Consider the following 56,964-nt stretch of genomic DNA (forward strand, 5'->3'; position numbering starts at 1 on the left):
GGCCGCCGATGCCCTTCGACGCCGAGTAGCGGTCGGTGCGCGGCTTGCCCACGGTCTCGACGAGCTTGTCGATCACGTGCTGGGGAGCCTGAAGGTCCGGATTGCCCATCCCGAGGTCGATGATGTCCGCCCCGTTGGCGCGGGCCGCGGCCTTGATGCGGTTGACCTGCTCGAACACATAAGGAGGGAGGCGCTTAATCCGGTAGAAATCAGGCATGGGTCTCATTCCATGGCCGCTTGAGCCGACACAAGCGGTCCTCTACGCCGCCGCCTTGAGCGGGGCTCCGGCACGCTGCCGTTGATGCGGGCCTTGAGAAGATGCGATGCGCTGAAGGTCAGCGACCGGCGGGGCTCGATGGGCACCACGGTCCCTGTCTTGGGATTGCGGCCCACGCGCTCGGTCTTGTGGCGAACGGTGAAGACGCCAAAGCCTGACAGTTTCACACCCTCGCCGGTAACAAGAGCTGCGCTCATCTCCGCAAGAACCTGCTCGACCAGATCCGCCGACTCTGCCCGCGAAAGTCCGACTTTATTAGAAACCGCCTCTGTCAGATCAGCCCGGGTGATGGTCCTGCCCAGCATGAGGATTCCTTAGTGCCGATCGTTCACTTAAGAAAAAGGCCGCTGTTGCCAGCGACCTGAGGTGCAGAGGACATCTCCCTCTGAAGGGAACGACGCCGCAGGGTAGAGAAGCGACGGTTCGAAAGACTGTTACCAAAATGCGGCCATTCTTAGTATGAAATTTCAACAACGTGCTCATGCGCGTAACGCATAATCAACGGGCAGATTGGCGAACGGGTTATGATAGATATGTCGTAACGAATGAATGACGGGAAGTTTGTATGGCTGAAGATGGCCCAGCCATCACGGAAGATCTCTGCAACACTGGCCTTGTTATGAGATCGCAATCGCTGGTTCTCACGCAGGGCGTCTTCCAGCTCCCAAGACAGTTGTGAGGGGCTTGGTGTAGACCAAGCGCCGGTGCCATGGGCACCAGCTTGAACCTGCCTGAGTCTCACTGCCGCAGAAGATCGCTTTGGTCTGCTCGTCCGAGACGATGAAGCGGCATTGCCGCGCCTGCAGCTTGAACAGGGTGGTGCGAGTTTGCGGGGACGGTTCGCTGATCTCAGGCATGGCTCTGACATCCGGAAGAGGGCCAGAGGGGCAACCCGATCAGGGCTCAGACGAGTTCCGTGCCGGCGTGAGCTATCCACAGCTTGATTGATAACACGTCGGATTACAGAGGTCAGCGCACGGCGAGGCTGCCGAGGAGCCTTGCTACGGCAGCTGGGCGCACAGAGTGATGACGGCAATCGCTGCTGAAGCCGCCGTGGCCGACAGCCAAAGATCGATGGCCTGTGGCCATTGAGAGACAAGTCGCTTCATCAGGGTACGATTCAAACGGTCAGGTGAGGAGCAATGGATGGCTGAGAACGGCATACTGCCCAGCCGTAAACCCGGAATGGCCGATCCGGTTCCAACAGCGCATCACATTTCAGCAGTGCAATGTCTCACGTTGCCAAGGTTAGCCTGCGCATGAACGAGAATACATTCCAATCTGTTCCTCTTCAACCTGACCTCGCTATCATGACAGAACCCCGCCGAGACCTCTAGCGGCTGGTCACGCACTCACCGTGACGCTGAAAGGCTGGACGCTGACATGGCGAATGCACCTCGTCTGGATGGGTTGAGCGCAAGGATAGCGATGTCGGGACGTGTTCAAGGCCGAAAGAGCTCCCGCGAGAGGATTCTCGACGCGGCTGCGGAGCTGGTGAGCGAGATCGGGTCGGGACGGCTGACGCTGGACACCGTGGCCGAAAGAGCTGGTCTCAGCAAGGGTGGGCTTCTCTACAACTTTTCCACCAAGGACGCGCTGCTCCAAGGCATGGTCCAGCGCCTTGTCGATGAGGTTGCGGCGGAGCGGGAGGCACTCCGCGTTCAGGCCGCGCCCGGGCGCAACCTCGAAGCGCGCCTGTGCACGGCGGCACTGCTCAAGCTGCGTCAGGGCAGGACGAAGAAGGTCGCCAATGGCATGCTGGCCGCCTCGGCCGAGAGCCCGCACCTGCTAGATCCGGTGCGTGAAGTCATTCAGGCGACCCTGGAGGACTTGAAAGCGACGTCGGATGATCTGGACGCGGCGCTGCTGGGTTGGCTGGCCATCGAAGGCCTGAACAGCCTTGAGATGCATGACCTCAGCCCATTTTCGGAGAAGGAGCACGAGCAGGTCGTCCAGGCGGTCAACCGCCTGCTCCTCAGGGGAATCGCTGAGGAGTGCCCCTAGGCGCACAGCGGACGAACGAGTTGCGTTGGAGGTACGGCGTCCGTCTTTCGTGCTGTTTGAGACGGAATAAAACCCTGCCGAGTACCATCGCCTTCGTGAGCGCAGAAGTCGGCTCGTCTCACCTCCTATGGCCCTTCGCCTTCCAGCGTGAAGCCGACCTTGAGCACAACCTGATATTGGTAAACCATGCCATTCTCCACGTGCCCACGGGTTTGCACCACCTCAAACCAGCGCAGGTTTCGTAGGGTCTGGTCCGCCCGCTTGATGGCGGTTTGGATCGCATCCTCGATGCTGCTCGTCGACGAGCCCATCAGTTCAACGATTTTGTAGACGTGATCGGACATCGTACGCTCCCATCGTCTTCGGGAGAGCAGAAAGAGCCGAGGGCACAATCTCCTAGTGTACCGATGCTTCGTTAGCTGGTTCGCTTGCATCTTGGACGAACTTGCCGGCGTCGATGCAACGAAGTTCACACTCCGGGCCGAATCCAGATAAGATCTCAGAGCGCCGCGAGTTGCTGCATATACGGCTGTCGCCTGATGCGGTACTGCTCCTTGAGCCTTATAAGCAACCGAGCCTTCAGCGTCGCGCCGAGCGAGCTTCGGCTGAGGGCCGCCCGCTCGAGCTCATATTCCAGGTCGAGGTCGACGAGCACGTCGATCAGCGCTTGCCACGGGACCTCATCCTCGGCCCCTCTCACGCAGGCCGATGACGCCTCACCGTCCCTGCAGATTTTGTACTGTTCTCCAGCAGGCATGCTTTGCTTCTCCCGTCTACCGCATTCCACAACGGTCACAAGCGACTGGCTGATCTCGCCTTAGCTTGTCCTAAGTGGCTTCTTCCAGGAAGCAAATCGCGATGAAGACGCAGACTGCACCAAGCAAAGGAATGAGCTCGCTCAACACCGACACTATGACTACCTCACAACGGTTGCGGCCCAAGCTCACCCCCTCAGCTGGAACACTATGCGTCAGGAACGAACTGGCAGTGGAAAAGGATTATCCTGGAAGGCTCTCAATATCGGCATGTGGAGCCTCAATTTTGAGCATTGTGCCAAGCAAATGGTCTCACTGATCTTCTTGGTGATTGTGACAGCATTCATCAGCTCTCAAGCCCCCATCGGGTGCCTTTCTTCCCGGGACATCCGATGATGCATCAGCTCCGACGTAGCTGCAGTGTGTAAGCCAGCTAAAGGCTGACAGGGCCTGGAACCTCAAGCGGCCTCGCGGACTTGTCCTGCATCAACAAGGCCAAGAATGGCTCGCCCTGTAAGAGCGGCCACTGATTAGGGACGCACGCCCTCGAACCCCAGTAGTACGATAACGCCAGATGACCAAGGCGGCCATGCCGTAGTGCCGCGCCGATCCTGAGTTCTGCGTCACGCTATTGGTTCTGTCGACATATCAGTGTCACAGGATGTGGTCCAAGCTGCAGTGCTTGCGACCGTCTCTTCCTTAACATGCGAGGGATTATGACGACGAATGGACGAGTCAGCCGAGTACCCCCGGACAAGGCGAACGAGCTCTTCGAGAAGCTGCTCGCCACATCCAGCAATGCGATCAGAAGCCGCGAGCGGCTGTTGGCCGAGTTGAAGCAGGAGTTGGACCTCCTCGCGGCCCTTCAGGAAGAGCACCTCTTTCCGGTCCTGCGCCGGCATGGACGTCTGGATCTCCTGCAGGAGGCTCTTACCGCCAACGAAGAAACGAATGCACTCTTGGCCGAGCTGGAGCGCCTGCCCAAAAACAGTGCTGAGTTTATCAGCCAGGTGACGGAGTTGCGGACACTGTTCCAGCAGCACATCCGTGACGACAGGAGGGAACTGCTTCCGGCCGTGCTCGAGGTGCTGAGCGATGAGGAAGCTAACGCCATAGCTGAGACGGTGGAGGATGAAATGGCGAATATGGACGATACCAAACGGTTCGAAGCGCGCCGTGCCCGCGAGCAGGGTGAAGCCGTGCAGCGGGTCACGGAGGACGTGGCAGACACGCTGCGGTCTAACGTTGAAAGCGCCCAGACCATGGTGCAGGCCATGCAAGAGGCCGTGGAGACCAGCCTCAGCGCATTCTCCGAACTGACGCGCCGCTCGACTGACCGTAGTTTGCTGACGGTCGACCGCTCCGACGGTGTTGCTCTGGGGTTGAGCGAAGAGGCGGCGGACAACCTGCGGGCTGTGGCCCAGTCCGGCACGGCCTTGGTGCGTGGATTGCAAGAGGTTTCACGCGAAGTAGCGGATCGCGGACAAAAGCGCCTGCAGCGGAATTTGGACGGCATGCACGCCCTCGCCCGATGCCGGTCGATGATGGATCTCGTCGAGGTGCACAGCTCGCTGCTGCGGGACAATGTTGAGCAGACGGTTGAGAACAGCCGGCGCTTTGCGGAACTCACGCTTCAGATGGCCGACGAAGCCGCACGCACCATGACCTTACGGGCCGAGAAGGCCGCTGCGCGGGTCAGCCGGGCTGCCTAATGACTGAACTCATCGTCTCCGTCGGCCGCCGCTGCGAAACAGCCCGGCCGGCGGGTTGACCTGAAGTATGCCGTTGCGGCACTCCTTCTGTGTTGGTCGACAGATACTTGGTGCGACTATACTGACGGCTGCAGGTGGGGTTGACCTGTTGCGCCCGCAGTTGCTGTCGCCAAACCACCTCTGCACAATCCTGAGATACGCTGCAAGGATCACACGGGATTGCTGACAGAGGTGAGACGCATCAACCTCAACCAGTCATACTGCGGCTCTCCTCCACTGAGGTCCTAAGTCGAGTGTTTATTTACGCCCCTGTGGTCAGCTTATGCTCGTACAAGCTCATGGTGCCGTGTAATCCGTTCCGCCCCTTGCTCTCTTCTGACCACGGACAGGAGCATGCCATCTTCTGTGACAGGAAGGATGCTCACCACCTCGAACAGACGTCCTGTCCCTCTGACGCGGACAAGCTGACCAACCACGAAGGCAGATTGCATCACGCGCTCCACGCTGAAGCGGGTGGTGTATAAAGCTCGAGCACGAACAAGTCTGGATCGTTACCGGATGACTTGGGGCACGGATCAGAAATGGTGAAACGATCCGCGTCTTGGCCGATCCGGACGATCAAGTTCCCGGATTCGGAACTCCAGCTCATGGATGTCTGCCGCTGATGCGAGATGCGCCGCATCGCGCTCTTCATCTGTGGGTGCAAGCTGATGGCGGATCCAACCCAGATGACGCTCGATAACCAGTGGCAGCGACAGTTGACCAAGGGAGGCCAGCTTGCAAAGCGTGTACAAGACCATGTCATGGCTCCTCTGAATGCGTCCGGTGCCCTCTGGCGCTTCCTCTGCAGCCTGCGTGTTGGTGTGCGCTCTTTCGTGTGCTCGCGCTCTCGTCGGATGTCTCAAGCGATAGCAAGCTGGCGTAAAGGTTCCGTTACGAAGACGCTGAAGGCCCGCGTGGACTACGCCGTTTGACAACCACGATCTCAGGCTGCCGTCCTCGGGCAATCTCCGGCCGACTTTGCCTAGTCTGCGCCTGCACCATCAGCACGCGGCCTCGGACCTCATCTTCTGGCAGGCCAATCAACTGTGCCGCGATGGCAATCTGACTATCGACCTGGTCTGTCAGGCCCTGCGCCGCCGCGATGGCCTCATCGAGACCAGGAGGATCATAGCGTGTGCGCCGCAGGCTCCACGCGGCAGGAGTGCTATTCTTGTGACCCATGGCCCTCTCCCCGGCACCTGACAAGCTAACGAGGAAAAAGGCGATTTGTGCGATGCACAATTGTCGCAGCCGACGTTCACCGGAATTGTGAGTGAAGGTGAGTGGCAGACGTGCCAAAGGATCGCTTGGACGTTCCGATCTCCTGGCGAAATTGCGCCGAAGTCGGCGAAAATCGAAATCAGACGCCGAAGGACAGTGGTGGAGTCCTTCGCATACACATTGTTTACCATGGCTCCGGCAAGATGCGGGTTCCGGGCGCGTGGCGTATCAGCTCGAACAGAGACTCTGGTGCCGTTGGTCAATGGCGTCGGGGTGGTTGGAGAGCTTCCTCTCCGCTGATGCCCTGGCTGAGGGCTTTTAAGACAGTACCCTTGGCCAGGACGCTCGGGCGCACCCATACGGGATAGCGGTTGAAGATCAAGACAGAAGAGGGGCTGGCCGACAGGAGAAGGTGCCATGGTCCGCTACTGTTTCGATGTCCAGAGCGGAATGCCACCTGTGCGCGATGACGAGGGCGCCGAATTCGACAATCTCGATGCGGCCGTGCAGGCAGCGGCCCGATCGGCGGCTGAGATCGGGACGAACCGCTTGGCGAAGGGCGACACCAGCGATGTCGTCATCGAGGTGCGGGATGAGCAGAACCAGCGGGTCTGCACGACAACCGCGTCGATGCGGATCTACCGCCACGGCCCACCGGATCGGGGCCGCATTCCCGGAGTGCGTAAGCCACGCAAGGCCCTCGACAAAGAGAAGCGCCCCGCGTGAGCAGAGGCGCTGAGTTCCAGAGGGAGAAGACAGCCCCAGCCCTCCACTCCTGGACACATTGAGAATGCCTCATCTGCTGCACGGTGGCTGTACCCGGGAAGACACACGGGCGCGCATCCCGCGATTGACCTGTGCCTCGGCTGAAAGTCATACGAGCGAAATGAGATGGATGAGGAGATCGATCAAGGGCGCTGCTGGTCAGCTCTCTCATGCACTTTCTTCAGAACCGATTTCACATACTCCTGGACGAGCGGTGTCGCCAGGCCAAGCTCGCGTGCCATCGTGTCGATGCCGGCTCCCTCGCCCAGGCGCCGCAACACGGTAGCTTCCATGGTGGAGAACCGGCAGACTTCCGGATCGGGCAATCTGATGATGGCTGCCGTCATGCTCGGCCGCCCAGGAGCGCCGACAGTTCCATGACGTAGTTCTCCCGCCGCTGTAGGTGCCTGGCCTTGAGCATCGCCAGCGTCCGGTCCTTTACACTGGTATCGGGCAGAGTTCTGCGCAAGGACTCGCGCTCTCGCTCGTATTCGTCATCAATCTCCCGAAGAATGGAACGCAACGATCGCACCAGGGGATGATCCTCAACAGATTCAGCGGGACCTGCGCTGCTCCGGTTGCTGATCAAATGGCTCTCGGGCTGGTCGCTCACCCCCGCCTCCATGACTGCTGTCCTGCAGATTGGATAGTGGCAGGAATATAGGTAGCTTGTCTGTCGGCAAGACGACACATCAAGGCCGATCAGGCCGGCTTGATCGATCTTTCGGCACAAAGCCGAGCGGATGAGCACAATCTGCTTCGGGAAGCAGCGCCGAAGCAGAATGTCACCAGCAATCTGCACTCATGACGGCTCGCGTCCATAGGGCGGGCGTGGAATGCTTTTGTGGGCGGCGCGCAAGGCGGCGGACCAGCGCTCGCTCAAGTCATGGAAGTAAGGCTCGCCCGGCTCGATCCGGTGGAGCACGTCGAAGGCGAACGCATCGCGCCGGGCAATCGCCAGATCGATGGGAAGCCCGACTCCGATGTTCGAGCGCATGGTCGAATCCATCGAGATCAGGCTGATCTTCAGGGCCTCATACAGACCCGTGTTGTAGCGAACGGCCCGATCCAGAATGGGCTTGCCGTACTTGTGCTCGCCGATCTGAAGGTAGGGAGCGTCCGGCCCGCAACGGATGAAATTGCCGGCTGAGTAGACGAGGTAGAGCTCCATCGGCCCGCCCGTGATCTGCCCGCCGAACAGGAACGTCACATCGAACCTCAGGTTCGCCTGCTCCAGGGCTGCCTGCTCCATTGTCCGGACTTGCCGAATGGCTCGGCCGATCAACAGGGCGGCCTGAAACAGGGTTGGCACAGTTTGCAGCGTCTCGGCCTCGCCGGTCTCCTCATGGCGGAGCCCTTCGGTCAAAAGCCCCAAGACAGACTGGGACAGGGACAGGTTGCCGGCACTGGCGAGGACCAGAACGCGCTCGCCTGGCACGGCGATGGTCGTGAGCTTGCGGTAGGTGGAGATGTCATCGAGCCCTGCATTGGTGCGGGTATCAGCGATCAGCACCAGGCCCTGCTCTACCAGAACACCGACGCAGTACGTCATGGACGGCCCTCATCTGTTCCACCAGCCGTCAGAGAATGCCGAGCCTGATCCTGTCATGCAACAAGCGTCTGCATCTTGGGGTTTGGCTCTCTCGGAGCAAAATGGGCGCAAGAAAACAGCAAGCTAAACTGTAAGGGAGTCTCTTGCTGTCGGTGTAAGCTGAAGTATTGCAGTCGTCGCGCCGGGCTCCGAATCGCTTGCACGAGCCGCAAGGGACCGATGAAAATTTAGGCTTGATTGTCGGTTGCTTCGGCGCGAAGGTCCGCGGGCGACGCATCTGCTGCGTTGCAGAGGCGTTGCCGATAGGAGATGCGCCATGGCGAACCGTCAGCAAGACCAAGGCAATCAGGGCCAGGATCGGAACCAGCAGAGCCAGAACAACCAGGGCCGGAACCCACAGGGTTCGAATCAGAAGAACCAGGGCCAAGCCCGGGATCAGCAGAACCAGAGCGGCCAGGACCGGAAGCAGCAGGATCAGCAGAACCAGGGCCGGAATCCGCAGGGCTCGGATCGGACCCGGGATCAAACCCAACGCTGACCGCTCGTGGTCAAGCTGGCACGGCTCCTCGATCCGGGTGAGCCGTGCCTGTGGAACGAGATCGATCAGCCATCCTCCCAACGCTGCTATCCCGCGCTAGCGGCAGGCCTTTTCGGGCATTGAGGCACACTTCTTGCTTAGCCGAGGGAACACTCCAGTTCTGAGGCTAGAGCAACGGGCATTCAGACGAATCCATATCCGGCGGCAGTGAAGTAGTTACGGCATGCCTCGGGCTCGACGAGATCGGAGATGTCGCCGATGGCCCGCCAAAGCGCGTCGAGCGTTCGGGCATCGACCCGGCGCAGGTGCGATTTGATCTGGGAGGAGGCCTGTTCAATGGGATTGAGATCGGGACTTTAGGGTGGCAAAATCAGGAACCAGGCGCCCCTTTGCGACTCCGTCAAAACGGCCGTTGCTCTAGTACTACAGCCGGGATTTACGTCGGCGGCGGGTGCGTTGGCGCCAGTGACATTCGCGAGCGCGCTGCTGATGCCGCCGTCGCCAGACGGACCAGTGCTCGACCGCCTCAGCCGAAGGCGGCCGCTCCCACACCAGATGCCAGAGCAGCCGCCGCACTTCGGGCACGGTGAACGGCAGCAGCCCTGCGGCCTGCACGACGGGGGCTTCTCCCCCCGATGGCGTGCTGACGCACGATCGTGAGATAAGCGTGGGCCAACATGGATAAGGTGATGTGCCGGTGCCAGCCCGTCCACGAGCGCACCTCGTACTCGTCCAGTCCGGTCTCGCCTTTGGCCTCCTCAAAGCAGCTCTCGATCCGCCAGCGCTGACCCGCAATCCGCACCAACGCGGCCAGCGCCGTCTCCTCGGGCGAGCGGGTGAGATAGAACGTGAACTGATGCGGCCGGCCCTTCTTGCGCCGGATCAGCAAGCCGGTCTTCCAGCCCGGCACCGGCGGCGTGCGATACGGCAGATAGGCCCAGTCATACAGCCGCGGCCCCTTGGCGCCATCGCCTGCACTCAGACGCTGCCAGCCTCTGGCCGGCACGTCCTCGAGCCAATCCTCGACAGGCTTGAACCCGAGCCGCTGGGCCGAGGTCACCGCCAGCACGTAGCCGCGCCCATGCGCCTCGATCAGGCGCCGCGTCTGATGGTCGGCGCCGTACACGCAGTCGCCCACCACCCACCGGCAGGGCACGCCGACCTCGAACGCGCGCTTCAACATCGCCTGTCCGAGCTTCGGCTTGGTGGTGAAGCTCACACTCTCCGGAACGCCTGCTTCCGCACGGCGTGCGGCATCGAAGGCCCAGGTCTCGGGCAGGTACAGCGCCCGGTCAATCAGGGTATGGCCATGCCGGCTGGCATAGGCGAGAAACACCCCAATCTGGCAGTTCTCGATGCGGCCGGCGGTGCCGGAGTACTGGCGTTTGACGCCGGCCGACTTGTCGCCCTTCTTCACAAAGCCGGTCTCGTCGAGCACGAGCACAGCGTCGGGATCGCCCAGGTGCTCGACCACATAGGCCTGCAGGTCGTCACGCACCGCATTGGCATCCCAGTGCATGCGGGCGAGGAAATCCTGCACGCCATCTGGCGTCATGTCGCCGGCGGCTTCCGCCAGGTGCCAGCCATTCTTACGCTCGAGCGGCGATAGCAGGCCCTGCAGGTAGGCTCTGGCCCGTCGGCGCGGCTCGATGCGGCCAAACCGGGGAGCAATCCGGGTGCAGAGATCGTCCAACCGAGCGGCCCAGCGGTGGGCCTCGCTTGCGTGCGTCATGGCGCGACACCTCCGTGTCTAAGACAACGCACAAACCCGGCTGTAGTACTAGCATGCTGAACTTTCTCCGGCCCTGGCTCGACACCCTGAACAAGGCCGAGCGCGATCTCAGGCAGCAAGACTACGTTGTCGTCTATGGTGGAATGACATCCATCATCGTCCCGATCAGCTCAGGCGAGCGGACGCCACGGCTGCCCAACAAGCCCCTGTGGCTGTGGGGGGCGGCTCCAGCGGCTTTGGGGCTCTGATCAGAACCCCAATCCTGTTTGCCATGCGAGAAATCCACGGCATCGACGGCAACGCGGATCGCTCCGTCCGCGCGATGGCAGCCTCCCGGCACAAGACTTTAGAGCATTTTTCGGCGAAGTGGATCCGGCTCGCCGTCAAAAATGCGGCACAGCCAAGAAGAGAGGTGATTCCACACCAGTGGAAACAGCTCTAGCCTATGAGACGTGGCTCAAGTAGGTGCTTTACGGGAGTTACGGCGCTCCGGCTGAGAGTTAAAGCGAACCTCTCTCGGCTGGAGCGTTTCGTTTTAGGCTCGACTGTTCCGAGCCGTGCCCCATCCTACCGCGCTCCTAGCGGGCGGCTTGTGTCGGTTGGCCATCCCCTCAAGCCCACTCAGCTGTCTGTCGTCGACAGACAGCCACATGCATGGGTTCGAGTTTCAAGCGGACTTCAGGTGGGTCTGGAAGTGCCACAAATGACTGCATGTCGGGCTGACGCCTGATGCGGCATGCTCCTTGAGCTTCGAGAGCATCGGCGTCGTCAGCGTAGCGCCGGGTGAGACTCTGCTGAGGACTCCGCCATCCATTGATGACCATCGTAGTGCGAAACGTATAGGCGGATGCCTATTCTTTAGTCATTGGAAGACTGCAATTGAACCTGCAACGAACTGGCTAAGTAACAACAGAGAAAGCTATACACTTGATGCTGGATTATGGCGGCGCCCGAGGTATCAATGGTTCAAAAGGCCAGCCGTGGCAAAGTTGAATTCGTTCAAACGGTAAAGGCATATGGAGCCTCTGTTGCGGTTGCCGGTATCGACCTTAGGATACCCGCTGCGACGTACTGCTGCCTGCTAGGCCCATCGGGATGCGGGAAGACCACAAGCCTGCGCATGCTAGCTGGGCATGAGGCGGTTACCTCGGGCGACATCCTCCTCGACAATGCGAACATCACCCTGATGCCGCCAGCCAAGCGCGGAACGGCAATGATGTTCCAAAGCTACGCCCTCTTCCCACATCTCACAGTGGTCGAGAACGTCGCCTTCGCCCTCAGAATGAAAGGTGTGCCGAAGGTCGAGCGCCTCATCAAGGCGCAGGAGATGCTTAAGATCGTTGATCTTGGGACCTACGCTGAACGGCGTCCTTCACAGCTTTCAGGCGGGCAACAGCAACGCGTTGCGCTTGCGCGCGCCTTGATCATGCGCCCATCCGTCCTTCTTCTCGACGAGCCGCTCTCGGCGCTTGATCCATTTCTTCGCCTGCGCGTCCGAGGTGAACTCAAGCGACTGCAGAAAAGCCTGGGCATCACTTTCGTGCATGTAACGCACAGCCAGGATGAGGCCTTGGCGCTCTCGGACCTCGTGGTTCTGATGAATTCCGGTAAGATCGAGCAGAAGGGCACGGCCGAGGATCTGTTCACCCGCCCGAGAACAGCCTTTGTGGCGCGGTTCATCGGGGCTCATAACGTCATTGATCTCGGAGACCGTGCGATTGCAGTCAGAATAGACCGGACGATGCTGCGACGAGATGGCTCGGCGGATGCAACGCGTCGCGAAGTCACGGTCAGAACCGTTGAATACGCTGGAACCAGCTTCTCAATCCAGCTCGTCGACGACCGCGGCAGCGAACTGGCCGCTCTCATATCCGAGCAGAGCTTTCGCGCCACGCCTCTCACCGAAGGCGAGCGTGTGCTCGCCTCATGGGCTCCCGCAGATGCTCATGTCCTCGAAGGTGGAGCCCGGTAGGCGATCAAAGTCTAAACCCAAAGAGGGAAAAGGGGAATACAATGAGGAAGAGAGACGATGCGACGAACCTGTCTCGCCGGCAAATCCTAAAGGGGGGTGCAGCGCTTGCAGGCGCGGCCGCCGGAACGGCCATCACGGGCTTTCCGGCCGTCATTGCAGCCGAGCCCGTGACGCTCCGGTACCTTTCGACCGCGACCAACCAGTCCCCTGCCATCGCCGAGAAGGCCGCCAAAGATCTCGGGATCAAGATCGAGTACGTCACAGTCACAACCGACGACGTGACCAAGCGCATCATTACGCAGCCAAACTCCTTTGATTTGGTCGACACGGAGTATTTCAGCCTCCGTAACCTGATCCCGTCAGGAAACCTGATGGGCATGGATGCAAAGAAGATCAAGCTCATTGACAAGCTCGCGCCGGCCATCACCAAAGGCGAGATCGGCGGCAAGAAAATCGGCCTTCAGGGCACGGCACCTAACAAGGTGATGTATCTGGAAGGGCAGAACTCAAAGAAGTTCGCTGCGTCTCCCACAGAGTGGATCACCCTGATCCCCACCACCTACAATGCCGACACTCTCGGCATCCGACCTGACCTGATTGGCCGTCCCATTGAGAGTTGGGCGGAACTCCTGAACCCACAGTTCAAGGGCAAGGCCTCAATCCTCAACATCCCATCCATCGGCATCATGGATGCTGCTATGGTCATTGAGGCATCCGGTAAGCACAAATATGCCGACAAGGGCAATATGACGAAGGATGAGATCGACCTCACGATCGCGACCCTCATCGAAGCCAAGAAGGCTGGACAGTTCCGCGCCTTCTGGACCGACTTCAACGAGAGCGTGAACCTGATGGCATCGGGCGAGACAGTGATCCAGTCGATGTGGTCGCCCGCCGTCACAGCCGTGCGCCTCAAGAACATTCAGTGCAAGTTCCAGCCGCTCAAGGAGGGCTATCGTGCCTGGGCCTCCGGCTTTGGCCTGCCGAGGACCCTCAAGGGTAAGAAACTCGACGCGGCCTACGAGTTCGTCAACTGGTTCCTGTCGGGTTGGGCAGGCGCCTATCTCAACAGGCAGGGCTATTACTCGGCAGTGCTCGACACCGCCAAGGAGAACATGGAGGCCTACGAATGGGCCTACTGGATGGAAGGCAAGCCTGCCGAGAAGGACATCAAGGGCCCCGACGGCGGCCTTTTGGAGAAGGCAGGTGCCGTCCGCGACGGCGGCTCCTACAACGAGCGCATGGGATCCGTGGCGTGCTGGAACTCGATCATGGATGAGAACGCCTATATGGTCCGCAAGTGGAATGAGTTCATCGCGGCCTAAGCAAAGCATATTCCAGCATGGCTGAAGCCCTTCAGCCATGCCTCTTCTATCCACGACTGACAAGCAGGCGATGACCCATTACGCGCGTTGGACCTCCTACTGGCAGGCCGCACCCTTGGCGGCGGTGCTCCTCCTGTTCTTCGTTTTGCCCCTCGTGGTCACCTTCATCGTCAGCTTCTGGAGCTATACGGGCTATTCCATCGAGCCGGACTTCATCTTCGACAATTACCGCGATGCCTTCGACCGCTGCATCGTCGCCCTGCCTGATCTCTGCACCACGTTCCGCACCTATCTGTCGACGCTCCGGTTCTGCCTGGCTGTGTGGCTCCTCACCCTGGTGATCGGCTTCATCATCGCGTATTATCTGACCTTTGAGATCCGCACCACGACCATCCGCCTGGTGCTCGCTCTCGTGTGCACCATCCCGTTCTGGACCTCGAACGTGATCCGCATGATTTCCTGGGTTCCCCTCCTGGGGCGGAACGGCCTTGTCAATCAGGCCCTCGTCGGTGCGGCCATCATAGATCAGCCGCTCGACTGGCTCCTCTATTCCAACTTCTCGGTGCTGCTCGCATTCGTCCACCTCAACACGGTATTCATGATCGTGCCCATCGCGAATTCCATGTCGCGCATCGACAGGTCGCTGGTCGAAGCAGCGAGAGACGCTGGTGCGACAGGATGGCAAATCCTTCTGCACATCATCATTCCGCTTTCAAAGACGGGCATTGCCATTGGGTCGATCTTTGTCATCACGGTCGTCATGGGAGATTTCATCACCATTGGCATCATGGGCGGGCAGCAGATCGCGTCCGCCGGCAAGGTCATCCAGACCCAGATCGGCGCGCTTCAGTTCCCGATCGCAGCTGCAAACGCGGTGGTGCTGCTTGCGGTCGTCCTGATGATCATCGCTACGCTCATCCGCTACATCGATATCCGGAAGGAACTTTAAGACCATGAGCGAAGGTCGATCCCGCAGCTTCTATGTCCTGTCGTTCCTCTTCGGGCTCTACGTGCTGTTCCTCTACGGGCCGACACTCACTATCGTGGCTCTGTCGTTCCAAGGACCGGGAGGGGGAATGACGTTTCCCATGAATGGGGTGTCCCTCCACTGGTTCCGTAACCTCTGGGCTGGCATCGGCGTGCCTTACGTGGTTGATGCGCTTCTTAACTCTCTCAAACTCGGGGCGTTCGTTACGGTCCTGACGGTTGTGATCTCCCTGATGGCGGGTTTGGCCTTTCGCCGGAGTTTTCGAGGGCAGAGCGTGCTGTTCTATACGGCCATCGCGAGCCTGACCCTGCCTTCCATCATCGTGTCCCTTGGTATTGCCCTCGAATTTCAGATTATCGACCAGAGTGTAAAGGCGGTCGGCGACGCTTATGAGATCGGCGCGATCCAGAATTCTTATCAGACTGCCATGGGCCTTATGTCGTCCGGTCTTGGAGCGCACCTGACATGGACACTGCCTTTCGGCGTGCTGATCATGTTCGCAATCTTCAACCGCTTTAACAGCGCCTACGAAGAGGCGGCCCAAGACCTCGGGGCCTCATCCTGGCAGACTTTCATCCATGTCCTCGTGCCGATCATCGCGCCTTCCCTCGCAGGCGTCTTCCTCTTCGGGTTCACTCTGTCATGGGATGAGATCGCCCGGTCAAGTCAGGCGGTCGGGGCGGACAACACTCTCCCGCTCACCCTGCAAGGTCTGACGACGACCGTGACGACGCCAGTCATCTATGCCCTCGGCACGGTGACAACAGGGATCTCGTTTGCGGTCATTATCGTGACCGTATCAGTCGTAGTCTCGTTACAGAAGCGGCGCTCGCGACACGGGTCCGATGCCGGGAAAGGCTTGGTCTGACAATATGCGGCTTCTCCTCATCAATCCCAATACCACCTCCTCTATGACGCGGAAGATCGAGGCCGCGGCCCTGGCTGTTACCCATGAAGGAACGACGCTCTCGGCGGTCAATCCGCTCGATGGCCCTTCCTCCATAGAGGGATATTTCGATGAGGCCTACAGCCTCCCGGGCTTGCTGGGTGAGATCCGGAAAGGCGAAGAGGCGGGGTTCCAGGGTTATGTGATCGCCTGCTTCGACGACACGGGACTGGACGCGGCCCGCTCGCTCGCAATTGGTCCGGTAGTCGGGATCGGGGAGGCAGCGTTTCACTGCGCCAGCCTCATCGCAGGGCGCTTCTCGGTCATCACCACATTGGCGCGGTCCGTGCCGGCCATCGAGCACAATCTCGCGAGATACGGCCTGGCCGCACGGTGTGCTCGGGTTCGGGCATCCGATGTTCCCGTACTGGCGCTGGAGGATGCGACCAGCAATGCGCGAATGCGAATTTCCGACGAGATCGAAGCGGCCAAACGCGAGGATCGCTGCGAGGCCATCGTGCTGGGCTGCGCCGGCATGGCGGATCTTGCCGCCGACCTTTCAGCACGTCACGGGCTGCCGGTTCTCGACGGCGTCGCGTGCGCCGTCAAGCTTGTAGAAACCCTCGTCGGATTGGGCCTCAAAACATCCAAGTTCGGAGGGTATTCCCCTCCCCTGTCGAAGCCTTATGGCGGCCGGTTCGCCGCCGATGGCTTCTGACGGATCGGCGCAACTCTTTCTCGCCCAATCACTCTGAGGTGTCGCGGACTTCGTCTGTCGTGACGGAGAAGTCTGCCAGGAAGGATGGGCCGAAACTCGTCGAGATTGCCACGTCGGTCGCGTCACGCCCCGTAGCCATCAGGATCCGCCCGATTCTCGGCGTATTGTGACGGGCGTCGAAGGTGTACCAGCGGCCGTCCAGGTAGGCTTCGAACCAAGCACTGAAGTCCATCGGATAATCCACCGGCGGAATACCAATATCGCCCAGGTACCCCGTGCAATACCGCGCCGGGATGTTCATACAGCGGCACAGGGTGATGGCCAGATGAGCAAAGTCCCGACAGACACCAACCTGATCGGTGTGTCCCTGGCAGGCCGTCCGGGTTGCACATGCACCCATATAATCGAATCTGATCCGGCCATGCACATAGTCACAGATCGCCTGAACACGCGCCCATCCGCCCCCGATGCCGCCGAAGAGACGCCAGGCGGTATCCGAGAGGTGGTCGGTTTCGCAGTACCGGCTCCCGAGCAGATAGACCATCACATCGTCTGGGAGGTCCTCGACAGGCTGCTGTACGGCCTCTGGAACGGCTGGATCGTGCAATCCGGAATCGCAGATCAGGAAGTCCGTTGAAAGCTCGAGTCGTCCGGCCGGCGCAAGCAACCGGGTACAGATGTTGCCGAAGGCATCATGATATTGCCTGAACTCGACCAGGGGGTCACACACGAGGTCATCGGGCGTGATGAGATCCGGCTGCCGCGAGGGATGCACATGCAGCATCAGGAGCATTGGAGTCGGTTGCGAGCACTCGAAGGTGATCCGATAGCCTGCGTGAATTTTCATCGCGCGCCTTCCGGATCGGAGAGGCAAGGCTCACTGTCGGGCGCGGTTGTCCTGCCGGCGCGTCGAGCAGCCCTGTCCTCTGAGGCGGTCACGTTCACCTCGACCGTCATCCCGTCGAAATCACCTGGCTCACCCGTCCATGTGCCGGAGAGCGGCACGGCCTGCCGAGGATCGCGGGCCACGGCGATGCGGATGAGGTCGCGATTGCCGATGATGCCGTTGGTCGGGTCGAACTCGACCCAGCCGGCGCCAGGCAGGTAGACCTGGCACCAGGCATGCGTCGAGCCGCCACCGACATGGCCGGATCCGTCCAGGCTCGGGCTGTAGATGTAGCCGGACACGAAGCGGGCCGCGAGCCCGAGCGCGCGCACGGCCTCGATCATCAGGATTGCGAAGTCGCGGCAGCTCCCGCGGTTGAGCATCAGGGTCGTCAGGGGATCCTGGATCCCGGTTTCCGGGCGCCTGTTGTAGGTGAAGCTCTCCTTGATGGCGTGGGTGAGGGTCATCAGGAGTTCACCGGTGCGGGTTGAACGTCCCTGATGCAGAAACTTCTGAACCCAACGATGAATCTGGTGATCTGGGTCGAGATACTGCCGCTCCATGGCCCGCGTCAGATCGGGCATCTCCTCTGCGCTGTAAGCGAAGGGGTAGGTCTGGGCATAGTCCTCCATTTGAAAGTCGGGTGCATTCAAGGGCAGATGATCAAGGCGGATGTTGCTCTCGAACCGCAGTTCGGACGCCTCTTTCGTGAATCGGGCAATGGCGACGCAGTTGCCGAAGACATCATGGATCCATCGCAAAGCACTTGGAGCCGGGTCGATCTCGATCCGGGCTTCCAAAAGCTTCTGATCATAGCTGTCGCGGGGCCGGAACATGATGCGGTGCTCGCCGAACGAGACGGGCTGCATATATCGATACGTTGTTACGTGCCGGACCGCGAGAAGGGTCATCTCATCCGCCACCCAGGAAGGCAACTGGAAGATCCAGAGGCCCTGCCGTTCCAGGCCTCCTGCCGGCGAAGAGTTTAGGATCAAATGAACTGGACGAGAAAGCCCATAGTTTAGGCTTTCTCGCCACCTGCGATATCGCAATCGAGGAGCCGCCCGGGCGACGCTCACCGATGAGTTTTGCTCCTCCAGTATCAGGGATAAATTCCGGCCCTGCGGAGGTCGGTGAGCTCGAGAAGGCGGCTGCCGCGCCCGCCGGCTAGCACATAGGCCATGGCACGGCGTGCGAGCCGGGCAGAGGCAGGGCTCGCGGGCATCGGCATTCCTCCCATCCAAGCATGGCTCTACTGGCCTGCTAAGCTTCTATGCTCACGGGTGAGAGGAGGTTCCTCAGGGGCAAGGGGGAGCATCCGCCAGAGCAGGCTCTCTCAGCCAACCGAGAACGGATTGAGAGGACACCTACCGTCGGCTCTTTTGCCTGAGGATCGAGCCCGTGATGCTGGCAATGAGGCTGCCCGGGAGCATACGCCGGGCGCACCCGAAGTCAGTTTCCCACCGTCCGAGAAGTGTGCCACGCTGCCGCGCCCCAATTGAGCTGCTTGTCACCTCCGGCAAATCAGCTCAGTCTGATCTCAGCTGCCTGTCGACGACAGCTATCGACGAGCCCCGGGAGTTGGCACGGATGGACTGCCCTCCCGGGCTCCTCGTCGGACCTCGGCGCCTACTGCAGGATCTATCCGTGGGCAGGTCAGGAGCCGTCCCTCATTCCCCTACTCCATCCTTGGTGCGACTGGCCTTGGTGCGACTTGCACTTTCTCGGAAGAGTGTGTCGAGCGGCTGCCTTACCTCCGAAGCGCTATGGCCATTCATCCTGCCTCACGGGCAAAGTGTTACCAAAGGGTTGATCCGAAGGGGCAGCGATGGCGAGGGTCGTTTCAACAATCCAGTACCTTGGTGCCGAGGGGCCGCCGTTCGCCGCCAATCTCAACCACCTGCAGACCCGGTCCCTGACGGATCCAGAAGCTCACATCCTTTTGTTGTTGAAGGCCGGTAAGGAGCAGGCCGAAATCGCGGCTGAGGTTGGCGCGGACGAGACTGCTGTGAAAGAGCACATCAAGGCGATCCTGCGTAAAGCCATCGGATCTTCCAGCCAAAGGCCCGATCCGAAGGGAATCACATGCTGCGCGCCGGAAGCATCCCGTCCTGTTGCGGAGCATTGAGTGCACAGCAAACGGTCGGATAAGGAGTCGAGCCCTCCCCTCTGGACAACCCTTAGCAAGCGAGATCCGCCCGTCAGGAGACCTGACTTCATTACTAAAACCGTGCGCAGGTCGCCGTGCGCTCACGCAGGACGGCCTCCTGGTTAAAGCGCTGGCGGTACGCGGCGATAATGTCCGAGATCTTCCCTCGTGCGTTGGGATCACCGGAGTGGAGCACGGTCACGACTTCGGAGGCCTCCCGCTCGATGTGGCCGTTCGCATTGCGCCATTGCCCGGTTGCCTTTACCACCGTCAAGCCATCAGGGAAGCGTGGCGTGATGATCTCATTCAGGAACCGCCGCCATTCGGCCTCACGGACTATTCCTCCCCTCGGGCGGTTGCGGCCAAAGTAGAGCGTGTCGCGAACCATCGACTGATCCCCTGCCTCGCACATCCCTACACTCGAATGGATGGGCAACGAGGACGAGGCACAACCTGCTACTCCCGGCAGAAGCAGAAGCACCATTGCTTGCCAGTAAATGCGGTTAGCTTGCTTCCGGAGACCCATTCACTTGCCGGCCGCCTTGCAGAGGGATGCATTGATCCGCTCCTGCCAGCCTGGGCCATCCTCCTGGAAGAACTCCAGCACATCCTGGTCGATGCGCAGGGTGACGGTCTCCTTCACGCCCGGAATGGAAGGAGCCTTCGGTGGCTCCGCGATCGGCTTCGTGGTCGCCTTCCTGAAGGCCGCCTCCGCGGCCTTCAGTGGAACGCCTGGACGGCGCCCACTCGGTGATCTCGACATCATTGTCCTCCCGGCTAAAGCATCGGATGGATCCCAAAAGTGGACTTGCACTTTTGGGATCCATCCGATGCTTTCTTCTTGAATAAGAGCATCGGTCAGGACGGAAAACCGGATCCACTTTTCCGTCCGATGCTCTAGATCCTGTCTCCTGTGATCTGAAATAGCGACACTTCTCAATGGAGCAACTCGAGGACGGGCATTCCATAGATGCTTGCCAATCTTGAGTCCCGAAACTAGCCTTCCTCCGCTGGGAAAGGGCGGCAAAGGCGGAATGGCATTAAGACACCATTCGAGCCGATGGAGAAGGACGGCAGACGACAATGGCGACAGGTACTGTGAAGTGGTTCAACGAGACCAAAGGTTATGGCTTCATTCAGCCGGACACCGGCGGCAAAGATGTTTTCGTGCACATCAGCGCGGTTGAGCGCGCGGGTCTCAGAGGCCTGAGCGAAGGGCAGAAGATCTCCTACGAGGTCCAGTCCGACCGCAAAACCGGCAAAGAGTCGGCGGTCGATCTGAAGGTTTAGGATGCTTCAAGATATTATGCGGGTCGCCCGCCGTTAGGACCGGCCGCTCCTGTCGGGGAGCGGCCTTTTTGTTGTGCCCCGCCCTGCCGAGTGCCCCTACTCTTGATACCTGATAATTGTTCTTCCGGCCGTGCGCGCATCGTCGTTGAGCTTCTGAAGAGGCTCGTGCTGGTCATGGGCCATGATGGCTACTCTAAGATTGAGGCCCGAGGGACACGGGCGTTCGCTGGTAAGGGTCTTTGGAGGCAGATCGTTGAGACGCCCCCTAGGTCCAACCGTTTGGGGTTCCACATCGTTGATGCGCGCGATCCCTCCGACGCGAACGCAATCGCCTCGAGCAAAGGCTCAGCGTCCCTGCGGCTGCAACGACCTGGCGAGTTCCCGGATCGCGCTGTCCTCAATATTGAGCCCGTCCGGTTCCCGCTCGGCCTTTGGATCCAAGACGGTCTCGAATGCCTCGGGCACGCGCGCCACGTTAACTGGCTGCGGCTGGGGCTCACCAGGAGATTCATTCGCATGTGCAGGCCGATACTGTTGCTGCGCCACGATCCAGAGCGTGATGTGCGGCGCCATCGGGCAGCCTTCCTTATCGGTCACGCAGCCAGCTTGATCGTCTCGAAGTGGTATCGATGCCGCAGGCTCATTTCAGCGCGATGTCGCTTGCCGGGTCGGATAGGAATATCCGTACCCCTGTATGATTTCGAGCACTGCATCAATGCGGGACTGAAGCTCGGCGCTGCCGGAGACCCAGCATGTGAATGCGCCGCTCGCGGCCATGATCGTTTAGACCGATCGCCGTGATGCCCGCACCATCGCCCAGGTGCTGCGCATAGGCTGGTTCAACCCCGTCGACTGAAACACGTTGCGTCTGATCTCCAATTTGCCCAGTCCGGGGTGGAGGTTACGTTGATGTCATTCCTCTATGCGTTCAAGATCCGGTACGGTCCGACAATGGATGGATGAGACCTCAGAGCGCCGAGTCTCTATCGGGGAGCATGACAGCCATGATCAGCCAGCCACAGCCATTCAGACTGCATGTCGCCGACGCTGCCCTCACGGATCTACAGGAGCGCCTGTCACGCACGCGCCTCCCCGACCAGACTCCGGGGGAGTATTGGGCTTACGGTACGGATGTAGGTTACATCAGTACCCTCGTCGACTACTGGCACGATCGCTTCGACTGGCGCACTCAGGAGGCGAGGCTCAATGCCTTTCCGCAGTACAAGGTGCGGCTCCAAGGCATCGATCTGCACTTCCTGCACGTGCCGGGCAAGGGTCCTGATCCCCACCCTCTCCTCCTTTCCCACGGCTGGCCCGGCTCCGTGTTCGAGTTCCTGGAGCTGATCCCTCGGCTAACCGACCCTGAGCAGTTCGGCGGCGATCCGGCCGATGCATTCACGGTGATTGCTCCCTCCCTGCCCGGCTATGGTCTGTCGTTCACGCCCGGTCAGCCGCGGTTCGGGGTTGAGGCCATCGCGGATTGCTTTGCCGCGCTGATGAACGAGGTGCTGGGCTATCAGCGCTTTGGTGCGCAGGGGGGTGACTGGGGCTCGTTCATCACTGCTCGCCTCGGCTACGCCTACCCGGACCGCCTGTCGGGCATTCACCTCAACATGATGCCGATCCGGCGCGACCCGGCGATGGTATCCAATCCCACGCGTGAGGAGAGCCGCTTTCTGGAAGAGCTTCAGCTCTGGCTCAAGGAGGAGACCGGCTACCAGTGGATCCAGGGCACGCGCCCGCAGACGCTGGCCTTTGCCCTGACGGATTCCCCCGCCGGTCTGGCCGCCTGGATCGTGGAGAAGTTCCGGGCGTGGTCTGACTGCGGCGGCGATCTCGAGTCTGTGTTCTCACGCGATCATCTTCTGGCGAACATCAGCTTCTACTGGTTGACCGGCGCAATCGGTTCGTCCTTCTGGCCCTACTATGCGCGCATGCATGGCCCCTGGCCGATTCCGGCAGGAGAGACCGTGACAGTCCCCACCGGCTATTGCGAGTTTCCGCGCGAGATCGTGCGGCCGCCGCGCTCTGTGGCCAAGCGGACATTCACGAACCTTCGGCGCTGGAGCGTGATGGAGGGAGGCGGGCACTTCGCTGCGATGGAGCAGCCAGACGCTCTGGCTCACGAAATTCGCATCCTGTTCCGAACCTTGCGCTGACGCAGGCGACTGATTGGTAGAGACCATCAGCACGGCGACAAGCTCGTGCCGGCTTTGCGGAGTGAGAAGCAGCCTATTCAGAGTATCTAAATAGCATAACAAATACAGGAGTGAAGACGCTGGAGGTCGGCCATCATCCAAGGGCAGGAAAGACCGCCGAAGGCATGACACTCTTGAGACAGACTGCGGCTCCGATACTATCGTGGTTGAGCCGCTTTGACCCTCCGGTCCCGAGGAGGCCTGCCGTGACCCGCATCACTGATCTCAAGACCTTCGACCTGCGCTTCCCCACCTCTCAGCATCTCGACGGCTCGGATGCGATGAACCCGGATCCGGACTATTCCGCTGCCTATGTGGTGCTCACGACCGACCACCCGGACTTGGCAGGTCACGGACTTACCTTCACGATCGGGCGCGGCAACGACATCTGCTGTGCCGCCATCGAGGCCATGCGCCACCTCGTGGTAGGGCTCGATTTCGAGTGGGTCAAGGACGACCCCGGCCGGTTCTGGCGCCATGTCACCGGCGACAGCCAGCTGCGCTGGATCGGGCCGGACAAAGGCGCCATCCACCTTGCTACGGGCGCCGTGGTCAATGCCGTCTGGGACCTCTGGGCGAAAGAAGCCGGCAAGCCGGTCTGGGAGCTGGTCGCCGACATGAGCCCTGAGGAGCTCGTCCGAGTGATCGACTTTCGCTATCTCACCGATGCGGTCAGACCCGAGGAAGCGCTGGAGATCTTCCAACGGGCCGCTGTCGGCAAGGCCGAGCGAAAGGTAATCCTGCAACGGGAGGGTTATGCCTGCTACACCACATCGGCCGGCTGGCTCGGCTACAGCGACGAGAAGCTCTCCCGGCTGGCGTCCGAGGCGGTTGCGGCAGGGTTCCGCCACATCAAGATGAAGGTGGGCCGGGATCTTGAGGACGACATCCGCCGCCTGCGCATCTGCCGTGAAGCCATTGGTCCCGACGTGAAGATCATGATCGATGCCAATCAGGTGTGGGAGGTCGAACAGGCTATCGACTGGATTCGGAAACTGCAATTCGCCGAGCCCTACTTCATCGAGGAGCCGACCAGTCCGGACGATGTGGAAGGCCACCGCAAGATCCGCGAGGCCGTTGCGCCCGTGATGGTTGCAACCGGCGAGATGTGCCAGAACCGCATCCTGTTCAAACAGTTCATCACGCGCAGTGCCATCGACATCGTGCAGATCGATGCCTGCCGGATTGGCGGTTTGAACGAGGTGCTGGCAGTTCTGCTCATGGCCGCGAAGTTCGACCTTCCGGTCTGGCCGCATGCCGGGGGGGTTGGCCTGTGCGAGTATGTCCAGCACCTCTCGATGATCGATTATCTGTGCGTATCCGGCACCAAGGACGGGCGGGTGATCGAGTATGTGGACCATCTGCACGAGCACTTCGTCGATCCCTGCGTGATCCGGGATGCGGCTTACATGCCGCCTCAGCGACCGGGCTTTTCCATCGAGATGAAACAGTTTTCAATTCGGCAGCATCTCTTCCATGGATCTGCTGCTGAGTAGCAAAGTGCCTGGTCAGTAATCTGAATTCCGAAGCATGCTTGGGCTTGGACCCCAAGAGCCGATTGCATGGTGTAATCTAAGCCTTAGGCCGCATTCAGTCGGTTCACAGCCCCTTCAGAGCTACATAATTGCAGGCAAGCTGACTGGTGCGACGTTGGTTGCATGCGGCTGGCTCTTGGCCCAACATCCTCGACATTCAATCCTTCGGAGGAAAAAGATATGCGAGAACCCGGCGCAATCACAGTTGCCTTAGGCCGGACCGATCTCTCGGTTTCGAAGCTCTGTTTCGGTACCTCAGCGCTTGGAGACATGCCGGATACCTATGGCTATGGGGTTGATGAACACAGGGCCAAGGAGACCATCCGGGCGATCTTCGCCGGGCCAGTGAACTTCCTCGACACCTCTCGGAACTACGGACTCGGCCGCAGCGAAGAAAGGATCGGCGCCGTGATCCGCGAGCGGGGTGGACTTCCCGCCGGGTTCGTTGTGTCGACCAAGCTTGATCGGGATCCGGATACGGGCCGGTTCGATGCGGCTCAGGCGCGCCGCTCTCTTGAGGAGAGCCTCGCAGCTCTAGGCCTGGATCAGGTCCACCTGCTGCACCTTCACGATCCTGAACATGCAGCTTCTTTGGACGAGATTACGAGTCCCAATGGTGCTCTAAGCGAGTTGTTCAAGATGCGGGATGAAGGGCTAGCGACGGCGGTCGGCTTGGCGGCGGGCCGTGTCGACGTGATGATGCCGCTCCTGCGCGACTGGGACTTCAACGCGCTCATCACCCACAATCGCTACACTCTCGTCAATCGAAACGCGGAGCCGATGATCGACTTTGCGAATGCCAAAGGGATCGCAGTTCTGAACGCGGCACCCTACGGCAGCGGAGTTCTCGCCAAAGGCTCGGACCAGTATGCCCGCTACGCCTATCAGGACGCGACCGGCGATCGTCTCGCGCCCATCCACCGCCTCGAAGCGGCCAGTCGCCAGCACAATATCCCGCTTGGCGCTCTCGCGCTGCAATTCTCCATGAAAGACCCACGAATTACCTCGACGATCTGCGGGGTCAGTCGGCCGGAGCGTGTCGCGCAGACCCTCGAATGGGCAGAATGGCCCATTCCGGAACACGTCTGGAGTGAGTTGTCGTCGGTGCCGGTCACGACGGAAGACCCGGAAGCGACCCGTCACTACAAGCTTGGGTGATCCGCCCGGTTGCAGCAACTTGGGAAGGTTACAGCAGGCTGGTCCGAACGAGCCACTCAGGCAACAAGACCGGAGAGCTGATTGACGACACGCATTTCGCCTGGCGCTCTATTACTACAGCCGGGATTTACGTCGGCGGCGGGTGCGTTTGCGCCAGTGACATTCTCGTGCCCGCTGCTGGTGGCGCCGACGCCACAGCGACCAGTGCTCGACGGCCTCAAGCGAAGGCGGCCTCTCGCACACCAGGTGCCAGAGCAGCCGTCGCACCTCCGGTACGGTGAACGGCAGCAACCCCGCGGCCTGCCCGACGGGGGGCTCTCCCCCCGATGGCGTGCCGGCGCACGATGGTCAGATAGGCATGCGCCAGCATGGATAAGGTGATGTGCCGATGCCAGCCCGTCCACGAGCGCACCTCGTACTCATCCAACCCGGTCTCGCCCTTGGCCTCCTCAAAGCAGCTCTCAATCCGCCAGCGCTGGCCGGCCACTCGCACCAACTCGGCCAGTGACGTCTCCTCGGGCGAACGGGTGAGATAGAACGTGAACTGATGCGGTCGGCCCTTCTTGCGCCGGATCAGCAGGCCAGTCTTCCAGCCCGGCACCGGCGGCGTGCGGTAGGGCAGATAGGCCCAGTCATACAGCCGCGGCCCCTTGGCCCCGTCGCCGGCACTCAGGCGTTTCCACCCTCGAGCTGGCACATCCTCGAGCCAATCCTCGACAGGCTTGAACCCGAGCCGCTGAGCCGAGGTCACCGCCAGCACGTAGCCGCGCCTGTGCGCCTCGATCAGCCGTCGCGTCTGATGGTCGGCGCCGTACACGCAGTCGCCCACCACCCACCGGCACGGCACGCCGGCCTCGAACGCGCGCTTGAGCATCGCCTGTCCGAGCTTCGGCTTGGTGGTGAAGCTCATACTCTCTGGAACGCCTGCTTCCGCACGGCGTGCGGCATCGAAGGCCCAGGTCTCGGGCAGGTACAGCGCCCGGTCGATCAGCGCATGCCCATGCCGGCTGGCATAGGCGAGAAACACCCCGATCTGGCAGTTCTCGATGCGGCCAGCAGTGCCGGAGTACTGGCGTTTGACGCCGGCCGACTTGTCACCCTTCTTCACAAAGCCGGTCTCGTCGAGCACGAGCACAGCGTCGGGATCGCCCAGGTGCTCGACCACATAGGCCTGCAGGTCGTCACGCACCGCATTGGCATCCCAGTGCATGCGGGCGAGGAAATCCTGCACGCCATCTGGCGTCATGTCGCCGGCGGCTTCCGCCAAATGCCAGCCGTTCTTGCGCTCCAGCGGCGAGAGCAGGCCTTGCAGATAGGCTCTGGCCCGTCGGCGCGGCTCGATGCGGCCAAACCGGGGAGCAATGCGCGAGCAGAGTTCGTCCAACTGATCGGCCCAGCGGTGGGCCTCGCTTGCGTGCGTCATGGCGTGACACCTCCGTGTCTAAGACAACGCACAAACCCGGCTGTAGTACTATAGCATCGTGCGGTGGTCCAGATCTGGTCGACGTCGGGTGCATTGTCGATAGCTGCAAGCGATGCGACGATTGCAGCGAAGGATTGGAAAACTACTGCAACCACATGGTCGGCACCTATAACGGCCCCACGCCTGATGCACCCGGTCACACGCTGGGAGGCTACTCGCAGCAGATCGTGGTGCACGAACGCTACGTGCTGCGCATCAGTCACTCCGCGGAGCAATTAGCTGCCGTCGCGCCGCTTCTGTGCGCCGGGATCACCGCCTACTCACCCCTGAGGCACTGGAACGTGGGTTCCGGCCACAAGGTGGGCGTGGTCGGCATCGGCGGCCTGGGTCATATGGACATCAAGCTCGCGCACGCAATGGGCGCGCATGAGGTCGTTATCTCCCGCAATGCCGAAGAGATGGCAGCTATAACCTACGACGGGACACCCCTGTCGATCAGGTTCGCCGCCAGTGACATGCACTGTTAACGTCGGCAATGGCTTAAAGAGTAACGAACACAAAGTGAAATGAACGTCGGCTCACCGCCTAATGAACTGATTAAAAGCGCTTCTTCCGAGATGCACCGCTAACAGCCCTTTCACGACAGTGTTGTCACCCGGAGTTTCCTCACAGGCCGGCTGCTAATGTGATTGAATCCGCGACCTGCTCATAGCGATCCGATAATGTGGCAGTCGCGACGCGCAAGTAGCGTGTTGGCAGGATGGCGAACTTTGCACCGGGATGGACCGCAATTCCGTGGGCGGCGAGTGTCACCATGGCGAATGGCTCCGAGGCCACGGGAACCCAGGCGCACAGCCCCGATCCATGCGTGGCGGGAACTCCTCTGAATTGCAAAGCGCTGACCAAATTGTCGCGCCGGTTTTGGTAAACCGCTCGAGCTTGATCAACCAAAGCCTGCGTCCCCGGATCACGCAATAGCCAAGCGGTGGCTGCTTGAAGAATGCGGCTCGTCCACCCAGCACTGAAGCTTCGATAGGATTGGATTTGGTCGACAATGGCTCGAGTGCTCGAGAGGACGGCAAGCCGCAAGTCAGGCCCATGGGTCTTCGAGAACGATAGAATATGGATGACCCGGCTGGGAAAGTGTTCACCGAGGGAATGACGCGCCGCCGCCGAAATGTCCCCGGTTCCATCGTCTTCGACAATCAGCGTGTCGCTGTCCCGCAGCACCTCGGCGAGAGCTTCAAGGCGCTTTCGACTGACGCTCTGGCCAGTGACGGAATGGAGTCGCGGCTGGAAAATGAAGGCAACGGGTTTGGACTTCAGCGCCGCCGCGAGCGCCGGCGGCAATGGTCCTTCGCTGTCGCACTGAACTGGAATGATACGTACGCCTCGGTCCTCCAGAATATCGAGGAGACGCATGCCGGTCGGGTCCTCGATTGCGACCGAAGCACCCGGCGGCAACAGAGCATGAACCAGCGTATAGACTGCATTGTAGCCGCCGTTTGTGGCCAAGAACGCTTCCGGCTCGTAAGGCCAGATCTTTCTGACCTCATGCTCCAGCTCCGGTACGATGCGGTTGCGCTCATAGCTATTGAGGTTCTCTGCCGAGGCGCCATAGGCCATGGCTTCGGCGAGCGGCGGCAGCAGGCGAGGGTCAGGCACGGCTGCAGTCAAGTTCAGAATGCCCTCGCCATAATTGCCGGAGCTTCCCAGGCGATGCGGTTTAGCGATGAAACGGTCACCGCTGATCCAGGTGCCGGTTCGACCCCGCCCGCTGATGATTTTTTGACGGCGCAGCTCGCTCCAAGCCTCCGAAATAGTCGCAGGGCTCACTCCCAGGACAAATGCGAGATCACGAATTGGGGGCAACTTTGTACCGACAGGAAGTGCTCCGGCGCGGATCAGAGCTCTGGTTTCAAGCGCAATTCCGCGAATGGTCCTGTCCGTGAGATTCTTCGCGAACCACTGAGCGTCTCTGTTATCAGTCATGCTGCGCCAAACTTTTAATGTTCAATAACATAAAACCGTTTGATCAGAAGAATATGAACATTTTAGATAATTGGAAAGACAAGTTTGTTGTAGGTGAATGTTGATGCCGCTGACCCTTCGTCTCGCCCTCCGTGATTGGGACTACATGACCCCTCTCGTGCTGGGCGACGTCCGATCGCCACGCCTCGATGTAAGGGTTGATCGCGTTGGGACTCTTATCTCGAACGTTGCGCTCGACCCTGCGTACGAAGCTGCCGAGATGTCCTTCAGCCGCTACTCGCAACTCCGGCACGATGGCGATGACAGTGTTGTCGGCATGCCAAACTTCATCATGCGCGGCTTCCGCCATCGGTGCATCATCACGACAAAGGGTAGCTCCATCCGCAGGCTCTTGGATCTTGCTGGCAAGAAGATCGGGGTGACCGGCTGGCGGGATTCCGGCAATACTTGGACCCGCGCCGCTATCCGCCGCGAAGGCGTCGGGATTGAGGATGCCGTGTGGTATGCGGGGCGATTGACGGAAGCTCATCCTATCACGGACCGCCTTGACGGCTTCGGTCGCCCAGGTCGCATTGAGGCCGCTCCTGGCGAACGGCCTATGGTCGAGCTTTTGAAGGATGGTGGCCTCGACGCTGTCCTCACGCCCTTCATGCCGCCGGGGTTCTTCGATGAGGACTCTCCCTTCCGCCAAGTGCTTGACGATTTCAGAGCAACCGAGGTCTCGTACTTCCGTGATGTTGGCTACGTGCCCGGAATGCATCTGATCGGCTTTAAGGCCGAGTTCGTGCACGAACATCCCTGGGTCATGGACGAGCTCAACGAGCTCATTGATGCCTCCCAGCGCATGTGGCTGCAGAAGCGCGAGAAATATGCGGACACGACACCCTGGATGATCGACGAACTTCGTCGCTGCGCCACCGATTTGCCCCCCTCCTGGAATATCAGTGGACTTGAGGCGAACGAGAAAATGATCGGCGACTTCGCGACTGAGCTCTACGAGCAGAAAATTCTGCAGCGCCTGCTGACGCCTGCGGAACTCTTCCCCTGGCATGCAAAGAACGGCCTTTCATAAGCCCTACCCGAACCTTGGGGCGTTTTCCTAGAACGATAAGAGGGAACAGGATATGCATTCAAAATTGATCGCTTCCGCTACTATCGCTGCCGTGATGTTTGCAGGCCCAGTCCTCGCCCAAGAGGCTGCCATTCCCAAGCAAACTGTCAATGAACAGCTACGGGCGCGTCTACCGGAAAGCATTCGTGCTGAAGGCAAGATGATCTCGGTCAACAATGGCTCATTTCCTCCTTACGAAATCGTAACGGGCACCGAGATGACGGGCGCGAGCGACGATTTGACAGAAGCCATCGGCCAGGTTCTCGGTATTAAGATCGAGCATGCCACGGTCGGTGGGCTCCCAGCTCTGCTCGCCGGCGTCAATTCCGGACGCTATCAGTTCGCATTCGGTCCCGTCGGCGACTTCAAGAGCCGCGAGGAGGCCAACGACTTCGTCGACTGGGTTCAGGAGTTCGTCGTCTTCTCCGTTCAAAAGGGTAATCCGAAGAACATCACCTCGCTGGACACTGCATGCGGCAATCGGATTGCTGTCATGGCCGGTGGCTCGGCCGAACGCGTGATCCAATCCCAGGCGGAGAAGTGCAAGGCCGATGGTAAGGAAGCGATTACGGTACAATCCTATACCGACCAGCCGAGCTCAATCTTGGCTGTCCGCTCGAAGCGCGCTGATGCCTTCTTCTCCTCCCAAGCGCCTCTCACCTACTTCGTCTCTCAGGCGAATGGTCAGCTCGAATTGACAGGTGTAGGCCAGAAGAATGGCTTCGAAGATCTCTATCAAGGTGCCGTCGTGCCAAAGGGCTCTCCGCTCGGTCCCCTGCTCCTCGATACAATTAAAGTGTTGATGGACAACGGGACCTATGCGGCGATCATGAAAAAATGGGGCCTTGAGAACAACATGCTCAAGGAGCCCGGCATCAATCTCGGTGGGGTTCTTCCGAAATGAGCCGGATTTATTTAACGAGCGCATCACCGGAAGGCGACGCGCCCTTCCGGGACGTGGCGACGGCACACTCGCCCTTCCGCACAGGGCGCCTGATCCTCTGGATCGTCATCCTCATCGTTGCCGTGGATTTCGCGTGGATCGTCGCGCATAACGAGAACTTCGGCTGGCCCGTTGTCGCCGCCTATTTTTTCGATCCGACGGTGATCAGCGGCCTCTATGTAAGCCTTGGATTGACCGTCGTCGCCATGGCGCTCGGCACAATACTCGGGCTAGGCCTTGCCATCGCGCGTATGTCCAAGGATGGCCTGGCGAACACGTTCGCGGCACTATTCATCTGGTTCTTCCGCGGCACGCCGCTCCTCGTGCAGCTGATCTTCTGGTACAATCTCTCGACCCTGTTCCCGCAGCTCTCAATCTCGGTTCCCTTCGGTCCGACCCTCGCAAGCTGGGACACAAATTCGGTGATCACGCCTATGACGGCCGCGATCGTCGGATTGGCGCTCAACGAGGCGGCCTACATGGCGGAGATCATACGGGGAGGTCTTCTGTCGGTTGATCGCGGTCAGACCGAGACGGCCGAGGCGTTTGGCATGACGAGGGCGCGAGCCCTTTGGCGCATCATCATTCCGCAGGCCATGCGTTCGATCGTGCCGCCGACCGGCAACCAGCTCATCAGCATGATCAAGGCGACCTCCCTGGTGAGCGTGATCGCGATGGCCGATCTGCTCTACTCTGTGCAATCCATCTACAACCGCACCTTCGAGATCATCCCGATGCTTCTCGTGGCCGTCATCTGGTATCTCCTCATCACCTCGATCCTCAATGTCGGACAGAGCTACATCGAGGCCTATTACGGCCGGAGCGACCGCCGAACAAGAGCCGCCGAGAAGCCGGCTCTCGCCGGCGCCGCCGTTCAGGAGGCAACCCATTGACTGCGCTCCAGACCGTGAATCCTCTCGTCCAGGTCCGTGACGTTCACAAGTCATTCGACCAGCTCGAAGTGCTGAGGGGCATCGATCTCGATATCGCCCCGGGCGAGGTTGTCGTGATCCTCGGCCCGTCGGGCTCCGGGAAATCGACGCTCCTGCGCTGCATCAACCACCTGGAATCCATCAACAAGGGCTTCATCGCGGTGGATGGCGAGCAGATCGGCTACCGGCTCCGCAAGAATCGTTTGGAAAAGCTCTCAGCAAACGGTATCGCTCGCCAGCGCCGCAAGATTGGCATGGTATTCCAGCAGTTCAATCTCTACCCGCATATGACGGTGCTGCAGAACATCATCGAGGCGCCCGTGGGCGTCCACGGCGAAAGCCGTCAGGAGGCCACCCGGAACGCCCTGACGCTCCTGGAGCGGGTCGGCCTGTCGGAGAAGGCCGGCAGTTATCCCCGCCAGCTGTCGGGCGGCCAGCAGCAGCGCGTCGCGATTGCCCGCGCTCTGGCGATCAAGCCGAAACTGATGCTGTTCGACGAGCCGACATCGGCGCTCGATCCCGAATTGGTGGGCGAAGTGCTGGCGGCCATGCGCGATCTCGCCAAGCAGGGTCTGACCATGATCGTCGTCACGCATGAGATCAGCTTTGCGCGCGAGGCGGCCGACCGGGTGGTGTTCATGGACGGTGGCAAGGTCGTCGAGATGGGCCGCCCTGAAGATGTGATCGGCAACCCACAGCATCCCCGCACGAAGTCCTTCCTGTCCCGCTTTCTGTAAGCGCTGGCAGGCCGCCTTTCCTCGAAGCCATTCATTTACCGCATCGCGATCAAATCATGCTTAACGACAACGTTTTCGCCAGAGTCTCCGATTTCGAAGCCATGGAAGCGGAGCTCACCGGCATCCGCCGTCATCTCCACGCCAATCCGGAACTCTCCTACGAGGAGGTGGAAACGGCGCGTTTCGTCGCCGAGAAGCTGGAGAGCTGGGGCTACGAGGTCACTCGCAACGTCGGTGGCCACGGCGTTGTCGCGCGTCTCAGCGCCGGCACTGGGAAGAAGGGGATTGCTATCCGTGCCGACATGGATGCGCTTCCCATCGCGGAAGAGACCGGCTTGACCTATGCCAGTCGAGGCCCCGGCAAGATGCATGCCTGTGGTCATGACGGACACACGACAGTGCTGCTGGGCGCGGCCGAGTATCTTGCCCGCACCCGCCGCTTTGACGGGACCGTCACCCTGATCTTCCAGCCGGCTGAGGAGGGCGGCAAGCCCAGCGGCGCTCAGGCCATGATCGCCGACGGTCTGTTTCAACGCTTTCCGTTCGACGCGATCTTCGGCCTGCACAACCATCCCGGCGCGCCGGAAGGCAACATCCTTCTGCGCTCCGGTCCGATGATGGCCTCGGCCGATACCGTCCACATCACCATCAGGGGTGTTGGCGGCCATGCCTCGCGCCCCCATCTGACCGTTGATCCCGTGGTGATCGCCTGCAATCTCGTCGTCTCGCTTCAGACCATCGTGTCGCGCAATGTCGATCCGACCCAGACTGCCGTCGTGACCGTCGGGACAATTCATGCGGGCAGCGCGGTCAACGTGATCCCGGAATCCTCGAAGCTCGCGCTCAGCGTGCGCTCCTTCGATCCAAAGGTTCGCGATCTGCTGCAGGCGCGGATCGTGACGCTCACGAAATCTGTCGTCGAGGGCCACGGCGCCACCGTTGAGATCGATTACCAGCGCGGATATCCGGTCGTCGTCAATTCCGAGGCGGAGACGGCCTTCGCGCGCGAGGTCGCTGAGGAACTGATCGGACCGGAACGGGTCTCGACCTGCCACCTCATTCCGGGAAGCGAGGATTTCGCCTTTTTCCTCGAACGTAAGCCTGGAAGCTTCCTGCGCCTCGGCAACGGGCTCGATTCCGCAATTCTGCATAGCTCAAAATACGACTTCGCTGACGGGAGCTTGACCACCGGAGCCGCGCTTTGGGCTCGCCTAGTAGAGCGCTATCTCGCCTCATAGTCTTCTCGGCAAATTTTGCTTCTGCCACGAGCCTATGATCTGTGCCGGTTCCGTCAACGATGTGTCGCGCGGCGTCAGCGGCGGTAGGACGTCCGGTCATTGGCACCAATCCTCGATAATCCGGCCATAGGCCTCGACGGCTTGGTCGATGCGCGAGGTGAAGTAGGTCGCCGCCTGCGGCATGGGCATCGCTCCAAGGAGCGGCGCCATGATCTCGAAGACCCGCTGGATTCACGGGTCGCTGGGATCGGTCCAGACGGCAGGCACGTCGATGATCGGCGAGATCACCATCTCATCGCCCAGAAAGGTCCCCACCATTTCGCGCACAGCGGCATGCGCTTGACCCGGCAGGGTGAGAGTATTGTGGCTCACCTCGGCGCGGTCGGGAGCCGAGTTGGTGTTCAATCCGCCGTGGAAGGTACCAATGTTCAACGTCGGCCCGCCCAACACCTTGTGTCGCTGCACGTTGAAGTCAAAGTCCGTCAGCCTCGCGACCGCGTGCGCTGCTTTGATGACGGCGTTGTCGCCCTTCTCTGGCATCGAGCCGTGAGCGGTCACGCCCCGTGCAACGGCTCGATGCCACAAGGCTCCCTTATGACCGATGAGCGGGGCGTTGGATGTTGGCTCGGCGACGATCAGGGCTTGTCACGCAAACTGAAGTTGGATGAGTTGAGGCAAACTTTGCCGCCTGAGGGGCTCAACCGGCAACGCAGGCTGCAGCGTTCCACGCCGCCATGGCGTCGAGGCGGTGAAAATGGATCGCAAGAGCAGAGCGGCGGGAGCCGTGTGGAACGAACAGATTGCGAGCAGCCGAGAAGACGCTGGCGAACCGCTGCAGGCCTCCGGTTGATCGAAAGCCCTGCATTACCCGCTCTCGCCGGCGCAACGGCAGATGTGAATTCTCCGCCTGATTGTTAAGTCCCTTGTGCGAGCGGTGTTCTACCGACGGCATGACCTGACGATGGGCGGCAGCGTAAGAGCCGAGCTTGTCGGTGATCAGCCGCCTGGGCGCATGTCGCTGCCTCTTCAACAGGCGTCTCAACAAGCGCTTGGCGGCCTTGGTATCGCGCCGGCTCTGGACGATCTCGTCGAGCATATAACCGACTTGGTCGACTGCCCGCCACAGCCAGTGCTTCTGACCTGCTATGGTGATCACAACTTCATCAAGATGCCAGATATCGTGACGGCTCGGCGTCCTGCGCTTGAGGCGGCGGGAATAAACTGGGCCGAACTTCAGGGCCCACGTGCCGACCGTCTCGTAGGAGACGACAATGCCGCGCTCGAGGAGCTTCTCCTCCGCCAGCCGTAAGCTCAGGAGAAACCGGAAGTACAGCCAAACGGCATGGGCGATGATCTGAGGTGCGAACCGGTGGCGCTTGTAACTGACGGGATTGGGCATGCGCCACTCTTAAGCTACAAGCCTCTGATCAAGAGTTACCGTGACATCGCCGCGGAGCCGACGGCTTTCTTAGGGATGGTCGAACGAGAACTCAGACCAGGGATCAGCGCCAAACCCGCACACGCACCCGTGGTGCCGATCACGTGGCGGACATGCGCCAAACCCGCGGGCGGGGTGCGGATGATCCGGCCTCTGTGCGAGACGACAAGGGTGGCCGCGTCGCTCGGGACAAGCGGATTGAGCCGGGAGACGACCGTCGCGTAATTGGTCAGTAAGAACCGGGAACTCAGGATCGGCTGCGGGGTGATTTAGCCCCGCGGCGCCTTGGAGAACCAAAGGCATATGCGGAACGGGTTGGTCTCCTAGAGGGTCCCCATCATGAACTCCAGGGTGGAGTGGACAGCCGAGGTCGCGGCAAAGGCATAGAAGAGATAAAAGCCGTTGAACCGCACCCCTGTGCGTGCGGCCAGGCTGTCAAAGCCAGGTGGGCTTGCTTCCGGGGAGCAGAGAGATTGTTCAAATGCCCAGTGCTCGGAGTCAATGAATCGGGGAACTGGGTGATCCTCCGGGACGGCACAGACGATTTCAGGAAGACATTTGTTCCTGAACAAGTTGTAGGCACAAATTTCACCGTGACGTGCTGGCTCGGGTTGCTGAACGAAGCTCATGCAATATCCTCCCAAGGCTAACACCATCTTGCTCTTGGTTCATGGCGCTCTGATGAAACTAGTACCGCATTCAGTGACAGGTTCGCACCTCACCTTACGGATAGCTTGACCATACTCAAAGCTGAGGTTGCACCGTCCTGGCGGCGCGGTTAAACGGCACTATCAAATGACCTGGACCGCTCGATGGACTCTCTCGCGGATCTCGTTGGGTTGTCCGGGAATTCGCCTGTTCGCGGCCTCTGGGGATGGCTGCACCTCTTGGCCCGTCTGTGTCAAGTGATGCCTTCTGGCTGCCTCTTGGCCTCGGCCATTCGAAAAACCGGGACTTTACGTTGAATGATGAGGGCTGCTGGATCGGGCGAGACACTCTCTGGACAAACCAGACAAACAGCTAGTTCTCAAGGATCACTGGCTCCTACCGACAGCGATTGCGACAAATTGCAGCGCCAGCATCAGTCACATTTGCACTCTTCATGAATAAAGCTAAGGAAAATAGATCTATCCCGTGCGGTTTGACGAAGCCGGCAAAACCAGCGCTGATCGGCCGGACGGCAAGAACAATCAAGAACAAGGACGTACTGGGCTATGCCTGCTGTCACTTCCGTTAACATTAGTGGCGACAACTCTATCGATGGCCTCCTCGGCGAGTTGAAATGGGCCGCCAACAGCTTCACCTACAGCTTCCCGACAGCCAGCTCCTATTACGGCACCGGTTATGGCGACGGAGAGACTTCCACAAACTTCGGCGCCCTCAACACCATGCAGCAGTCGACCGTACGTGCTGCACTCTCGATGTACGCGTCGGTCGCGAACCTCACCTTCACACAGATCAGCGAGACCTCAACCCGGCACGCCGATCTGCGGTTTGCCATGTCCGATTTGCCCAATACGGCCTGGGGCTACTTCCCGGCCACGTCGGGCGAGGGCGGTGACGCTTGGTTTAACAAGTCCAGTGGCTCGTATAGCAATCCCATGAAGGGCAATTACGCTTACCTGACCTTCCTGCACGAGATTGGGCATACGCTCGGCTTGGAGCACCCTCATGAAAGCGGTATGCCGGTGGACCTAGACTCCATCGAGTATACGGTCATGAGCTATGCCTCCTTCATCGGAGCATCGACCGGCACCGGCTACGTCAACGAGACCTGGGGTTTTGCTCAGTCGCTGATGATGTATGACATCTCCGCCGTGCAGCAGCTCTACGGTGCCAACTACACCACCAACAGTGCGGCCACGGTCTATTCCTGGAGTGCGACGACCGGCGAGATGTTCATCGACGGTATCGGCCAGGGGCCCCCTGGGGGCAACCGGATCTTGCTAACCGTCTGGGATGGTGGCGGCACCGATACGTATGATTTCTCGAGCTATAGTGCCAACCTTAAGGTCGATCTGCGTCCGGGGAACTGGACGACCACCTCTACGACCCAGCTGGCCGGGCTGCGCTATGACGGTTCGAAGCTCGCGGCTGGCAGCATCGCCAATGCCTTGCTCTATCAGGGCGATACCCGCTCGCTGATTGAGAATGCCGTTGGCGGCTCAGGCTCGGACACGATCATCGGCAACCAAGCGGCGAACGCGCTCAGCGGCAATGCCGGAGGCGACACGCTCACTGGCGGTCAGGGGAATGACCTGCTGGACGGAGGGAGCGGCACGGACACCGCTGTATTCACCGGAGATCGTTCCGACTACGCCATCAGCTGGCATTCCGACGGTTCAATTGAGATCACAGACCTTCGCTCCGGAGCACCGGACGGCAATGACCTTGTCTCGAATATTGAATGGTACCGTTTCGCGGACAGGTTATATGAACTGGCGGAGTTTGCGCCGTCATCAGGTGATCAAACGCTCACTGCAATCGATCAAACACCCGTAGACACGCCGAGCAGTCCCGTCGTCCCTGACCCATTGGTCTCTGATCCGGAGGTAACACTTACCCGCAGGGCAGATCCCATCCCGGTCAACCTGACCCTATCCGGTACCAGCAGCAACGATAAGCTCGTCGGAGGTGTTGGCGATGACACCCTTTATGGTGGAGCTGGCAGTGATGTTCTGATCGGTGGCGCCGGCCGCGACTATCTCAATGGCGGCAATGGCATCGACTCCGCCAGCTATGCCAATGCCTCTGCGGCTGTCGTAGCCAATCTGACATCACCTGCGGCTAACCAAGGAGAGGCCGAAGGCGACCGCTTCTCCAGTGTTGAGGGCCTCATCGGCAGCGCTTATGCAGACAATCTGGTCGGCAATAGCGTGGCCAACACCATCAAAGGTGGGACAGGCAACGACGGGCTCTCTGGCCAAGGCGGTAGCGATGTTCTTTCCGGTGGGAGCGGGGACGATATTCTGATCGGCGGCTCTGGCAGGGATGTGCTGTATGGCGGCAGCGGGGCGGACACGTTTGTATTCACCTCAACCGGTCAATCCCGCGGGTCTTCCATCGACACGATCAAGGACTTCATTCGCAGAAGCGACCATATTGATCTGCGCAGCATTGATGCCAACGCCAAGGTCGCCGGCAATCAGGCCTTCAGCTTCATCGGCAGATCGGAGTTTACTGGAAAATCCGGTCAACTAAAGTTCGTCAACGGTGTCGTGTCAGGTGACGTGAATGGCGATAAGGTTGCTGACTTCCAGATCAAAGTGACAAACCTCACGAGCTTAAGCAAAGGCGATTTCTACCTCTGACCGGTGTGGCTCAGGCGCATGCATGACGAAGGCAATTCACCTTTCCAAAAGGCCAGCACAAGGCTGATTTAAATCAGGAAGCGAAACTTTGGGCAGCAACTCGCCGTCCTTAATCCGCTCAAAGCCTGCCAAGGCATGTAGAAGGCTCAAGTCGAGGAGGCCAGCGAGGACCATGGCTGAACCGGGACCATCATAGCGACAAGCGCCTTTTTTGACTATGCCGGAACTAGTGCTAAGGCATGAGCACTTGGCGGAATTGCTCGCGGCAAGACCGAGAGGCTGACGGAAGCAGGACCTTACCCCAGAGGCGATACGAGACTACTACCTTTGCTCACGAGTGGCCGGTTGCGGATCAATCCTTCCCTAAGGTCAAATACCGCGCAGGGACAGGGTTCCACCATTTTCTGGAGGCATCATCTGGGAGGGACGAGGCCAATGCGAACCGGGTATGTGCCAACTGTCGTTGTCGCGTTAGTGCTCGGGTGGACCGCGCCGGATCCAACTCAGCCTGACCTTGGTCTTTCTGCACTGGCTCGGATCAAGACCGACGCTCACAAGAGGGTGGTTAAGCATTCTCGAACTGTACCGAAAGCAGCGGTACAAAAACGGATGGCAAGCCGAGTTATCAGCAAGCCTTCCGCTCCATCCCTGAGGGTAGCCTCGGCAGGCCAGCAACCTCCATCGTCCCCCTCTCCCTTGGACCTGCCCGTACCGCCAAGCCCATCTAACATGGCGCCCTCGCCCCCTGAACCCCAAGTTCCGACCCCCGACGATCAGATGGAAAAGCTCAGGGTCGGTCTTGAGAAACTTGCACGATCATACCCGCCTCCAGAGGCCCATAGAGAGAGGCTCAGATTGGGTTTGGAACGACTTGCCAAGGCCATGAATGACGGCGGAAGCTAAAACTGCTTCGATGCCGCCTGCCAGGAGCAACTGCGCCATCCTTGAGCAGAACCCGGGCATGTCAAGCGGCCCAATTACAGCAGCGTAGGGTAGCATCAGTCCGCTTGGCAGGCGCACTGTGCTGCAGCCAGAAAAATGAGGCGTTGAGATCCTCTTGGCGTAACCACTGTTCTCGATCGCAGTGTCCCACCCGCTAGGTGCGCTGTTAACCTGTGCAGTACGCTCTCCCTGCGCGGATCGTGCTCGATGGTAGTCAACTCGATCACGAGGCAATCCCGTCCTGTGATAGGAAAATTTGGAACCGGCCTGGTCGAGACGCTTCTGCAAGCTCCTCATCCTTCCCTGTCCTCAAAGTGATGTAGAAGGTTGTCCCCTGTCATGCTATCGAGTCCGCCCAGATCTTACCGCCATGGGCCTCGATGATGGTCCGGCCGATGGAGAGGCCTATCCCCACGCCGGTTCGCTTTGTGGTCGTAAATGGGGTGAACAATCTCTCCAGAGTATCTGGGGCAATGTCAGTGTCCTTGATAGAGACCCGTGTCTGGAGTGCGCCCTTTGGAGTAGGCAGCGATCATACCGCGAGATTGACCGTCTCCCGAGCGTGCTGATCCTCAAACTGCTTCGGGCTCAGGTAGCCAAGGGCCGAGTGGAGCCTGCGGCTGTTACAGAACTCCTCGATAAACGCTATCAGATCAAACCAGCATGATGGCAGAGCTGAGAACATGGGCGAACGCTATGGCTGAATCGAGCAGGAAGAGAGGCCAGCAACGCCGCCATCCGGCCTCTCTCCGCCAAGTCCTGAACACCAAGGGGACCGCCACATCTCCCAGGTGCGAAACGATAGCCAGCTTTGGCGGTCCTAGCATCAGGACGATTGCCCTACCTCAAGGGCACGGGCCGGAGGTGCGCCGCCTGGCGCAGTGCAGAGCGTCGCCTCCAAGCTCAAGTCTATGATTTGTCGTGAGCAAAAGCACCATCACCGACAACCCGTATTCCGTCACCCATTGGGCTAACTCTTGGGTGTAGGCGCAAGCCGACAATAGCTTGTGCTAAGGTCTCCATCCGCCAACGGTTCAGGTGCTACGCGCAGGAGGCCAACATGGTTCCCGGTGGTGGATCCCCGATCTGGACAGGCGCCCTGGCTGCGGCGCTTCTCATACTGGCGGAATTGCTCCCGTCACCGGCCACGGCGCAGACGCCAGCCTCGGCACCGTCCGTCAAACAGACCGCACCAGCCCGGGACCCGAATACCGTCGGGATTGTCGCGGGAAGCTCTGAAGGTGGGGTCCTCCCGCTTGTCAGCGAGATTGCGAGGGTCCTCACAGGTGGGCAGAAGACCGGCCCCAACGGTGAGTTGGCTCTGCGGGTTCTTCCGATTGTCGGCCGCGGCGGCGTTCATGACATACGCGATGTCCTGGCGCTTCCCGGCGTGGACATGACGATCGCCAACGAGCGCCTGCTCACGCGCCTGCAGGAGACTCAAGAGCTTGGGGACCTGAGAAGCAAGCTGGTTTACATCGCCAAGCTGTTCAACGAAGAGCTTCACCTGATCGCACGTGAGGACATCCGGCAGGTCTCGGATCTTATCGACAAGCCGGTCAATCTTGGCGATGATGGCGGAAGCAGCGCGGACATCGCGCGTGATCTCTTGAGCGCGCTCCGCGTTCCAGTCTCGGAGGTCTACCTGGGCCTGGATGAGGCTGTTGCAGAGATGCGGCAGGGTCGAGTTGCAGCAACGCTCTTTCTGGCTCCGAAGCCCGCAGCGATCGTTGAGCGCCTCACGCGCGATGGCGGATTTCACCTTGTTCAGGTTCCTTTCCCGGCCGAGGCAACGCCCTACCTCCCTGCTGTCTTCACGCATGAAGACTATCCAAGCCTCATTCCCGCCGGCGAGAGGCTCGAAACCGTGGCCTTAGGAGCAGCGCTCATAGCCTATAACTGGCCGGAGAAGAGCGCTCGCTACCAGCTGCTGGGCAATTTTACCGAAGCCTTCTTGTCCCGCGTCTCTGCGTTCCAGGCCCCACTACGCCATCCCAAGTGGCGGGAGGTGAATCTTGCGGCCGTCCTGCCGGACTGGAGGCGGTTCAAGCCCGCCGAGCAGTGGCTGCAGACGGTGCAGGCCCAGAAAGCCGGCGTCCGTTCCACAGGGTCGGTATCGCGATCCGGCAAGCCTGAACACAGAGCAACCGAGGACGCGAAGACCGACACAGAGCGGTTGTTTGACGAGTTCCTGCGATGGCGGGAGCAGCGAGGACAACACTGACGAGGTCGGCTCCTGTGGGTGTTCTGAGGCTGAAGGACGTTCACCATGAGAAAGCTGTTCGCTGCCGCAAGCCTGCTGCTGATCTGGACGAGTTCGGCCGTCGAAGCTCAGACCTCTCTGAAACCTCCTCCGCCTCGCGGCTTCAAGCGCGTCAGCGATCTCGTGAAGATCCCCCGCGTTCTGCCTGGACTAGGCATTCTCTACGTCCGCCCCGAGACGCTGCCGGCTGGCCCCTTCCTCGCCTATGACCGCCAAGGACGAAGGGTGAGCACCATCTACATGATTCCAGTCGAGGATGTGGCAAACCGAAAGAAGTTCGATCTGGCGGGCTTTGCAGGCCGAAACGATCATGTCTCCATGTACTTCAACGAGGGCCATCCTGGCGTCGAGATGCCCCACTACCACGTCGTGATCTGGCACGTGAACAAGGCGGGTGAGAAGCGGGTCGCAAAATAAAACCGCGATATGATGGAAAGTTGTTGCGGGCGAACACTGCCAGCGGGCCGGCCGGCAGAGGGGGCTATGGCCGTCGTGCAACTTGATGAGTGGTGCGGGACGCGGGCATCGTCATAGAGCAGTCCCGATGATTGAAACCTCCGGGATACCCGACCTGCGAGCCGGTGGCTGCCGTGGAATAAAGGGCGGGCTCACGCGTCTTCATTGAACGGCCTCATGCGGACACTTCTGACCAACCCGCACGAGGTGAGCTCCATGCGCCTTGAGTTGGGAGACAAGAGCGATGGCTTCAATGGAATGCATCACGGGGCCCATTCACGGGCTTCGGCTGCCGCGTCAGGCCTGGGCAGGGCTCTGCAAGCACGGCATCACCACCCTTGATCAACTCGAAGCGATGGCTGACCGCCTCAAGCGGCTTGAGCACATCGGCCCCAAGACCGCCCGGGTGGTTCGAAAGGAGCTTGCCCGTCTTGCGGTTCTTCCTGCACAAGCTTCGTCCCATCAGAGCACCGGCCCATCTTGAAGCCAGCCGGATTGTCCAGAGCTTCAGGTTGTGCATCCCATTGCAAGACGCCGAAGAGAGGCGCTGATCTGTCTCATTCTGACCTCAGGGAAATCAGTGCGCTGTCTTCTCGATCGAGGCCCTGGTGCGGGGCGTGAAACCGGTCCCCGCTTCCCGTCAGATGTGGTACAATAATGACGGTGATAGGGAGGCGAGGATGCGGTCGATCCGCCTCGGGTCTTGTCTCATGGCACCGCCCCATCGAGCGGCCATCGTCGAGGGCTTCCAGACCGCCAGCCTCTATACGGCTGTGATCCTTGCTCATCTGCTTTCAGTTCCAGCCGGAGCCCAGACTCGAGATCCGCAACAGGCTGCTTGGGACGACTTTGTGGCGGCTCGAATGCTGGGGACGAAATGCCCCTCCTGGCAAATTGATCTGGCCGAAGCTCGGACGCGGTTTGCACGGCTCAACCTTCAGCCGGCGGACTGGCAGGACGGGGGGCGCCATGCCAGTTTCTTCGACGAACGCCTGTCATATTACGGCAGTCTCGTCTCGCGGCTGTCTGAGGCCCGGGCCTGTGCGGCGGCCGAGGAAGCGTTCGGACCCGTAGGGCGGGTTAGGAGCGGGTGGATGAAACGCCAGTGATGGAGCGAGGCGTTATCCCTGCCTAGGATTGAACAGCATAAGAGACCTGGGGTCTTGCATGACCTTCATTCCATCACCGCTGGCAATTCATGGCCATGAGCTTGAGGAGTTTCCGCACCTGTGGGCTGCGAGAAAGGTCAGGGGCTGCATGCATTGCTTGGGCGATTGCGGCACCAAAGCAGCGGGCGCAAAATCAATCCTCGATACAACATTTGTGGCTGGTCGCCGCCCCGATCCGGCCTGCAGGTCGATCGGAAGGCGGAGTTCATCGCGACCTTCTCCAAGGACGGCTACGAGGGCCAGGACATCATGGTTCAAACCCGGGTCGCCGGCAGCGGTGCGGCTGGCTTTGTGGGCAACGTGCTCGTTGGCGGCCTCGTGGGCATGGGCGTCGATGCTGCGACCGGGGCCACCCTGGAGCATTATCCGAATCCGGTTGTCGCGAGCCTCGCCCCCTGGCCGTATCCGCGAAGCACCGCGGGCGAAAGCCCGCACCTCCTCGCGGGACCGTCAAGGAGGCGGCTCCGCCGACCTCCTAGGCCATCTATCCCAAAAGTGGAATCCACTTTTGGGATCGGATCCGATGCTCCACTCTTGTCTGGCGCATCATGCGGACCCAAAGGGCCGCCTCAGCGGGAGCGGCTCGAGCCCCATATTCTTCTGCATGGCTGGCCGACCGGCTGGTTCGAGCGCGTTGGGGCCGTCAACCGCTATCGCGGCGATCCTATCGTTTGCCATTGCTTCTCGGCCATAGAGCCGAAAGCTGTCGCGCCAGGGAGAGCCCTCGGCCATCTCCCCTTCGGGCTGATCAACCCTGGCGCAAGCGATCTGCACGAGACCGTGTCTTATTCTCGAGCCTGGTTCGGAGCGTCATAGAGTTCCGGTGATCGTGGGGCTCATCCCATTCGCACCGAGCCTGCTCCTCGGCAGCGGAAACTCCGTCCAGGACGCTTGGTAATGACGCTTCGTAATGACGCTTGGCAATGATGCCCGGCAATGTCGGCCCCGATCACCGTGGGCTGATGCGAGCCTGCGGGCCGGGGCCCCCGTCTATTGGCTTTCGCATCAGGACGGCGGATTTCGGCCCGGCTCTCAGGTGCCGGCCGGCGCTGCATAGGCCGATACGTCCCGCGCGAGGATGCGGCCGGCTCCCTTGGCGCCGACGATCCGTCCGTCTTCGGCGACGATGTGGCCCCGCAGCAGCGTCATCACCGGCCAGCCGGTGACCTCGAACCCCTCCCAGGGTGTATAATCGGCACCGTGGTGGAGGATCTCCTGGCGGATGACCTCGCGCCGGTTTGGATCCCAGAGCACGATATCCGCGTCGAATCCGACGCCGATGGAACCCTTGCGCGGATAAAGGCCGTAGATCTTCGCGTGGTTCGTGGCGGTCAGTTCCACGAAGCGGTTGAGGGAGATCCGTCCCTTGGAAACCCCCTCCGAGAACAGAATGGGCAGCCGTGTCTCAACACCCGGGATGCCGTTCGGCACCCAGCGGAAGGAGCTCCTGCCGTTCGGGTGGAGCTTGCCGGACGGACTATCGTATCGGAATGGGCAATGATCCGACGAGAAGGTCTGGAACACGCCGCTGCGCAATCCCTCCCAGATGGCCGCCTGGCTCTCCTCGTCCCGCGGCGGAGGCGAGCAGACGTATTTCGCCCCGCTCATGTCCATGTCCGGGCCTTGCAGGTCCTCGGCGGTGAGCGTGATGTATTGCGGGCAGGTCTCGGCATAGATTTTGAGGCCGCGGGACTGTGCCCAGCGGATCTGCTCCATCGCTTCGCGACCGGACACATGCACGATCATGATCGGCACATCGACGAGCTCCGCATGGCTGATCGCCCGATGCGTGGCCTCCCGCTCCACGATCTCCGGGCGGGAAACAGCATGGTAATAGGGAGCGGTACGGCCCTCGCGCTCGAGACGCTCGGTCATGTAGCGGATCGCGTCATACCCCTCCGCGTGCACCATCACGAGGGCGCGCTCCCGACGCGCCACCTCGAACACGTCGAGAAGCTCGCGATCCTTCAGCACGAGATCATCGTAGGTCATGAAAACCTTGAACGACGTGTAGCCGTCCTTGAGCAGCGCGGGAAGCTCCTGCCCCAGGACCTCGGGCGTCGGATCCGAGACGATCAGGTGGAAGGCCGTGTCGACGTAGCACTCGTTTTCGGCTTTCCTCCTGTAGTCCTCGACGCAGGCGCGCAGGGACGCGCCCCGTTGCTGGAGCGCGAAGGGAAGGACCGTCGTGTTGCCGCCCGCCGCGGCCGACGCCGTGGCGGAGGCGAAGTCATCCGCCATCACCACACCGGGACCTGACGGTTGAGCGATGTGAACATGGCTATCGATGCCTCCCGGCAGCACGAGGAGACCGGACGCATCGATTTCCCGCTGGGCGCGAAGATTTTCACCGAGCGCAACGATGCGCTCGCCTCTGACGCCCACGTCGCAACGGATCGTGTCGGATGCGGTGACGACGGTGCCGCCTTTGATCGCGAGATCGAGTTCCATCGCCATCCTCCTCAGGTGAGTGACCGGTCGAGGCTTCCGATCAGCCGGTCGACCTCCTCGGGGGTATTGTAGTGCACCATGGAGACGCGGACCACGCCATTCCCTTCGGCAAGGCCCAGGTGTTCGATCAGACGGCGGGAGTGGAAGTCCCCGAAGCGGATGCCGATCCTGTCGGCATCGACGGAACGGACGATCTCGGCCGAGTCGCGCCCGTCCACCTTGAAGGCGATGGTCGGCACGCGGCGATCCGTAGCGCTGTCGCGGCGCCCGACAATGCGCACGTCGTTGCGGTCCCTCAAGTAGGCGAGCAGCTTTTCTCCCAGAAGGGTCTCGTGCGCGGCGATCTTGTCGAAGGCGCGGTCGATGGCGGCCCGGTCGCCGGTGCCGCCGCCGAGGGAATCGACGTAGTCCACGATGCCGGCGGAACCCCAGGCGAGTTCGTAATTGGTATTGCCCGGCTCAAGCTTCATCGGCACCTTCTCGCGACCGTAGAAGTAGTGATAGAGCCCGTCGAGCTCGAGCAGCCTCTCGTACTTGCCGTACATGACGGCGAAGTGCGGGCCGTAGGTCTTGTAGAAGCTGAAGATATAGTAATCGACATCGAGATCGATCACGTTCACGGCCCGGTGGGGCGCATAGGCAACGGCGTCGACGACGATTTCGGCGCCACGCTCGTGCACGCGGCGCGCGATCTCCTTGACCGGGTTGATGGTGCCCAGAATATTCGAGGCATGGGTCACGGCCACGAGCTTGGTCCGCTCGGTCATCAGGCGATCGAGTTCATTCAGGTCGATCTCGTAGCTGTCGCGGTCGATGGACCATTCCTTGATGACGATGCCGCGCTTCTCCAGGGAGCGCCACGGGCCGATATTCGACTCGTGGTCGAAATTCGTGACGACGATCTCGTCACCCGCCTTGAGGCGCCCTTCCATGGCGCGTGACAGAAACTGGGCCAGGACAGTGGTCGAAGGGCCGAGGACGATCTCCTCGGGTCGTTCCGCGCCGAGCAGACGCGCGATCTTGGTGCGGGCCTCCATGAGCCGATTCGTGGCCCGTTGCGAGTGCTCGTAGCTGGCGCCGGTCTGCACGCTGGTGGTCAGGAGATAGTCCGAGATGCGTTCGGCGACATTGCGCAGGACAAGGGAGCCGCCAGCATTGTCGAAATAGGCGAAGCCATCCGCCAGGGCGGGAAACTGGGAGCGGACGAAGGCGAGGTCAAGAGACATGGATGCACCTATTCTGCGGACGATTGGATCGAGCCGACGACAAGCGGCTCCTGGAGGTGGTGGAAAACGCAATCTTCAGGGGAGCGGCTTTCCCACATGAACATGAGAAGATCGCCGTCTGGGCCGATCGCCGCGATCGGAGCGTGCCAGAGGTTGCGGGCGTAGTTGACGCCTTCGCTCCGATGGCCGACGAAGGCTTCGGCGCGATCGAGATCGGGCAGCCCGGTCTGATCCTCCGGAGCGACAACGATCAGGAACCGCTCGACGGAAAGAGCCACGAATGTCTGCGAGGACAGTGGGTGCCGTTCGAAGGTCGAGAGCCGCATCGGCAGCGGCCCGCCGCTGGCCCGGTAGACGGCAAGCACGGGCCGTCCATCGGGGGATGCGTGGTCGAAGCGCGTGTCGGTATCGAAGCGCAGGGCCCGCCCGTCATTGACCAGCCGGCTGCGGTCCGGGTCGAAGGACAGCACGTCGCCGAAAGGGCTGAAGGCCGACGGCGTCAAGCGTTTTGGGAACAGGGTCTGCACGGATGTCTCAGCCTAGTGTGACAGGACGGCCTGAAGGAAGCTTCCGAGGCGCGGATCGCGTGGCGCATTGAAGATCTCGTCGGGGGGCCCCTCCTCGATGATTCGACCCCCGTCCATGAAGACGACCCGGTCGGCGACTCGGCGTGCAAAGCCCATCTCGTGCGTCACGACGACCATGGTGACCCCGGTCTTGGCGAGTTGCTGCATCACGTCCAAGACCTCGCCCACCATCTCCGGATCCAGGGCGGAGGTCGGCTCGTCGAAGAGCAGGACCTTCGGCTCCATGGCCAGAGCCCTGGCTATTCCGACACGTTGCTGCTGCCCACCTGAGAGTTGCGCCGGATATTTTTCCACGTGACCCTCGAGACCCACGCGGGTCAGCAGGCGCCGAGCGCGCTCCTCGGCCGAAGCCCACGACAGTCCGCGCACCCGGACGGGTCCGAGCGCGACGTTGCGAAGAACGGTCATATGCGGAAAGAGGTTGAAGCTCTGGAACACCATTCCCACCTCGGTGAGCACGGTGCTCTTGCGGCCGCGGCCGACCTCCGCCCCGTCGACGATGATCTCGCCGCTGTTGTGCTCCTCGAGTTGGTTGATGCAGCGGATCAGCGTGGACTTGCCCGACCCGGACGGACCGATGACGACGACGATCTCGCCTTCCTTCACCTGGAGGTTGACGCCATGCAGCGCCTTGAACAGACCGAACGACTTGACGACGTTCCTCATCTCGATAATCGGGCGCGTCATCGTCCCCTCACCGCAAGCCGCTTCTCGAAAACCCCCACGAGCCGCACGAGCGGCATCAGGAGCAGAATGTAGATCACGGCCGCGCTGATGAGAGGCGTCGGGTTCGCCGCCAGCGCCTGGGCCTGCGTTGCCTGTTTGAGCAGGTCCGGCATCGCCACCACGGACGCGAGCGCGGTGTCCTTCATCACGTTGATGGAGTTGGACGTGATCGGTGGAATCACGATTCGAAGCGCCTGCGGCAGCACCACGTCGCTCATGCGCCGCCAGGGGCTGAGACCCAAGGCGCGGGCAGCTTCGAACTGACCCGTCGGCACGGCCTCGATGCCGGCCCGGACGATCTCGGCGGAATAGGCGGCGGAGACGAGGCTCAGGGCGGAGGCCGCAGCCCCAAAGGGGGAAAGCCGCAGCCCGACGAATGGCAGCGCATAGTAGATGACGACGAGCAGGACCAGGATTGGGATGGAGCGGAAGACGTCGATATACGCGATGGCGATCTGCCTGAGAGGTGAGCCGGCATAGAGTCGCAGCAGCGCGAGGACCAGGCCGCCGACGAAGCCCAGGACGATGGCTGTCACGCCCAAAGTCAGCGTCGTGGTCAGACCCGACAGCAGGAGCGGTAGCGTTTGAACGAAAACCTTCCAGTTCAGGAAGGTGTCGAAGATGGACATGACGGGCAGCACCTCGATGTTCGTGACCATGCCGAGCGCCCGGCGCGGAGGCCGGACGCTCGGGGAGAGTTGCCGTCAGAGCTTGGGCATCTCCATGACCTTGACGGTTGCCGAATCCGGCTCGGCCTTGGCGCCGAACCACTGCTCGTGTATCTTCGCCAGGGTTCCGTCCTGCTTCATCTTCGTGATCTCGGCATTGACCTTTTCCGCCAGCGGGCTGCTCTTCGCGAACATCATCGAATACTGCTCGCCCGTCGGGATGCGCTCCACCACCTGATAGATCGGCTTGTCCTTGATGTAATACTGGACGGCCGGGATGTCGCTGACATAGCCGTCGATGCGGCCCGCCGCGAGGTCGAGCATGGCGGGAGCCAAGCCCTCATAGCGGCGGATGTCCGAGAATTTGTACTTCTGCTGGTTCTGCGTCGACCACATGTCGCCGGTCGAACCCGTATCGACCGCGGCCACCTTGGTCGCCATCCCTTCCAGGTTCTTGATGCCGGAATTGGCTCGCACCGCCAGCGACTGGTCGCTGTCGTAATAGGGCTGGGCGAACGAGACCGACTCGAGGCGCTTCTTGGTGATGGTGATCGAGGATACGGCGGCGTCGACCTGACCCGACTGCACCGCAGCAAACAATCCGTTGAACGGGATGTTCACGAACGACACGTTCATGTTCAGGCGCTTGCCGACTTCTTTGGCAAGGTCGATTTCGAAACCGACGATCTCGCCTTTCTCGTTCTGGAACTCCCACGGAACGTTGCCGACGTTCGCTCCGACCTTCATGTCGGCCCCAGAGGCCATCGTCCCTGCCGACATGACGAACACGGCCGTTAAACCTGCGACGAATGTGCCGCGCCGGGTGAATTTCGCTGACATCTGGTCCTCCATCTTGCACGCCGGCTCCATGGCCGGCGACCGATTCTCTGCTGCCATCTGGTAACCGGCTCCTCAGACGCTTGCGTCGGCCGGACGTATTGGCCAAACTGGTCTTACCAATCTGACCAGTTGATCGTGCAGCCATCCTGGCGCATGGTCAAGGCCAATCCGGAATCCGAGGCGATTAAAATGCGGTCCAGGGATGATCAAAAATGAGGCTCATGGGCTCAGCCCGACGCAGCATGAGCTTTCCATGCGAGACCGAGAAGGGGGTGGCCGATGACGAGTGATGCAGTGAGTCTGTCCGAGTTGGAGCTCGCCGACCGCACGCCTGTGCCACGCGGCATCGTCGATCAGATCCAGCGCCTGATCCTGAAGGGCGGCCTCAAGGCCGGCCAGCGGCTTCCTTCTCAGCGGGAGCTGGCGGAGCAGCTGGGCGTCAGCCGTCCGTCCGTGCGGGAGGCCCTGACCGTGCTGGAGACCATGGGTCTCGTGACCGTACGGGCGGGCAGCGGAGTCTTCGTCGCAAAAGCCGATGCCCGCCGGCCGCTGTGGCGCTACTCGGATCGCTGCACGCCGGCCGACGTTTACGAGGCACGCCTGGGGCTGGAAGGCTACGCTGCGAGGCTCGCAGCCGCGCGCATCGACAAACCCGCCGAGGAGCGCCTGAGACGGTGCACCGATGCGATGCGAACCGCCTTCGAGGCGGGCGACGTGATCAGTCTCGCCGTCAACGACACCGAATTCCACGACCTGATCTTTGAGCTCTCCGGAAACCCGGTTCTCGCCGCCATGTATCGGCCGGTCCGCGAAATGCTCGTCGAAAGTCAGCGCCTTCCGATGGCGCAATTCGATCGGCTGAATGAAACCGTGTCTGAGCACGAGGCCATTCTGGAGGGGATCGCCAGCCAAGATCCTGACGCGGCGGAATTGGCCATGCAAAGCCATATCCGCTCGGCGGCAGGCCGGTTCGGCGTCTCGCTCTGAGGAGAGGTTTTCCTCCCGGGTCCGGCACGGAGGTCCACCGCCGATCCATGCTCCGGAAAGCCGCATTCTGGGTAAGGTTCTGAAGAGCCTCTGCCCTCCGCGACGATCGGCGTCAGCCGGAAGCGGGGCTCACCCCAAGGGAGGGGTTCTTTGGGAGGGGTTCTTTCGATCCCTCCCAAGGCGCATTGCCGGGCGCAACAAGACCCGCCATAGTGTCCGGATGCGCTCAAGCCGTTGCTCACGGTGAGCCGACGGAGGCCAGCCAGGAGAGGATCATGGAGATTACCGACCTCCATCATGTGGCTCTCCCCTGTTCGGACCTGGAACGCTCCCGTCGTTTCTACCGGGAGATCCTCGGCCTGACCGAGATCCCGCGGCCCGCCCTGCCGGTGGCCGGGGCGTGGTTCCGGGTCGGCGTCAGCCAAGAGCTGCATCTGGTTGTCGGGGATGCTCAGGCAACATTCCGGGCTTCCAAAGGAATGGATGCCAACGACATCCACTTCGCCCTTCGGGTCGCCAGCTACAGGCAGGCCCTGGAGGCGCTCAAAGCCCAAGGCTACCGCGAGGGCACGAGCCCAGATGATCCGATGGGCATCAGAACCTCGATGCGGGTCGGATACCCGCAGATCTATCTTCTCGACCCTGACCGCAACATCATCGAGATCAACGCCGCAAGGGCCGATTGATGGGCCGCGAGCCAGACAGCCCAGGCGGCGACATCAAGCCTGTGATCTCCATCACAGATGCTGGATGGAGCCCATCGTAAGCTCCTCACGTGTCGAAGAGGAGCCATCCATGAAAGCTGATATCGGGACATTGACCCGCGTTGCCATCGCACTCTCTGCAAGTCTCGCTGTTCTTGCCGTACACGACGCAGCCGCAGCCCGTGACCGCGGCTATGATGGCAGCGGCTTCGTGGTTCGCGACCATCGCATGCCGCCTGTCGTGCGCGATCATCGCGCCCCCGTGATCGTCCGAGATCATCGGGAAGAACCCGTGATCAGAGACCATCGCACGTCCCCGATCGTGCGGGATCACCGCGTACCGCGAGAGTCTCAGGGCGGAGTGACGGTCACGTCCTCGGGGAGCAGGCGAGGCGGATCGCCCTGCATTCGCTCGGTGTTCGGCGGCCCATGCTTCGGTCTTTGATGGGGGAGTTGGGGGCAGCGGGCGCGGACGTCGCGCCGCCCCCGTTTCCGATGCACGGTCTTGAAGGGCGCAGCCTGAAGGCCGCGCCCTTTCCGTTCGTTTTGACGGTGAACCTTGCGCCTCGACGCCTTGCGACTCATTTCAGACAGGGAGGCATCACACCCTGCGGGGTCGTTCGCCCGAGTTCTTCCGGCAGCTGTTTCCCTTGATATGACCGCTCCAGCGCTGAATGGTTCAATGGGTCTCCTAGAGCCTCGGACGTGAAAAGTGGACACCACTTTTGGGATTCATCCGAGGCTCCTGGTGCCGGCACCAGAGGCTCGACGCAGGCAAGGAACGCCGCCTGACTCATTCACCGGTTGTTTCCATGCTGTCGGAGATGCAAATGCCATGCGTCCCGCCACCCTCTTGCCTTCGGCCAGCAAGATCTCTCTCATGGCGTCGTTCCGTGCCCTCTCGGCAGCCGTCATCGGCCTAAGCCTCTCAGGTGGCAAGCGGATTGAAAGCCTTTCGTGCGATGACCAGAGCTGGAGCAGCACCATGACAGCACTCGACGAAACCGATCGCCAGATCCTCAAGATCCTGGCGCGCTCCGGTCGCGAGCCCTTGAAACACCTGGCGAGTGCCGTTGGCCTGTCCCGCAGCACCCTGACGGCTCGCCTCCGGCGGCTGGAGAGGGATGGTTTCATTCAAGGCTATTGCGCCATCCTGTCGTCCGGCCTCTCGCCAAGGCCGAACCAAGCCATCCTGCTCGTGAAGCTCGACAAGACGCCCGCCTATGACGTCGTCGACGCCATCCGGCAGATCGACGAGGTCATCCAATGCCGGTCGGTGGCTGGCGACATCGACCTCGTCTTGGATGTCGCCGCTGACGCGGTCGAAACCCTCAACAGGGTTCGGGACCGGATTTCGACCCTGCCCGGGGTCGCCGACGTGCGAACCCACATGGTTCTGGCAACGAACTTCAGAACCGTATTGTCCTGAAACGCTCATCCCTCTTCGCTTCGCCACGCCGCTACACGCGGCAGGGTTCCTCCTTGAGGATGGCAGCGAGCCGGTCCAGGAGATGGGATGCGTCCTCCCGGGTGAAGCAGAGGGGCGGCCTGATCTTCAGAACGTTGTCGTGCGGCCCGTCGGTCCCGATCAGGATGCGATGCTCGCGAAGGCGGTTCACGATATACGAGGCCTGCCTTTGCGCCGGCTCGAGGGTGTCAGGATCCTCGATCAACTCCACGCCGATAAAGAGGCCGGATCCTCGGACATCGCCGATCACCGCGTGTTCGTTCTGAAGCCCGCGCAGCCCATCCAGCATGAACGTACCGACATCCAGGGCCCGAGCCTGAAGGGCCTCCTCGTCGACGACGCGAAGGACCTCGCGGCCGATCACGCAAGCAAGCGTGCTCCCGCCGAAGGTGCTGAAGAACTCCATCCCGTTTGCGAATGAGGCGGCGATCGCCGGGGTCGTGACGACAGCCCCGATGGGATGTCCATTCCCCATGGGCTTGCCCAGGACGACGATGTCCGGCACGACCCCTTGCGTCTCGAAACCCCATTGGTGGGTGCCGATGCGCCCGAGACCGGTTTGCACCTCGTCCGCGATGCACACGCCCCCGACGGACCGGACAGCCGAATACGCATGACGGTAGTAGTCCGGGGGCGGGATGATCTGCCCGCCGACGCTTGGAAAGATTTCACAAATGAACGCCGCGACCCTCCGGCCACGCGCCTGGATCCGTTCGATGGCGGCGCGGACGTGATCGGCATATTTGCGCCCCGCCTCCGGGTCGCTTCCCTTGTACGGACCCCTGTAGGGATCGGCGACGGGCACCACGTCGACCCAGTCCGGCGCTCCCCGTCCTCCCGGACCGTTGAACTTGTAGGGAGAGATGTCGATCGCCGTGTTGGTGTTCCCATGGTAGCCGGCATCCATCACGATCGTGTCGACGGCTCCGGTGTGGGCGCGCGCAAGCCGCAGGGCGAGCTCGTTCGCCTCGCTTCCCGAGTTCACGAAGAAGCAGACGCTCAGCTCATCCGGAAGCCGCGACGTCAGCGCCTCCGCATAGTCAACCTGCGCCGGGTGCAGATACCGCGTGTTGGTATTGAGCAGCCGGTTCTGCCGCTCTGCCGCCGCGACGATCCGCGGGTGGCAGTGACCCACATGCGGGACGTTGTTGTACCCGTCGAGGTAGGTCCGGCCATCCTGGTCGAACAGGAACTGCTTATACCCACGGAGCAAGGTGATCGGCCTGCGATAGGAGAGCTTCAGGTTTTGGGCGAAGCGCTTCCTGCGCTGCGGCAGGACGGTGTCGGTCGCGACGGTGACGGCGGCGGTCTCCTCATCGGCCAGGTTCAGGAGGGCCGCCCCATTGGGGTAGAGCGCCATCCATCCGGCGGCTTCGTCGGGATCGGCGACGCCGGGCCAATCCGCCCCGCGACCCAGGGTGGTCAGGCCGAGCTGGAAATGGACGTGAGGCGTCCAGCCGCCATTCTCCGCCCGGTCACCGATGAGAGCGATGACCTCCCCGGCCACCACCGCCTGTCCGGGCGCGAGACGCGTGATGACGTCCGCCGCCAGGTGACCGTAGAGCGTATAGAACCTGTCGCCGTCCGGCGTCGTGTGCTCCAGGACGGCGACGCCACCATAGTCCAGCGGCGAGGTGCGGAGCTCCACCGCATGCACGATGCCGTCGAGGGGTGCCCGGACCTCGGTGCCGGCATCGATGAACACGTCCACGGCGATGTGGACGGTGCGCCTGTGAGATCCCGCGTAGAGAGCCCTCCGGAACTCAAGCCCGGTATAGATGAGGCGCGGCTCGCCATAGCGGCCGAGGGCGATGTCGGCGCCCCCCATCGCTTCGGCGACCGCGTCGTCCAGGTCGTCGGGATCAAGGTCGAATGGATTGCGCGGGGATGCGGGACCGGCGACGCTCAGGTCGATGACCGGGATCCCATGGAGGGACCGGCCAAACATCGGGGCGAACCGGCCTCTGTGGCTTGCAATCCAGCCCATCACTGCATCGGAACGGGGATGTCCGGCCCGCCCACACGCGCCTCGAAGGCACGAGAGGACCCAGTCGGGCGCGAGGCTGGAATTCGTCTCCAGGAAGGCCCAGGCCGGCTGCTCGGATATCGTGACATACGGGTCGTCCGGCTTCTCCCGCTTGACGATGGCGGAGTTCGTGACGCTCACGGCGAGGCGGGTCAGGACGAGGGGATAGATCAAGGCGAGTTCCTCGTCGCTCAACGGCCGGACGCCGTTATACCCGGCAACGAGCGCCGCAAGGGCAGCAACGGGTCGCTCCTGGCCGAGAACCGCATACGCTCCGGCAATCGCGAGTTCCGCGACCGCCGGAGCGTCGATCATGTCGCCGAAATCGATGATTCCCGAGAGCCGCGGCTCCCCTGTGCTCGCATCCACGAGCATGTTGTAATCGTTGATGTCGTTGTGAATCGCCGTGGTGGGAAGGGCGTTGAGGCGGCCCAGCAGGTCATCGTCGAATGCGGCGACGATCCGCTCGACGATCTCCCGCCTGCCGGCGCCATCGATCAGGCCGGTCGCATCGCGGATCCATCCGGATCGGCGCAGATCCCATTTGATGTCTCGTCCGAGGGCAGGATGGGCGAAGCCCTCGAGGGCCCGATCCATCATCGCCAGGGTGGCGCCGATCTCGCGCAACAGGGAATGGGTCTGCGGGCTCGTTTGCGCATAGACGCGGCCAGGGAGGTTCGTGATGAGCCAGACCAACCGTTCCTTACCGTCCCGATCGGCGGCGGACACGAACCGGGATCCGTCATGGGCCTTCACGACACGGGGCACGACCACCTCCGGGCCATGCTGCGCGATATGGTCGAGCGCTTGGCATTGCACCTCGATGAGGGAGGTTTCGCATCCTGGCCGCATCACCTTCAGGACATGGGTTCTCCCGCCATCCTGGTGAACGGCGAAGTTCAGATCGTATTCCCCGTCCAAGGGAGTGAGAGAGGCCTGGATGCCGTAGTGCTTCAGGAGCACATTTGCCCACCATGTCTGGTCGGCCACCTGGGTTGAACACGTTGGCGATGCTTCCGGCATATCCATTTCCTTCTTCACGGACCCGATCACCGACCTGCCGTTTGCGGGAACAGGGTCGGATCCGAATCCTCGGTCACGCCCCGGTCGAGGTCACCTTAGCCTCATCCAAGGCGGCCGTCGCCCCGCAGGGTTCGGCGATCGGCCGTCACTTTGCTCAACTCGACCGCCATTATGTCTGATGGACGATGCCGGAGACCGGCACGACCGCTCTCCCGGTGTGAATTCTCGAGCTGCCGGCAATCGACGGACATCCCCGGTCGCGGCCGTCGCACCGAGCGGTTCCGGCCTCTACAACATGGCGGGAAATGTCCGGGAGTAGACTAGTGATCCCTTCAAGATCGGCTCCCTGGCCGGCAGGCTCAACGGCGAAATGCCGTCGCGGTCAGGGATCCGGATCGCTGCCTGAATCCGGCTGACCGTTAACCCTGCCGCAAGCAACGTTGGTTTTCGTCTCGCATATGACGTTGAGGACGTTGCTACAGGAACTGAACCGGTCACGAGAGTCGGAGTGCTTGGCTGCCCACCCGCTCGCTCATAGCCTCATAGGTCATGATGGAGCATATAAGAAAAAGCCGGGCTTCGGTCCGGCGAAACCAGCGA

At 61.1% G+C, this 56,964-nt stretch carries 52 protein-coding genes and 3 pseudogenes; 27 read left to right on the forward strand and 28 right to left on the reverse strand.

Annotated elements, in window-relative coordinates; all coding sequences use genetic code 11:
* From OCW50_RS24730 to OCW50_RS33450, 3 genes and pseudogenes are all read right to left on the reverse strand, one after another.
* Positions 1-217: pseudogene (locus OCW50_RS24730) on the reverse strand (aminotransferase); the annotation flags it as partial.
* 5 nt (positions 218-222) lie between these two features.
* Entirely contained in the window at positions 223-582 is a 360-nt protein-coding gene (locus tag OCW50_RS24735; RefSeq protein ID WP_262299350.1) for an integration host factor subunit alpha, read from the reverse strand.
* 336 nt (positions 583-918) lie between these two features.
* Complete coding sequence (locus OCW50_RS33450; RefSeq protein ID WP_373371503.1) at positions 919-1,134, reverse strand: GcrA family cell cycle regulator; 216 nt, start codon at positions 1,132-1,134, stop codon at positions 919-921.
* A 571-nt stretch (positions 1,135-1,705) separates the two neighbouring features.
* On the opposite strand from OCW50_RS33450, the gene OCW50_RS24740 reads away from it, so the two are divergent.
* Positions 1,706-2,281: a TetR/AcrR family transcriptional regulator gene (locus OCW50_RS24740; RefSeq protein ID WP_262299351.1), complete on the forward strand. Its 576-nt coding sequence runs from the start codon at positions 1,706-1,708 to the stop codon at positions 2,279-2,281.
* Between the two features lie 125 nt (positions 2,282-2,406).
* On the opposite strand, the gene OCW50_RS24745 is transcribed toward OCW50_RS24740, so the two are convergent.
* Positions 2,407-2,625 carry a dodecin gene (locus OCW50_RS24745; protein ID WP_262299352.1) on the reverse strand — a complete coding sequence of 73 codons (219 nt, stop codon included), beginning with the start codon at positions 2,623-2,625 and terminating at the stop codon, positions 2,407-2,409.
* A gap of 155 nt (positions 2,626-2,780) precedes the next feature.
* A complete protein-coding gene (locus tag OCW50_RS24750; protein WP_262299353.1) occupies positions 2,781-3,038 on the reverse strand; it encodes a hypothetical protein in 258 nt (85 codons plus the stop codon).
* Positions 3,039-3,752: 714 nt separating this feature from the next.
* Here OCW50_RS24750 and OCW50_RS24755 point away from each other — a divergent pair.
* Positions 3,753-4,748, forward strand: a complete 996-nt coding sequence (locus OCW50_RS24755) for a phasin family protein (protein WP_262299354.1) — start codon at positions 3,753-3,755, stop codon at positions 4,746-4,748.
* Between the two features lie 575 nt (positions 4,749-5,323).
* On the opposite strand, the gene OCW50_RS24760 is transcribed toward OCW50_RS24755, so the two are convergent.
* Positions 5,324-5,548 (reverse strand): DUF3563 family protein, encoded by a 225-nt coding sequence (locus OCW50_RS24760; protein ID WP_262299355.1) that lies wholly within the window; start codon positions 5,546-5,548, stop codon positions 5,324-5,326.
* 880 nt (positions 5,549-6,428) lie between these two features.
* Between OCW50_RS24760 and OCW50_RS24765 the strand changes: the two genes are divergently transcribed.
* The gene (locus OCW50_RS24765) at positions 6,429-6,737 is read left to right on the forward strand and encodes a DUF6894 family protein (protein WP_262299356.1); all 309 of its coding nucleotides are present in this window, start codon (positions 6,429-6,431) and stop codon (positions 6,735-6,737) included.
* A 182-nt stretch (positions 6,738-6,919) separates the two neighbouring features.
* Here the strand turns inward: OCW50_RS24765 and OCW50_RS24770 are convergent, their stop codons facing one another.
* The 3 genes from OCW50_RS24770 to OCW50_RS24780 form a co-directional block, all read right to left on the reverse strand.
* Positions 6,920-7,123 carry a helix-turn-helix domain-containing protein gene (locus OCW50_RS24770; protein ID WP_262299357.1) on the reverse strand — a complete coding sequence of 68 codons (204 nt, stop codon included), beginning with the start codon at positions 7,121-7,123 and terminating at the stop codon, positions 6,920-6,922.
* On the reverse strand, positions 7,120-7,389 hold the full coding sequence (locus OCW50_RS24775) for a hypothetical protein (protein ID WP_262299358.1): 270 nt from the start codon (positions 7,387-7,389) through the stop codon (positions 7,120-7,122). The genes OCW50_RS24770 and OCW50_RS24775 overlap by 4 nt, the downstream gene beginning before the upstream one ends.
* A 189-nt stretch (positions 7,390-7,578) precedes the next feature.
* On the reverse strand, positions 7,579-8,328 hold the full coding sequence (locus tag OCW50_RS24780) for a proteasome-type protease (protein WP_262299359.1): 750 nt from the start codon (positions 8,326-8,328) through the stop codon (positions 7,579-7,581).
* A gap of 316 nt (positions 8,329-8,644) precedes the next feature.
* Between OCW50_RS24780 and OCW50_RS24785 the strand changes: the two genes are divergently transcribed.
* Positions 8,645-8,866 (forward strand): hypothetical protein, encoded by a 222-nt coding sequence (locus OCW50_RS24785; protein WP_262299360.1) that lies wholly within the window; start codon positions 8,645-8,647, stop codon positions 8,864-8,866.
* 526 nt (positions 8,867-9,392) lie between these two features.
* Here the strand turns inward: OCW50_RS24785 and OCW50_RS24790 are convergent.
* Positions 9,393-10,598, reverse strand: coding sequence for an IS701 family transposase (locus OCW50_RS24790; RefSeq protein ID WP_373371504.1), 1,206 nt, complete (start codon positions 10,596-10,598; stop codon positions 9,393-9,395).
* Positions 10,599-10,651: 53 nt separating this feature from the next.
* Between OCW50_RS24790 and OCW50_RS24795 the strand changes: the two genes are divergently transcribed.
* The 6 genes from OCW50_RS24795 (at position 10,652) to OCW50_RS24820 (ending at position 16,487) form a co-directional block, all read left to right on the forward strand.
* On the forward strand, positions 10,652-10,846 hold the full coding sequence (locus OCW50_RS24795) for a hypothetical protein (protein ID WP_262299361.1): 195 nt from the start codon (positions 10,652-10,654) through the stop codon (positions 10,844-10,846).
* A gap of 713 nt (positions 10,847-11,559) precedes the next feature.
* Complete coding sequence (locus tag OCW50_RS24800; RefSeq protein WP_262299362.1) at positions 11,560-12,570, forward strand: ABC transporter ATP-binding protein; 1,011 nt, start codon at positions 11,560-11,562, stop codon at positions 12,568-12,570.
* 41 nt (positions 12,571-12,611) lie between these two features.
* On the forward strand, positions 12,612-13,895 hold the full coding sequence (locus tag OCW50_RS24805; protein ID WP_262299363.1) for an ABC transporter substrate-binding protein: 1,284 nt from the start codon (positions 12,612-12,614) through the stop codon (positions 13,893-13,895).
* A gap of 37 nt (positions 13,896-13,932) precedes the next feature.
* Positions 13,933-14,844 (forward strand): ABC transporter permease, encoded by a 912-nt coding sequence (locus tag OCW50_RS24810; RefSeq protein WP_262299364.1) that lies wholly within the window; start codon positions 13,933-13,935, stop codon positions 14,842-14,844.
* Positions 14,845-14,848: 4 nt separating this feature from the next.
* Entirely contained in the window at positions 14,849-15,751 is a 903-nt protein-coding gene (locus tag OCW50_RS24815; RefSeq protein WP_262299365.1) for an ABC transporter permease, read from the forward strand.
* 4 nt (positions 15,752-15,755) lie between these two features.
* On the forward strand, positions 15,756-16,487 hold the full coding sequence (locus OCW50_RS24820; RefSeq protein ID WP_262299366.1) for an aspartate/glutamate racemase family protein: 732 nt from the start codon (positions 15,756-15,758) through the stop codon (positions 16,485-16,487).
* A 28-nt stretch (positions 16,488-16,515) separates the two neighbouring features.
* Here the strand turns inward: OCW50_RS24820 and OCW50_RS24825 are convergent, their stop codons facing one another.
* Together OCW50_RS24825 and OCW50_RS24830 are read right to left on the reverse strand one after the other, a co-directional pair.
* Positions 16,516-17,334, reverse strand: a complete 819-nt coding sequence (locus OCW50_RS24825) for a transglutaminase-like domain-containing protein (protein WP_262299367.1) — start codon at positions 17,332-17,334, stop codon at positions 16,516-16,518.
* Positions 17,331-18,284 (reverse strand): transglutaminase family protein, encoded by a 954-nt coding sequence (locus OCW50_RS24830; protein WP_262299368.1) that lies wholly within the window; start codon positions 18,282-18,284, stop codon positions 17,331-17,333. Before OCW50_RS24830 ends, OCW50_RS24825 begins: the two co-directional genes overlap by 4 nt.
* A 917-nt stretch (positions 18,285-19,201) precedes the next feature.
* On the opposite strand from OCW50_RS24830, the gene OCW50_RS24835 reads away from it, so the two are divergent.
* Complete coding sequence (locus tag OCW50_RS24835) at positions 19,202-19,501, forward strand: LuxR C-terminal-related transcriptional regulator (RefSeq protein WP_262299369.1); 300 nt, start codon at positions 19,202-19,204, stop codon at positions 19,499-19,501.
* 94 nt (positions 19,502-19,595) lie between these two features.
* On the opposite strand, the gene OCW50_RS24840 is transcribed toward OCW50_RS24835, so the two are convergent.
* Positions 19,596-19,910, reverse strand: coding sequence for a DUF3574 domain-containing protein (locus OCW50_RS24840; RefSeq protein ID WP_262299370.1), 315 nt, complete (start codon positions 19,908-19,910; stop codon positions 19,596-19,598).
* A 138-nt stretch (positions 19,911-20,048) separates the two neighbouring features.
* Positions 20,049-20,285 (reverse strand): BrnA antitoxin family protein, encoded by a 237-nt coding sequence (locus OCW50_RS24845; protein ID WP_262299371.1) that lies wholly within the window; start codon positions 20,283-20,285, stop codon positions 20,049-20,051.
* A gap of 320 nt (positions 20,286-20,605) precedes the next feature.
* On the opposite strand from OCW50_RS24845, the gene OCW50_RS24850 reads away from it, so the two are divergent.
* Entirely contained in the window at positions 20,606-20,812 is a 207-nt protein-coding gene (locus tag OCW50_RS24850; protein ID WP_262272893.1) for a cold-shock protein, read from the forward strand.
* Positions 20,813-21,157: 345 nt separating this feature from the next.
* Here OCW50_RS24850 and OCW50_RS24855 read toward each other — a convergent pair whose 3' ends face one another.
* Positions 21,158-21,385: a hypothetical protein gene (locus OCW50_RS24855; protein WP_262299372.1), complete on the reverse strand. Its 228-nt coding sequence runs from the start codon at positions 21,383-21,385 to the stop codon at positions 21,158-21,160.
* A 422-nt stretch (positions 21,386-21,807) separates the two neighbouring features.
* Here OCW50_RS24855 and OCW50_RS24865 point away from each other — a divergent pair, with 422 nt between their 5' ends.
* From OCW50_RS24865 to OCW50_RS24875, 3 genes are all read left to right on the forward strand, one after another.
* Positions 21,808-22,971, forward strand: coding sequence for an epoxide hydrolase family protein (locus OCW50_RS24865; protein ID WP_262299373.1), 1,164 nt, complete (start codon positions 21,808-21,810; stop codon positions 22,969-22,971).
* A gap of 245 nt (positions 22,972-23,216) precedes the next feature.
* The gene (locus tag OCW50_RS24870) at positions 23,217-24,506 is read left to right on the forward strand and encodes an L-fuconate dehydratase (protein WP_262299374.1); all 1,290 of its coding nucleotides are present in this window, start codon (positions 23,217-23,219) and stop codon (positions 24,504-24,506) included.
* A 162-nt stretch (positions 24,507-24,668) separates the two neighbouring features.
* On the forward strand, positions 24,669-25,703 hold the full coding sequence (locus tag OCW50_RS24875) for an aldo/keto reductase (RefSeq protein ID WP_262299375.1): 1,035 nt from the start codon (positions 24,669-24,671) through the stop codon (positions 25,701-25,703).
* Positions 25,704-25,830: 127 nt separating this feature from the next.
* Here the strand turns inward: OCW50_RS24875 and OCW50_RS24880 are convergent.
* Positions 25,831-27,126: pseudogene (locus OCW50_RS24880) on the reverse strand (IS701 family transposase).
* Positions 27,127-27,197: 71 nt separating this feature from the next.
* Between OCW50_RS24880 and OCW50_RS24885 the strand changes: the two are divergent.
* Positions 27,198-27,587: pseudogene (locus tag OCW50_RS24885) on the forward strand (alcohol dehydrogenase catalytic domain-containing protein); the annotation flags it as partial.
* A 205-nt stretch (positions 27,588-27,792) separates the two neighbouring features.
* Here the strand turns inward: OCW50_RS24885 and OCW50_RS24890 are convergent.
* A complete protein-coding gene (locus OCW50_RS24890; RefSeq protein ID WP_262299376.1) occupies positions 27,793-29,118 on the reverse strand; it encodes an aminotransferase-like domain-containing protein in 1,326 nt (441 codons plus the stop codon).
* 103 nt (positions 29,119-29,221) lie between these two features.
* On the opposite strand from OCW50_RS24890, the gene OCW50_RS24895 reads away from it, so the two are divergent.
* The 5 genes from OCW50_RS24895 to OCW50_RS24915 are packed head-to-tail and all read left to right on the forward strand — an operon-like array spanning position 29,222 to position 34,079.
* Positions 29,222-30,190, forward strand: a complete 969-nt coding sequence (locus tag OCW50_RS24895; RefSeq protein WP_262299377.1) for a substrate-binding domain-containing protein — start codon at positions 29,222-29,224, stop codon at positions 30,188-30,190.
* A 52-nt stretch (positions 30,191-30,242) separates the two neighbouring features.
* A complete protein-coding gene (locus OCW50_RS24900; protein ID WP_262299378.1) occupies positions 30,243-31,133 on the forward strand; it encodes an ABC transporter substrate-binding protein in 891 nt (296 codons plus the stop codon).
* Complete coding sequence (locus OCW50_RS24905) at positions 31,130-32,065, forward strand: amino acid ABC transporter permease (RefSeq protein ID WP_262299379.1); 936 nt, start codon at positions 31,130-31,132, stop codon at positions 32,063-32,065. Before OCW50_RS24900 ends, OCW50_RS24905 begins: the two co-directional genes overlap by 4 nt.
* A complete protein-coding gene (locus tag OCW50_RS24910) occupies positions 32,062-32,841 on the forward strand; it encodes an amino acid ABC transporter ATP-binding protein (protein ID WP_262272883.1) in 780 nt (259 codons plus the stop codon). The genes OCW50_RS24905 and OCW50_RS24910 overlap by 4 nt, the downstream gene beginning before the upstream one ends.
* A 56-nt stretch (positions 32,842-32,897) precedes the next feature.
* Positions 32,898-34,079 (forward strand): M20 aminoacylase family protein, encoded by a 1,182-nt coding sequence (locus tag OCW50_RS24915; RefSeq protein ID WP_373371505.1) that lies wholly within the window; start codon positions 32,898-32,900, stop codon positions 34,077-34,079.
* A 231-nt stretch (positions 34,080-34,310) separates the two neighbouring features.
* Here OCW50_RS24915 and OCW50_RS24920 read toward each other — a convergent pair whose 3' ends face one another.
* The 3 genes from OCW50_RS24920 to OCW50_RS24930 all read right to left on the reverse strand — a co-directional run bounded on the left by OCW50_RS24920 (position 34,311) and on the right by OCW50_RS24930 (position 36,146).
* Positions 34,311-34,718, reverse strand: coding sequence for a peptidase dimerization domain-containing protein (locus tag OCW50_RS24920; protein WP_315974473.1), 408 nt, complete (start codon positions 34,716-34,718; stop codon positions 34,311-34,313).
* A 58-nt stretch (positions 34,719-34,776) separates the two neighbouring features.
* Complete coding sequence (locus tag OCW50_RS24925) at positions 34,777-35,478, reverse strand: IS6 family transposase (RefSeq protein WP_262299380.1); 702 nt, start codon at positions 35,476-35,478, stop codon at positions 34,777-34,779.
* Between the two features lie 362 nt (positions 35,479-35,840).
* Positions 35,841-36,146, reverse strand: a complete 306-nt coding sequence (locus OCW50_RS24930) for a hypothetical protein (protein WP_315974471.1) — start codon at positions 36,144-36,146, stop codon at positions 35,841-35,843.
* Between the two features lie 585 nt (positions 36,147-36,731).
* On the opposite strand from OCW50_RS24930, the gene OCW50_RS24935 reads away from it, so the two are divergent.
* A complete protein-coding gene (locus OCW50_RS24935; RefSeq protein ID WP_262299381.1) occupies positions 36,732-38,828 on the forward strand; it encodes a M10 family metallopeptidase C-terminal domain-containing protein in 2,097 nt (698 codons plus the stop codon).
* Between the two features lie 1,279 nt (positions 38,829-40,107).
* On the opposite strand, the gene OCW50_RS24940 is transcribed toward OCW50_RS24935, so the two are convergent.
* The gene (locus OCW50_RS24940; RefSeq protein WP_315974474.1) at positions 40,108-40,299 is read right to left on the reverse strand and encodes an ATP-binding protein; all 192 of its coding nucleotides are present in this window, start codon (positions 40,297-40,299) and stop codon (positions 40,108-40,110) included.
* Positions 40,300-40,830: 531 nt separating this feature from the next.
* On the opposite strand from OCW50_RS24940, the gene OCW50_RS24945 reads away from it, so the two are divergent.
* Together OCW50_RS24945 and OCW50_RS24950 are read left to right on the forward strand one after the other, a co-directional pair.
* Positions 40,831-41,994, forward strand: coding sequence for a TAXI family TRAP transporter solute-binding subunit (locus tag OCW50_RS24945; RefSeq protein WP_262299382.1), 1,164 nt, complete (start codon positions 40,831-40,833; stop codon positions 41,992-41,994).
* A 45-nt stretch (positions 41,995-42,039) separates the two neighbouring features.
* Positions 42,040-42,450 (forward strand): DUF5602 domain-containing protein, encoded by a 411-nt coding sequence (locus OCW50_RS24950; protein WP_262299383.1) that lies wholly within the window; start codon positions 42,040-42,042, stop codon positions 42,448-42,450.
* Between the two features lie 2,240 nt (positions 42,451-44,690).
* Here the strand turns inward: OCW50_RS24950 and hydA are convergent.
* The 6 genes from hydA to OCW50_RS24980 all read right to left on the reverse strand — a co-directional run bounded on the left by hydA (position 44,691) and on the right by OCW50_RS24980 (position 50,156).
* Positions 44,691-46,109, reverse strand: coding sequence for a dihydropyrimidinase (gene hydA, locus OCW50_RS24955; RefSeq protein WP_262299384.1), 1,419 nt, complete (start codon positions 46,107-46,109; stop codon positions 44,691-44,693).
* A gap of 11 nt (positions 46,110-46,120) precedes the next feature.
* Complete coding sequence (locus OCW50_RS24960) at positions 46,121-47,335, reverse strand: cysteine desulfurase-like protein (RefSeq protein ID WP_262299385.1); 1,215 nt, start codon at positions 47,333-47,335, stop codon at positions 46,121-46,123.
* Positions 47,336-47,343: 8 nt separating this feature from the next.
* Positions 47,344-47,862, reverse strand: a complete 519-nt coding sequence (locus tag OCW50_RS24965) for an ureidoglycolate lyase (RefSeq protein ID WP_262299386.1) — start codon at positions 47,860-47,862, stop codon at positions 47,344-47,346.
* A 12-nt stretch (positions 47,863-47,874) separates the two neighbouring features.
* A complete protein-coding gene (locus OCW50_RS24970) occupies positions 47,875-48,609 on the reverse strand; it encodes an amino acid ABC transporter ATP-binding protein (RefSeq protein ID WP_315974472.1) in 735 nt (244 codons plus the stop codon).
* Positions 48,606-49,277, reverse strand: a complete 672-nt coding sequence (locus OCW50_RS24975) for an amino acid ABC transporter permease (RefSeq protein ID WP_262299403.1) — start codon at positions 49,275-49,277, stop codon at positions 48,606-48,608. The genes OCW50_RS24970 and OCW50_RS24975 overlap by 4 nt, the downstream gene beginning before the upstream one ends.
* A 75-nt stretch (positions 49,278-49,352) precedes the next feature.
* Positions 49,353-50,156: a transporter substrate-binding domain-containing protein gene (locus OCW50_RS24980; protein WP_262299387.1), complete on the reverse strand. Its 804-nt coding sequence runs from the start codon at positions 50,154-50,156 to the stop codon at positions 49,353-49,355.
* A gap of 279 nt (positions 50,157-50,435) precedes the next feature.
* On the opposite strand from OCW50_RS24980, the gene OCW50_RS24985 reads away from it, so the two are divergent.
* The 3 genes from OCW50_RS24985 to OCW50_RS24995 all read left to right on the forward strand — a co-directional run bounded on the left by OCW50_RS24985 (position 50,436) and on the right by OCW50_RS24995 (position 53,276).
* A complete protein-coding gene (locus OCW50_RS24985; protein ID WP_262299388.1) occupies positions 50,436-51,143 on the forward strand; it encodes a FadR/GntR family transcriptional regulator in 708 nt (235 codons plus the stop codon).
* 275 nt (positions 51,144-51,418) lie between these two features.
* Positions 51,419-51,829 (forward strand): VOC family protein, encoded by a 411-nt coding sequence (locus OCW50_RS24990; protein WP_262299389.1) that lies wholly within the window; start codon positions 51,419-51,421, stop codon positions 51,827-51,829.
* 1,003 nt (positions 51,830-52,832) lie between these two features.
* Positions 52,833-53,276, forward strand: coding sequence for an Lrp/AsnC family transcriptional regulator (locus tag OCW50_RS24995; RefSeq protein WP_262272241.1), 444 nt, complete (start codon positions 52,833-52,835; stop codon positions 53,274-53,276).
* A gap of 31 nt (positions 53,277-53,307) precedes the next feature.
* Here OCW50_RS24995 and OCW50_RS25000 read toward each other — a convergent pair whose 3' ends face one another.
* Positions 53,308-56,364, reverse strand: coding sequence for an aminotransferase class III-fold pyridoxal phosphate-dependent enzyme (locus OCW50_RS25000; RefSeq protein WP_262299390.1), 3,057 nt, complete (start codon positions 56,362-56,364; stop codon positions 53,308-53,310).
* Positions 56,365-56,964 lie beyond the last annotated feature (600 nt).

Source organism: Microvirga sesbaniae, from assembly GCF_025460805.1.
In the GTDB taxonomy this organism is placed as follows: Bacteria; Pseudomonadota; Alphaproteobacteria; order Rhizobiales; family Beijerinckiaceae; genus Microvirga; species Microvirga sesbaniae.

Coding starts and splice junctions, on each gene's coding strand:
- OCW50_RS24735 (WP_262299350.1), bottom strand. CDS start 582: ATGCTGGGCAGGACCATCACCCGGGCTGATCTGACAGAGGCGGTTTCT.
- OCW50_RS33450 (WP_373371503.1), bottom strand. CDS start 1,134: ATGCCTGAGATCAGCGAACCGTCCCCGCAAACTCGCACCACCCTGTTC.
- OCW50_RS24740 (WP_262299351.1), top strand. CDS start 1,706: ATGTCGGGACGTGTTCAAGGCCGAAAGAGCTCCCGCGAGAGGATTCTC.
- OCW50_RS24745 (WP_262299352.1), bottom strand. CDS start 2,625: ATGTCCGATCACGTCTACAAAATCGTTGAACTGATGGGCTCGTCGACG.
- OCW50_RS24750 (WP_262299353.1), bottom strand. CDS start 3,038: ATGCCTGCTGGAGAACAGTACAAAATCTGCAGGGACGGTGAGGCGTCA.
- OCW50_RS24755 (WP_262299354.1), top strand. CDS start 3,753: ATGACGACGAATGGACGAGTCAGCCGAGTACCCCCGGACAAGGCGAAC.
- OCW50_RS24760 (WP_262299355.1), bottom strand. CDS start 5,548: ATGGTCTTGTACACGCTTTGCAAGCTGGCCTCCCTTGGTCAACTGTCG.
- OCW50_RS24765 (WP_262299356.1), top strand. CDS start 6,429: ATGGTCCGCTACTGTTTCGATGTCCAGAGCGGAATGCCACCTGTGCGC.
- OCW50_RS24770 (WP_262299357.1), bottom strand. CDS start 7,123: ATGACGGCAGCCATCATCAGATTGCCCGATCCGGAAGTCTGCCGGTTC.
- OCW50_RS24780 (WP_262299359.1), bottom strand. CDS start 8,328: ATGACGTACTGCGTCGGTGTTCTGGTAGAGCAGGGCCTGGTGCTGATC.
- OCW50_RS24785 (WP_262299360.1), top strand. CDS start 8,645: ATGGCGAACCGTCAGCAAGACCAAGGCAATCAGGGCCAGGATCGGAAC.
- OCW50_RS24790 (WP_373371504.1), bottom strand. CDS start 10,598: ATGACGCACGCAAGCGAGGCCCACCGCTGGGCCGCTCGGTTGGACGAT.
- OCW50_RS24795 (WP_262299361.1), top strand. CDS start 10,652: ATGCTGAACTTTCTCCGGCCCTGGCTCGACACCCTGAACAAGGCCGAG.
- OCW50_RS24800 (WP_262299362.1), top strand. CDS start 11,560: ATGGTTCAAAAGGCCAGCCGTGGCAAAGTTGAATTCGTTCAAACGGTA.
- OCW50_RS24805 (WP_262299363.1), top strand. CDS start 12,612: ATGAGGAAGAGAGACGATGCGACGAACCTGTCTCGCCGGCAAATCCTA.
- OCW50_RS24810 (WP_262299364.1), top strand. CDS start 13,933: ATGCCTCTTCTATCCACGACTGACAAGCAGGCGATGACCCATTACGCG.
- OCW50_RS24815 (WP_262299365.1), top strand. CDS start 14,849: ATGAGCGAAGGTCGATCCCGCAGCTTCTATGTCCTGTCGTTCCTCTTC.
- OCW50_RS24820 (WP_262299366.1), top strand. CDS start 15,756: ATGCGGCTTCTCCTCATCAATCCCAATACCACCTCCTCTATGACGCGG.
- OCW50_RS24825 (WP_262299367.1), bottom strand. CDS start 17,334: ATGAAAATTCACGCAGGCTATCGGATCACCTTCGAGTGCTCGCAACCG.
- OCW50_RS24830 (WP_262299368.1), bottom strand. CDS start 18,284: ATGACCCTTCTCGCGGTCCGGCACGTAACAACGTATCGATATATGCAG.
- OCW50_RS24835 (WP_262299369.1), top strand. CDS start 19,202: ATGGCGAGGGTCGTTTCAACAATCCAGTACCTTGGTGCCGAGGGGCCG.
- OCW50_RS24840 (WP_262299370.1), bottom strand. CDS start 19,910: ATGGTTCGCGACACGCTCTACTTTGGCCGCAACCGCCCGAGGGGAGGA.
- OCW50_RS24845 (WP_262299371.1), bottom strand. CDS start 20,285: ATGTCGAGATCACCGAGTGGGCGCCGTCCAGGCGTTCCACTGAAGGCC.
- OCW50_RS24850 (WP_262272893.1), top strand. CDS start 20,606: ATGGCGACAGGTACTGTGAAGTGGTTCAACGAGACCAAAGGTTATGGC.
- OCW50_RS24855 (WP_262299372.1), bottom strand. CDS start 21,385: ATGGCGCCGCACATCACGCTCTGGATCGTGGCGCAGCAACAGTATCGG.
- OCW50_RS24865 (WP_262299373.1), top strand. CDS start 21,808: ATGACAGCCATGATCAGCCAGCCACAGCCATTCAGACTGCATGTCGCC.
- OCW50_RS24875 (WP_262299375.1), top strand. CDS start 24,669: ATGCGGCTGGCTCTTGGCCCAACATCCTCGACATTCAATCCTTCGGAG.
- OCW50_RS24890 (WP_262299376.1), bottom strand. CDS start 29,118: ATGACTGATAACAGAGACGCTCAGTGGTTCGCGAAGAATCTCACGGAC.
- OCW50_RS24895 (WP_262299377.1), top strand. CDS start 29,222: ATGCCGCTGACCCTTCGTCTCGCCCTCCGTGATTGGGACTACATGACC.
- OCW50_RS24900 (WP_262299378.1), top strand. CDS start 30,243: ATGCATTCAAAATTGATCGCTTCCGCTACTATCGCTGCCGTGATGTTT.
- OCW50_RS24905 (WP_262299379.1), top strand. CDS start 31,130: ATGAGCCGGATTTATTTAACGAGCGCATCACCGGAAGGCGACGCGCCC.
- OCW50_RS24915 (WP_373371505.1), top strand. CDS start 32,898: ATGCTTAACGACAACGTTTTCGCCAGAGTCTCCGATTTCGAAGCCATG.
- OCW50_RS24925 (WP_262299380.1), bottom strand. CDS start 35,478: ATGCCCAATCCCGTCAGTTACAAGCGCCACCGGTTCGCACCTCAGATC.
- OCW50_RS24930 (WP_315974471.1), bottom strand. CDS start 36,146: ATGAGCTTCGTTCAGCAACCCGAGCCAGCACGTCACGGTGAAATTTGT.
- OCW50_RS24935 (WP_262299381.1), top strand. CDS start 36,732: ATGCCTGCTGTCACTTCCGTTAACATTAGTGGCGACAACTCTATCGAT.
- OCW50_RS24945 (WP_262299382.1), top strand. CDS start 40,831: ATGGTTCCCGGTGGTGGATCCCCGATCTGGACAGGCGCCCTGGCTGCG.
- OCW50_RS24950 (WP_262299383.1), top strand. CDS start 42,040: ATGAGAAAGCTGTTCGCTGCCGCAAGCCTGCTGCTGATCTGGACGAGT.
- hydA (WP_262299384.1), bottom strand. CDS start 46,109: ATGGAACTCGATCTCGCGATCAAAGGCGGCACCGTCGTCACCGCATCC.
- OCW50_RS24960 (WP_262299385.1), bottom strand. CDS start 47,335: ATGTCTCTTGACCTCGCCTTCGTCCGCTCCCAGTTTCCCGCCCTGGCG.
- OCW50_RS24970 (WP_315974472.1), bottom strand. CDS start 48,609: ATGACGCGCCCGATTATCGAGATGAGGAACGTCGTCAAGTCGTTCGGT.
- OCW50_RS24975 (WP_262299403.1), bottom strand. CDS start 49,277: ATGTCCATCTTCGACACCTTCCTGAACTGGAAGGTTTTCGTTCAAACG.
- OCW50_RS24980 (WP_262299387.1), bottom strand. CDS start 50,156: ATGTCAGCGAAATTCACCCGGCGCGGCACATTCGTCGCAGGTTTAACG.
- OCW50_RS24985 (WP_262299388.1), top strand. CDS start 50,436: ATGACGAGTGATGCAGTGAGTCTGTCCGAGTTGGAGCTCGCCGACCGC.
- OCW50_RS24990 (WP_262299389.1), top strand. CDS start 51,419: ATGGAGATTACCGACCTCCATCATGTGGCTCTCCCCTGTTCGGACCTG.
- OCW50_RS24995 (WP_262272241.1), top strand. CDS start 52,833: ATGACAGCACTCGACGAAACCGATCGCCAGATCCTCAAGATCCTGGCG.
- OCW50_RS25000 (WP_262299390.1), bottom strand. CDS start 56,364: ATGCCGGAAGCATCGCCAACGTGTTCAACCCAGGTGGCCGACCAGACA.